The sequence below is a fragment of the Anaerobutyricum soehngenii genome (assembly GCF_009697165.1).
In the GTDB taxonomy this organism is placed as follows: Bacteria; Bacillota; Clostridia; order Lachnospirales; family Lachnospiraceae; genus Anaerobutyricum; species Anaerobutyricum soehngenii.
In genome coordinates, this window is sequence record NZ_VULP01000021.1 from 1 (window position 1) to 51,074 (window position 51,074).

General features: G+C 37.9%; 40 protein-coding genes and 2 tRNA genes. 35 read left to right on the forward strand and 7 right to left on the reverse strand.

The annotated features are described in order from the left end of the window. Positions 1-50: 50 nt before the first annotated feature. The 7 genes from FYJ25_RS09995 (at position 51) to FYJ25_RS10025 (ending at position 4,571) form a co-directional block, all read left to right on the forward strand. Positions 51-124: transfer RNA gene (locus FYJ25_RS09995), tRNA-Arg, on the forward strand. A gap of 25 nt (positions 125-149) precedes the next feature. Next, positions 150-221 (forward strand) — tRNA-Gln (locus FYJ25_RS10000). Positions 222-387: 166 nt separating this feature from the next. Next, positions 388-705, forward strand: coding sequence for a BMC domain-containing protein (locus FYJ25_RS10005; RefSeq protein ID WP_096239310.1), 318 nt, complete (start codon positions 388-390; stop codon positions 703-705). Positions 706-917: 212 nt separating this feature from the next. Continuing rightward, on the forward strand, positions 918-1,769 hold the full coding sequence (locus tag FYJ25_RS10010; protein ID WP_154581218.1) for a copper homeostasis protein CutC: 852 nt from the start codon (positions 918-920) through the stop codon (positions 1,767-1,769). A gap of 70 nt (positions 1,770-1,839) precedes the next feature. Beyond that, complete coding sequence (locus tag FYJ25_RS10015) at positions 1,840-2,562, forward strand: acyl-[acyl-carrier-protein] thioesterase (protein ID WP_154581219.1); 723 nt, start codon at positions 1,840-1,842, stop codon at positions 2,560-2,562. Between the two features lie 25 nt (positions 2,563-2,587). After that, a complete protein-coding gene (locus FYJ25_RS10020; RefSeq protein WP_154581220.1) occupies positions 2,588-3,436 on the forward strand; it encodes a CvfB family protein in 849 nt (282 codons plus the stop codon). A 31-nt stretch (positions 3,437-3,467) separates the two neighbouring features. Then, positions 3,468-4,571: a CPBP family intramembrane glutamic endopeptidase gene (locus FYJ25_RS10025; protein WP_154581221.1), complete on the forward strand. Its 1,104-nt coding sequence runs from the start codon at positions 3,468-3,470 to the stop codon at positions 4,569-4,571. 253 nt (positions 4,572-4,824) lie between these two features. On the opposite strand, the gene FYJ25_RS10030 is transcribed toward FYJ25_RS10025, so the two are convergent. Together FYJ25_RS10030 and FYJ25_RS10035 are read right to left on the reverse strand one after the other, a co-directional pair. Then, on the reverse strand, positions 4,825-6,432 hold the full coding sequence (locus tag FYJ25_RS10030; RefSeq protein WP_096239314.1) for a CTP synthase: 1,608 nt from the start codon (positions 6,430-6,432) through the stop codon (positions 4,825-4,827). Between the two features lie 107 nt (positions 6,433-6,539). Further along, positions 6,540-7,373, reverse strand: coding sequence for an AraC family transcriptional regulator (locus FYJ25_RS10035; RefSeq protein ID WP_167513812.1), 834 nt, complete (start codon positions 7,371-7,373; stop codon positions 6,540-6,542). Positions 7,374-7,697: 324 nt separating this feature from the next. Here FYJ25_RS10035 and FYJ25_RS10040 point away from each other — a divergent pair, with 324 nt between their 5' ends. Then, complete coding sequence (locus FYJ25_RS10040) at positions 7,698-8,618, forward strand: sugar phosphate nucleotidyltransferase (protein ID WP_096239316.1); 921 nt, start codon at positions 7,698-7,700, stop codon at positions 8,616-8,618. Between the two features lie 96 nt (positions 8,619-8,714). On the opposite strand, the gene FYJ25_RS10045 is transcribed toward FYJ25_RS10040, so the two are convergent. Beyond that, complete coding sequence (locus FYJ25_RS10045; RefSeq protein WP_021908226.1) at positions 8,715-9,716, reverse strand: AraC family transcriptional regulator; 1,002 nt, start codon at positions 9,714-9,716, stop codon at positions 8,715-8,717. Positions 9,717-9,967: 251 nt separating this feature from the next. On the opposite strand from FYJ25_RS10045, the gene FYJ25_RS10050 reads away from it, so the two are divergent. The 7 genes from FYJ25_RS10050 (at position 9,968) to FYJ25_RS10080 (ending at position 19,545) form a co-directional block, all read left to right on the forward strand. Continuing rightward, complete coding sequence (locus FYJ25_RS10050) at positions 9,968-10,558, forward strand: hypothetical protein (RefSeq protein ID WP_123864833.1); 591 nt, start codon at positions 9,968-9,970, stop codon at positions 10,556-10,558. A gap of 15 nt (positions 10,559-10,573) precedes the next feature. Next, on the forward strand, positions 10,574-12,001 hold the full coding sequence (locus tag FYJ25_RS10055) for a hypothetical protein (RefSeq protein WP_096239318.1): 1,428 nt from the start codon (positions 10,574-10,576) through the stop codon (positions 11,999-12,001). Continuing rightward, complete coding sequence (locus FYJ25_RS10060; protein WP_154581223.1) at positions 12,001-14,112, forward strand: hypothetical protein; 2,112 nt, start codon at positions 12,001-12,003, stop codon at positions 14,110-14,112. The genes FYJ25_RS10055 and FYJ25_RS10060 overlap by 1 nt, the downstream gene beginning before the upstream one ends. Positions 14,113-14,167: 55 nt before the next feature. Then, complete coding sequence (locus tag FYJ25_RS10065) at positions 14,168-15,739, forward strand: hypothetical protein (RefSeq protein ID WP_154581224.1); 1,572 nt, start codon at positions 14,168-14,170, stop codon at positions 15,737-15,739. Positions 15,740-15,835: 96 nt separating this feature from the next. After that, positions 15,836-16,750 (forward strand): FHA domain-containing protein, encoded by a 915-nt coding sequence (locus FYJ25_RS10070; RefSeq protein ID WP_154581225.1) that lies wholly within the window; start codon positions 15,836-15,838, stop codon positions 16,748-16,750. Further along, positions 16,743-18,332, forward strand: a complete 1,590-nt coding sequence (locus FYJ25_RS10075) for an FtsW/RodA/SpoVE family cell cycle protein (protein WP_154581226.1) — start codon at positions 16,743-16,745, stop codon at positions 18,330-18,332. Before FYJ25_RS10070 ends, FYJ25_RS10075 begins: the two co-directional genes overlap by 8 nt. Next, positions 18,271-19,545, forward strand: a complete 1,275-nt coding sequence (locus tag FYJ25_RS10080; RefSeq protein WP_167513813.1) for a penicillin-binding transpeptidase domain-containing protein — start codon at positions 18,271-18,273, stop codon at positions 19,543-19,545. Before FYJ25_RS10075 ends, FYJ25_RS10080 begins: the two co-directional genes overlap by 62 nt. Here FYJ25_RS10080 and FYJ25_RS10085 read toward each other — a convergent pair. Then, positions 19,516-20,247, reverse strand: a complete 732-nt coding sequence (locus tag FYJ25_RS10085; RefSeq protein ID WP_154581228.1) for a protein kinase domain-containing protein — start codon at positions 20,245-20,247, stop codon at positions 19,516-19,518. The genes FYJ25_RS10080 and FYJ25_RS10085 overlap by 30 nt on opposite strands. A gap of 252 nt (positions 20,248-20,499) precedes the next feature. On the opposite strand from FYJ25_RS10085, the gene FYJ25_RS10090 reads away from it, so the two are divergent. From FYJ25_RS10090 to FYJ25_RS10110, 5 genes are read left to right on the forward strand one after another with little or no spacing between them, the layout of a single operon-like run. Next, positions 20,500-21,432: a PP2C family protein-serine/threonine phosphatase gene (locus tag FYJ25_RS10090; protein WP_096239326.1), complete on the forward strand. Its 933-nt coding sequence runs from the start codon at positions 20,500-20,502 to the stop codon at positions 21,430-21,432. Position 21,433: 1 nt separating this feature from the next. After that, positions 21,434-22,654: a serine/threonine protein kinase gene (locus FYJ25_RS10095; RefSeq protein ID WP_096239327.1), complete on the forward strand. Its 1,221-nt coding sequence runs from the start codon at positions 21,434-21,436 to the stop codon at positions 22,652-22,654. Positions 22,655-22,666: 12 nt separating this feature from the next. After that, positions 22,667-23,347, forward strand: a complete 681-nt coding sequence (locus FYJ25_RS10100; RefSeq protein ID WP_154581229.1) for a vWA domain-containing protein — start codon at positions 22,667-22,669, stop codon at positions 23,345-23,347. Between the two features lie 30 nt (positions 23,348-23,377). Then, positions 23,378-24,643: a hypothetical protein gene (locus tag FYJ25_RS10105; RefSeq protein WP_096239329.1), complete on the forward strand. Its 1,266-nt coding sequence runs from the start codon at positions 23,378-23,380 to the stop codon at positions 24,641-24,643. Continuing rightward, positions 24,634-25,089, forward strand: a complete 456-nt coding sequence (locus FYJ25_RS10110) for a hypothetical protein (protein WP_154581230.1) — start codon at positions 24,634-24,636, stop codon at positions 25,087-25,089. The genes FYJ25_RS10105 and FYJ25_RS10110 overlap by 10 nt, the downstream gene beginning before the upstream one ends. 748 nt (positions 25,090-25,837) lie before the next feature. On the opposite strand, the gene FYJ25_RS10115 is transcribed toward FYJ25_RS10110, so the two are convergent. Further along, positions 25,838-26,398, reverse strand: a complete 561-nt coding sequence (locus FYJ25_RS10115) for a hypothetical protein (RefSeq protein WP_096239330.1) — start codon at positions 26,396-26,398, stop codon at positions 25,838-25,840. Positions 26,399-26,719: 321 nt separating this feature from the next. Between FYJ25_RS10115 and FYJ25_RS14405 the strand changes: the two genes are divergently transcribed. Then, on the forward strand, positions 26,720-26,863 hold the full coding sequence (locus FYJ25_RS14405; RefSeq protein ID WP_167513814.1) for a hypothetical protein: 144 nt from the start codon (positions 26,720-26,722) through the stop codon (positions 26,861-26,863). Between the two features lie 114 nt (positions 26,864-26,977). Here the strand turns inward: FYJ25_RS14405 and FYJ25_RS10120 are convergent, their stop codons facing one another. Further along, positions 26,978-27,232, reverse strand: coding sequence for a chorion class high-cysteine HCB protein 13 (locus tag FYJ25_RS10120; protein WP_096239331.1), 255 nt, complete (start codon positions 27,230-27,232; stop codon positions 26,978-26,980). A 347-nt stretch (positions 27,233-27,579) separates the two neighbouring features. Here FYJ25_RS10120 and FYJ25_RS10125 point away from each other — a divergent pair, with 347 nt between their 5' ends. The 14 genes from FYJ25_RS10125 to FYJ25_RS10190 all read left to right on the forward strand — a co-directional run bounded on the left by FYJ25_RS10125 (position 27,580) and on the right by FYJ25_RS10190 (position 50,527). After that, a complete protein-coding gene (locus tag FYJ25_RS10125; RefSeq protein WP_096239332.1) occupies positions 27,580-28,875 on the forward strand; it encodes an aspartate aminotransferase type Ic in 1,296 nt (431 codons plus the stop codon). A 318-nt stretch (positions 28,876-29,193) separates the two neighbouring features. After that, positions 29,194-30,714: a 4Fe-4S dicluster domain-containing protein gene (locus FYJ25_RS10130; protein ID WP_154581232.1), complete on the forward strand. Its 1,521-nt coding sequence runs from the start codon at positions 29,194-29,196 to the stop codon at positions 30,712-30,714. Between the two features lie 288 nt (positions 30,715-31,002). Further along, a complete protein-coding gene (locus FYJ25_RS10135; RefSeq protein ID WP_167513815.1) occupies positions 31,003-33,162 on the forward strand; it encodes a leucine-rich repeat domain-containing protein in 2,160 nt (719 codons plus the stop codon). Positions 33,163-33,722: 560 nt separating this feature from the next. Then, the gene (locus tag FYJ25_RS10140; protein WP_154581234.1) at positions 33,723-35,567 is read left to right on the forward strand and encodes an efflux RND transporter periplasmic adaptor subunit; all 1,845 of its coding nucleotides are present in this window, start codon (positions 33,723-33,725) and stop codon (positions 35,565-35,567) included. Between the two features lie 30 nt (positions 35,568-35,597). Beyond that, positions 35,598-36,380 (forward strand): ABC transporter ATP-binding protein, encoded by a 783-nt coding sequence (locus FYJ25_RS10145; RefSeq protein WP_096239336.1) that lies wholly within the window; start codon positions 35,598-35,600, stop codon positions 36,378-36,380. A 1-nt stretch (position 36,381) separates the two neighbouring features. Then, positions 36,382-39,453, forward strand: coding sequence for an efflux RND transporter periplasmic adaptor subunit (locus FYJ25_RS10150; RefSeq protein ID WP_167513816.1), 3,072 nt, complete (start codon positions 36,382-36,384; stop codon positions 39,451-39,453). Between the two features lie 11 nt (positions 39,454-39,464). Continuing rightward, positions 39,465-40,721, forward strand: coding sequence for an ABC transporter permease (locus tag FYJ25_RS10155; RefSeq protein ID WP_096239337.1), 1,257 nt, complete (start codon positions 39,465-39,467; stop codon positions 40,719-40,721). A 161-nt stretch (positions 40,722-40,882) separates the two neighbouring features. Next, positions 40,883-42,229: a phosphoglucosamine mutase gene (glmM, locus tag FYJ25_RS10160; RefSeq protein WP_096239338.1), complete on the forward strand. Its 1,347-nt coding sequence runs from the start codon at positions 40,883-40,885 to the stop codon at positions 42,227-42,229. Between the two features lie 464 nt (positions 42,230-42,693). Continuing rightward, on the forward strand, positions 42,694-44,082 hold the full coding sequence (locus FYJ25_RS10165; protein WP_096239339.1) for a UDP-N-acetylmuramoyl-tripeptide--D-alanyl-D-alanine ligase: 1,389 nt from the start codon (positions 42,694-42,696) through the stop codon (positions 44,080-44,082). Positions 44,083-44,108: 26 nt separating this feature from the next. Next, complete coding sequence (locus FYJ25_RS10170; protein WP_021908200.1) at positions 44,109-44,780, forward strand: histidine phosphatase family protein; 672 nt, start codon at positions 44,109-44,111, stop codon at positions 44,778-44,780. A gap of 86 nt (positions 44,781-44,866) precedes the next feature. Next, positions 44,867-46,783: a DNA gyrase/topoisomerase IV subunit B gene (locus FYJ25_RS10175; RefSeq protein ID WP_154581236.1), complete on the forward strand. Its 1,917-nt coding sequence runs from the start codon at positions 44,867-44,869 to the stop codon at positions 46,781-46,783. An 83-nt stretch (positions 46,784-46,866) separates the two neighbouring features. After that, positions 46,867-49,131, forward strand: a complete 2,265-nt coding sequence (locus FYJ25_RS10180; protein ID WP_154581237.1) for a DNA gyrase/topoisomerase IV subunit A — start codon at positions 46,867-46,869, stop codon at positions 49,129-49,131. Positions 49,132-49,712: 581 nt separating this feature from the next. Next, positions 49,713-50,285: an RNA polymerase sigma factor gene (locus FYJ25_RS10185; RefSeq protein WP_096239344.1), complete on the forward strand. Its 573-nt coding sequence runs from the start codon at positions 49,713-49,715 to the stop codon at positions 50,283-50,285. Further along, positions 50,282-50,527, forward strand: a complete 246-nt coding sequence (locus tag FYJ25_RS10190) for a hypothetical protein (RefSeq protein ID WP_096239345.1) — start codon at positions 50,282-50,284, stop codon at positions 50,525-50,527. Before FYJ25_RS10185 ends, FYJ25_RS10190 begins: the two co-directional genes overlap by 4 nt. 73 nt (positions 50,528-50,600) lie before the next feature. Here the strand turns inward: FYJ25_RS10190 and tnpA are convergent, their stop codons facing one another. After that, positions 50,601-50,996, reverse strand: coding sequence for an IS200/IS605 family transposase (tnpA, locus tag FYJ25_RS10195; RefSeq protein WP_154581238.1), 396 nt, complete (start codon positions 50,994-50,996; stop codon positions 50,601-50,603). Positions 50,997-51,074 lie beyond the last annotated feature (78 nt).

Consider the following 51,074-nt stretch of genomic DNA (forward strand, 5'->3'; position numbering starts at 1 on the left):
ATACTCCCGTATCGGTTCGATTCCGATCGCCGGCATACTTTAAAGAATTTGTGGGCATAGCTCAGCTGGATAGAGCGTTTGGCTACGGACCAAAAGGTCGGGGGTTCGAATCCTCTTGCCCACGTTTGATTCTTTTAGAATCACAATGTAGCGCTATCGCCAAATGGTAAGGCACTGGATTCTGATTCCAGCATTTCCAGGTTCGAATCCTGGTAGCGCTGTAATGGATAGGACACATTATTGTGTCCTTTTTTTGCATATTGGGAAGATATTACATATTAACAGCAAGAAAGTACATTGTTACTTGATTAGGAATATGCTATCATGATAATTAATGATTATATAAACATGCTCTAGAATATGTACAAGATGTAGTGGAGGTTTAAAATGACAGAAGGACGTATTATTTATAATCCAAGTGAATCCGTAATGAAGATGTTTTATCGCAAAATGAATGCGGAGAGCAGAGAAGAATTAAAAAGTAGAAAGTTTGATGCAGTAGGTTTATTACAGACAACGGTAGCCGGTGTATTATATTACGCAGATCGTGCATTTAAGACAAGTAATGTTTATCCGGTAGAGATTAATGGAAGTTGTCCACAGCATATCACAACATTAGCTTTCTTTGGTGAAACGACGGCAGTAGAAACAGCAATGAAAACGTTGATGAGAGAGGAAAAAGAAAAGAAAAATCGTTTGATTTAGTTTTTACTATTTAGTTCATTAACAGGCTGATGCCTCGAAATAGAAAAGCTATCTTATATTTGTGATTCTATCACTGTGGGTTGAATGTTCGCTTAACGTCTCGCATTCAATCCTCGCTCTAAGGCACAAATATAAGATAGCTTTTCTATTTCAGGGCTGACAGTGGCTGGAGTTAGAGGAACAAAAATGTAAAAAAGAAGGAGATTAGATTTATGTCAAAGAATCTAGAAGTAGAAATCTGCTGTGGTAGTTATTATGATACATTGCAGGCCTGGAAGGGTGGAGCGAAGAGAGTAGAGTTAAATAGTGCATTGCATTTAGGTGGCTTAACCCCGTCTCTTGGAACACTTCGTCAGGTAAAGAAAAATACAGGTTTGAAGGTTATCTGTATGGTTCGTCCAAGAGGAGCAGGTTTTTGCTATAATATGGAAGAGTTTGAAGTGATGCTGGAGGATGCCCACATTTTATTGGAAAATGGAGCGGATGGGATTGCATTTGGCTGTTTGACTGCTGATCGAAAAATAAATGAGAAGCAAACAAAGAAAATGGTACAGCTTATTAAGTCTTATAATAAGGAGTCTGTTTTTCACAGGGCATTTGATTGTGTGACGGATATAAATGAGGCAATGCAGACACTTATTGAGATTGGAGTGTACAGAGTTCTTACTAGTGGATTAAAGTCTACAGCGATTGCCGGAGCAGAGACTATACAGTATTTACAGAAAGAATATGGAGAGCAAATTGAGATTTTGGCAGGAAGTGGACTTAATGCACAGAATGTACAGGATTTTATTAGGAAAACAGATGTAAAGCAAATACACAGTTCCTGTAAAGGATGGCTGCCGGATATGACAACCTGTAGTGAGGATGTGAGTTTTTCATATAGAGCAAAGAAAAAGAATGCCTGTAAAGAAGCGATAGTAGGAGACTATGAAGTAGTAGATGTTGTATTAGTGAAAAAGTTTATCGATATGGCTACCTGTGAACTTGCTTTTGAAATTGAGAAAGAAGATGAAAAAGTACTAAAAATATGTTATGATAATACGGCACTGCCAGAAAAGTAGAAGGAATAAAGGACAGTGAGAAAAGACGCATTAATTTTTAGAAGTAGAAGAAAAATAAAAGGTGCATTATATGTATGAAATGAAAATACAGGTTCGCTATAGTGAGGTAGACCAAAGTGGAGTAGCAAGACTCCATCAGATTTTAGAATACTTTCAAGATTGTGGAATGTTTCAGTCAGAAGAGTTAGGACTTGGAGTAGAAGAAGATCAGAAGAATCATAGAGCATGGTATTTAATTGCATGGAATGTAAAGATAATAAGACATCCTAAAATGTCTGAACATATTACGGTTACGACACAGGCATATAAGATGCGAGGATTTTATGGATACAGAAGATATTCTATTCTTGATGAAGAGGGTGAAGCGATTGTTTTAGCAGAAGCTATCTGGATATTGATGGATACGAAAAAGATGCTTCCGATGAAAGTAAGCAAAGAAATCGCGGATATTTACGTAGAAAAGGATGTGGATACTACCGTAAGAATTAATCGAAAGATAGATGATAACGGTGAGTGGAAACAGCAGGAATCTATTGAAGTAACAAAGCAATATTTAGACAGTAATAATCATGTGAATAATACGGTGTATGCATTATGGTCAGAAGATGTACTTTCTGAGAATGTAAATGTAAAGGAAGTACGAATTGACTATCGAAAAGCAGCGATGTTTAAGGAAACGATACAGGTATTTACACAACAGCAGGAAAATATTTTTAAAGTAAAATATATAAAACCTGATGGGGAAGTTGCAGCATTAGTTGAGATGATACTACAGAAACAGGAAGAAAAATAATAGTATAATAAAGGGAGGATTTGTAATGATAGAATTAGGCGTAAAACAGAAGTTATATATTGATCATAAAACTGATTTTGGAGTGTATCTTTCTGATACTCCAGAGAGGAATGGAAAAAGTGATTGTGTTTTACTTCCGAAAAAACAGGTTCCACAGAATGCAAAGATTGGTGATGAAGTAGAGGTATTTGTGTACCGTGATTCAAAAGACAGAGAAATTGCGACAACAAATATGCCAAAGCTTCAGTTGGGAGAGCTTGCCGTTTTAGAAGTAGCACAGGTAAATAATATTGGCGGTTTTATGTACTGGGGATTGGAGAAAGATCTTCTTCTTCCATATAGTGAACAGATTGTAAAGGTTCAAAAAGGAGATAAGTATTTAGTAGGACTCTATATTGATAAGAGTGACCGACTTTGTGCAACAATGAAGGTATATGATTTCCTTCGTACAGATTCTCCATATAAAGCAGATGATATTGTACAGGGAACTGTATATGGAAAGAATCCGGAGTATGGAGTATTTATTGCTGTAGATAATAAGTATAATGGTATGCTTCAGAATAAAGAAATTGTTAGAAAGTTAAGAATAGGAGAGACGGTACAGGCAAGAGTTCTTTCTGTAAGAGAAGACGGTAAACTAAACCTTAGCCTTCGTGAAAAGGCACATTTACAGATGGATGTTGATTCTGCAAAGATTATGGAAAAACTTCAGGAGAATGATGGTGCTCTTCCATATCATGATAAGTCTGCTCCAGAAGATATCCGAAGTGAATTTGGCATGAGTAAGAATGAGTTTAAACGTGCGATTGGTCGTTTATACAAAGATAAAAAGATAAAGATAAGCAATACCGGAATTACGTTAATTGAAAAATAGCAGGAGTACCATTCCATATGGAGGAACAGAAATGTTAGAAAAGTCTTTTTTAAATCCTAATAAAATATGGTTTATGATAGTGCTGCTGCATATAATAGGGTCGGTTCTTGTATCCTTACTGGGAATTTTCCCATTTGGCATAGTGATAGCGACAACAGGAATTTGGTTTTTGCTTGCAAATATATGGGAAAGAAATCTAAAAAATATTGGGATTTGTATAACAGGCTGGCTTATAACAATTTTTACGATGCATTCCCTTAATATAAGTTTTCAGGGAACCGTATTACTTAATGAAATATTGCTGCTTTATGTATGTTGGTGTTGCAAAAAAGCTTATGTAAAACCAACAGAATATTGTCATTTAAAAAAGGTTTCTTTAAAAAGTACTTTTTTTATTGTTATTGCTGCTATATTTCTGTTTATTATGGCAGGCTATGTAAATGCCTGTTCTATGATCGTATTTCAGAACTTATTAGATGTTTCTTTAGAAGAAATTTCAGGGCATCCACTAGAAGCGATGATTGCAGTGGCAATTATGCCAGCCTTGATAGAAGAAGTTCTTTTCAGAGGAATTATTTATCGTGGAATTTCAGATAAGAAGATAGCAATATTTATATCTGCTATAACATTTGCTTTACTTCATATGAATTTTAATCAGATGTGTTATGCATTTGTTATGGGGGTGTTTTTTGCTGTTGTAATTTATATTACAGATAATCTGACAGTTTCGATAGCACTTCATATGTTGTTTAATGCATTTACTGTAATCCTATGTTGTTTTCCTTCAACCAAAGTTATACGGACTTTGTTAGAGTGTCATATTGCAGGCTATCATCTTTTTAATCCAGGTGTTACAAATATGCAGGGAGGAATTGAAATAAGCCTCGTGCTTATTGGTGGAGTTATAGCAGTAGTTAGTATGCTCATAGCAGGCTATCTGGTATTTCTTATTGGAAAGGAAGAAAAAGAGGAAAAGGAAGTATACAAAACAAAAGAGAAAAAAGAAACAAGGATTCAAACAGCTAAAAAAACGGTTATTCCTGCAATTTCTGAAAAATGGAAACCGAATGCTTTATTTTTTGCAGGAAGTGGACTTTGTATTCTCATCACAATATTATATGAAATTTTAATATGATAAACAGCCTTAATTTAAATTCAAGTCGAGCCGCCGCGAGACTTGGCGCGTGATTCTGGTCAGTGTAAGCTGACATATTCTTTACAGAATCACTGCGCATCCTCGCGGAGCGTTTATCTCAGTCGGAGATTGGACTCCTACGGAGACAAATTTGCTGTCACTCACCACCTGAAAGAGGTGGAGTCTTCTCGACTGAGATAAAAATGGTGCCACAGGCTACGGTCGTTAAACCGTTCCTGTGACACCATTTTTATTATTTATTCTGATGTGCTAATGAAGCAGCAAGGAATCCCTTAAATAATGGGTGTGGTTTATTCGGTCTTGATTTAAATTCAGGATGTGCCTGTGTTCCGATAAACCAAGGATGTTCAGGAATCTCTACCATTTCAACGATACGTCCGTCAGGTGAGAATCCGGAAAGAAGCATTCCGTTTTCCTGGAGTACTTCGCGGTAATCATTATTTACTTCGTAACGATGACGATGTCTTTCTTCAATCTGTTTATGACCATAAAGCTGATATGCTTTGGAGTGTTCGTCAAGGATACATGGATAAGAACCAAGACGAAGGGTTCCGCCTAAATCAGTGATGCCTTCTTTATCAGGCATGATATGGATGACAGGATTCGCTGTGTTTTCATTAAATTCATGACTGTGTGCATCTTTTAATCCGAGAACATTACGAGCAAATTCTACGATAGTAAGCTGCATTCCAAGACAAAGTCCAAGATACGGGATCTTATGTTCGCGGGCATATTGGATTGAACAGATCATACCTTCGATACCTCTGTCACCAAATCCACCAGGAACGATGATGCCGTCTACGTCAGAGAAGAAACTATCTACGTTGTAGTTGCTTACCAGTTCGGAATCAACCCACTTGATTTCGACTTCTGCGTTGTTGGCAACTGCTCCATGTTTTAATGCTTCTACAACACTGATGTAAGCATCGTGGAGAGAAACGTATTTACCAACGAGAGCAACTCTAACTTTATGTTTTGGATGTTTCCAGGCATCAACCATAGAGATCCAATCAGATAAATCAGGCTGTGGGCATTCCATATTCAGACATTCACATGCTACGTTAGCAAGTTTTTCTTTTTCCATAGCAAGAGGTAATTCATATAAAATATCGACATCAAGATTCTGAATAACACGTTTCTTAGGAACATTACAGAACTGAGCGATTTTTGCTTTAATATCATCATCTAATGGAAGGTCAGAACGACAAACAAGAATATCTGGCTGAATTCCCATTCCCTGCAGCTCTTTTACACTGGCCTGTGTAGGCTTGGTCTTTAATTCTCCGGAAGCTTTTAAGTAAGGAATCAGTGTTACATGAATAAGAATACAGTTCTCATGTCCTACTTCATGCTGGAACTGACGAAGCGCTTCTAAAAATGGCTGACTTTCGATATCACCGGCAGTTCCACCAATCTCAATAATTGCTACTTCTGTTTCAGAAGCATCTTCATTATGATAAAAACGACTTTTAATTTCATTAGTGACATGAGGAATAACCTGTACGGTATGTCCGCCGAAATCTCCACGACGTTCTTTGTTAAGGATACTCCAGTATACTTTACCGGTAGTAACATTAGACTGTTTATTTAACTTTTCATCAATGAAACGTTCATAATGTCCAAGGTCAAGGTCTGTTTCCGCACCGTCATCGGTAACGAAAACTTCACCGTGCTGTATCGGGTTCATAGTACCTGGATCCATATTGATATATGGGTCAAACTTCTGGCTGGTTACTTTATAACCACGTGCTTTTAAAAGACGTCCAAGAGAAGCTGCGGTAATACCCTTTCCTAAACCGGAAACAACTCCACCTGTGACGAATACATATTTTACTGGCATGGATAAAATCCTCCTATATTAGATACTGTTTTTGCATTAATTATACCATTATACTATAAGTTAGACTCTTTTTCCAGATGAAACATAAAAAATAATAACAAAAAATATTAAATTTGCCGTGCGGCTCTTCGATATTCGTTTGGAGTCATAAATGTATTTTTCTTGAATGATTGAGAAAAGTAAGATTGTGAGGAAAAACCGATCATAGATGCAATGGATGCGATTGAATGATTTGTTGTTTCCAGAAGATTTTTACTTTCCTCGATTCGTTTTTCATTCAGATAGCTAATCGGAGAACATCCAAAATGCTTTGTAAAAGAGTGTACCAGATAATATTTATTCATTTTGCTTTCTTTGGAAAGAAGATCAAGAGTAATGTTTTCAGTAAAATGGTCATCTAAATACTCTTTAACGAAAGTGCAATCTCTGTTATTTTTTTCTTTTGAAGGATAATCATAATTAATTTGTGTATTCCGTTGTATTTCTATAAGAATAAGATTCAGATAATGCCGACATGCCTCTTCATAGTATTCTGAACGTTTCGTTACTTCATGAATGAGCATATGCATGAGATTAAGGCAAATATCAAAAGAAAGAGAAAGTCTTGTAAACGGAGAGATTGCTTCACCGGTATCGTTAGTAAAAAGAAGATTTTCAATACCTAAAATAATAAAATCAAGTGGAGGGTGTTGTACATCAACGGAAAACTTTTGTTTATCGGGATTCACCAGTAATAAATCATTTTCTTGAACTGGTAAAAATTGATTGCCAAAATAAAATTGTCCGTCACCTTTTTGAATAAAGATGATTTTAGAATATGGATGCCCCGGAAAGATGTTTGAAGCAGGGGATTCGCAATGATACATATTGATTTGTGACAATTTTACAGATGACTTTAAGTTAATATGGTGTTGTTGCAAAGTATATCTTGTTTGCGTCATAACTGCCTCCTTTGGATTTGTATGTACTCTCGGAGTCTTTCTCACAAAAGCAAGCACAAAAAGATTCCTAGAGTACATGATAGACTGTATTTCTATGGGATACTTGTAGTGGATGATTGTGATAAAAATATCAAATGTTATTTATTATATTATATTATCTTTTTTTAGCATTCTCAACGAAAGAAATATAAATATTTGAGATAAATACATAATAATTATAAAAATAGTATAAAATCATCATTGATGTTTTTGATTTTCTATGGGAAAATAGAAAAGAAGATTTCAATAAATAAAGAAGATTTTTTACATAGGGAGGAAGAGAGAATGAAAGAACCTGTATTAATTGTAATGGCAGCAGGAATGGGAAGTCGTTATGGCGGTTTAAAACAGATGGATCCAGTAGATGTGCAGGGACATGCTATTTTAGACTTCAGTGTGTATGATGCAAAACGTGCTGGTTTTAAGAAAGTTGTTTTTATTATTAAGCATGCGATTGAGAAAGATTTTAAAGAAATCGTCGGTAAAAGAATCGAACCATTTATGGAAGTAGAATATGTTTTCCAGGAACTTGATAAGCTGCCGGAAGGATATCACGTACCGGAAGGAAGAGAAAAACCATTTGGGACAGGTCATGCACTACTGTGCTGTAAGGATGTTGTAGATGCACCATTTGCAGTAATCAATGCGGATGATTATTATGGACCAAAGGCATTTCAGATGTTATATGATTATCTGACAACGCATGAAGATGATGAGCTGTATCGTTATGTTATGATTGCGTTCCATATTGAGAAAACAATTACTGAGAATGGTCATGTATCAAGAGGGGTATGCCAGGTTGATGAAAATCATTTCTTAAAAGAAATTACAGAAAGAACAAGAATCGAAAAACGAGGAGAAGAAGCAGCGTATACATTGGATGACGGAGCAAGCTGGATACCGGTTCCGGATAAAACGCCAGTTTCTATGAACTGTTGGGGATTTACACCGGGATTTTTAAAAGTGCTTGAAGAAAAATTCCCTGCGTTCTTAGATAAAGGTTTAAAAGAGAATCCTATGAAGTGTGAATATTTCCTTCCAAGTGTAGTGGAAGAATTACTTCAGGAAAAGAAAGCTACTGTAGAGGTAATGGAATCTGAAGAAAAGTGGTATGGAGTTACTTACAAAGAAGATAAGAAGTCGGTTATGGATGCGATTGCTGCCATGAAAGAACAGGGAACGTATCCGGAAAATTTATGGAAATAGACGGATGGAAATAGACGGTTCACCTGCAGGGACGATAAAGAGTAGAAGAAAAATTCAAGAATGCCGAGGCATTCTTGAATTTTTAATTTGAAAAAATTAATATTTTATATCAGATGGAGAAAGTGGATTCTCCAAATCTATCTGTTCATAAATCGGATCTTTTTTAGAGGAGCGTACCATCTTTTGATATTGAGAAGGAGACATACCGGTAATTTTTTTAAATTGTTTTGAAAAATAATAGATGGAGGTATAGCCAAGTGCGGCTGCAGTATCGGTCAGGTTCATTTTGTTTTCACGAATACAGCGTTTCGCGACGCTGATCCTCATCTGGCAGAAGTATTCTATGGCGCCATAACCGGTCTGTTCTCTGAATATTCTTTGTAAATGGGAACGCCCGATCGCAAATTCTTTACAAAGGTGTTCTACTTTAATATGTTCTGTGATATGTGCTTCATAATAATCTGTAATTCGATTAAAAAGAATAGAGTCCGTTTTCAGGAGGGCCGGAGAAAGATTGTTTTCTTTTTCAGGCTGATCCATACTCTTTTTTTGATCCTTTTGTTCTTCGGAAGAAGTATACTGGCGCATAAGGCTGATAAGAAGCATTTCAAGATAAATACTGATTAGCTGTTCTCCACCAAATGGTTGATTATATCTTCGTTCAAGGGCGGCAGGAGATACCGGGTTAATCTTAGGAGAAAAATTATTTTTTCCTTCTAGAGCAAGGTCCTGTAATAGGGTTGCTTCTTTTTTCTGACAGTGAAACTTTTTGTTAGAAAGATTAGAAAGAAGGGCAGGATGTTGGGTGTCGCAATAAAAGCCAGCTGTAAAAAGGACAGCAATTTTCCCTGGTGCTGCTTTAAAGGAATAATATTCATCAGGAGATTGTATAAATAAATCTCCCTTTTCTAAAATTACTGGAGAAAGCTTTTTATTAGAAAATGTAATTTCAGCGCTTCCATCTTCGACATAAAGTAATTTCCAGTAGTCATGATATTCACTTTTAAAAATGAAATCGCTTTTATATTCAAAATAATGAAGAGAAGCTATCTTTTGTATTTCAAATTCTTTTTTCAATTGCAATGATTCAGGAGACATAAAAAAATCCTCATTTCTGTTATTTACAAAAATCTATATAGTTTTCTATAATTATATCTTATAATATTTTCAGATAGAAATCAAATAGAGACTGCAAGTAAAAACCAATAAATCACCCTCTTTGAGAAATGCTTTTTTTCTGCTATAATCGTATACAGGATGATGTCAGTAGCGTTAGCTATGGAGTAATTCGTGATATCATGCAAGATAGAAATACAAAGAGGAAATTTCTGTCAATAAACAAGGATTGAATGAGGTGTAAAGAGTTGATTGCTACTTTTACTATGGAAGCCGGTCTTGTGATCGCAGCGGTATTAGCTGTGGCGGGTGTCGTTCAATGGAAGCGGCAGAGCGGAAGGCAGCAGAAGGAAAAATACATATTGGATTATGCTGGTCAGGTTTCTGAACTGGAGAGTCAGAGAAGAGAAGAGGAGCGGCAGTTAAGACAGGAAGAAGAAAAGAAGCAGAGAGATCGTGTATTTGGGATGGATTTTCTGATCACACATGGTTCTGCTTTTGGAGGATGTGCGGCTGTTTGTGCAGATGGAACGATTCGAAAAGATAAAGTTGCACTTGATAATATTCTTATGTATGGTAAGCATCCGTCAGGTAAAGAATTTACTTATTATATCGAAGATCAGGGGTTGGAAATCTGTGCATCAGATCAGCCGGAAGAACTGATTATTGTTTCTAAGCAGCAGCCTTTTGAAATCAGGGAAGCCGGTCTTTCAAGAGATCAGGGGATTTCTACAAAGAAAGCTGTCATAAAACAGGATGTGACGTATTATATTATTTTGGAATCGAAACATGAGATTTCGATAAAAGCAACAAAGAGATGTTAGACGGGAGAGATACTAATGCAGGAGACAAAAACAATACGAGTGAAGAAATGTCCTTACTGTTTTCGGAACATTTCGAATGAAGATGCAGGATTTCTTTTAAGAACCGATGGAGTGCGATTTCAGTCCCCGGCGCTGAATGAAGTATTTTCCTATAAAACAGACGTATCTTATTTATATTTTTGGAGTGCCATGGGAATCCCGGAAGAACAGATTGATGCCCGAAGAATCATTATTGATAATGAAGTTATGACAGAGTTGAATCAGGAGCTTACGGCAGCGGGAAATGAACTGGCAGTGAAGCGTTTTGATCCGGATAGCTGTGGATACACATTTCATGTGGAAGAGGGAGCGGTGACGATGTTTTCAAATACGATGGTATGTCCACATTGCCATAATGTTCTTCCACAGAACTTTTTTAAATATGAGATGCTCATGATTGGTTTAGCAGGAAGTGTTGCATCTGGTAAGACAGTCTATCTGTGTTCGCTTATGATGAATGGATTTGATGTGATGCAAAGACAGAACCTTACCATTCGTAATGCTTACGGAAATCCGAATGATGATTATAAGATGGAGATGGAACGGAATGCGGATAAGTTGTTACGCTATGGAATCTGTCCGGAATCAACGAGCAAGGCATTTAAGAAACCGATATTTTTGGAAGTGACCTATCGGATCGGTCAGAAGAATCTCCACATGATCACTTCAATTTATGATGTGGCAGGAGAATTAATACGTGATAGTGCCGGAACCGGAAGAACCGGTTTTGTTCGTCATATGGATGGATTTATCTGCCTGGTAGATCCGGCACAGATGCATTTGGAACATTCTCTTATTAATAAGCAGATTCCGGATGAGGAACGGGTTCTTGAGAAACTATATGTTATGAGTAAGGAAGAACAGATGTCCATTCAGCGTATGAGTAACGAGAACGGAAAACAGGTAATGAATCAGGCAGATTTCATGATGGAGAATACAGTAAGTGATGAGTATTTCTATGAGAGAAAAGCGGATACCATTTTAGATTCTATTCGTTCTGTTTTAGGAGATCATGAATTAAAGCAAAAATATATGGCACTTACGATCGCAAAAAGTGATTTGTTAGAAGAACTCGGAGAAATAAAGGAATATCGAGGAAGCAGTCTTTTATTTGAAAGAAAGCAGGTGTCCTACGGCTTTATGAATATGGATCATCATTTTTTAAGACAGGAAATATTAAAACAGATTTTTGATCAGAAGGTTTTTCGTCTGCAGCGTAATCTGGATGATTATAAAGAAAGTGGACTTTTTGCAGTTTCAGCACTTGGATGTGAAACAGAAGAGACGATGGAGGGAACGCAGAAGGAAGTAAGGACGGTTGGAAGAGTGCGGCCGATCAGGACGGAGGAACCAATCTTATGGATGATAATGAAGTTTATGCAGGAAAGAGGGTGGCTTGAGTAATGAAGATAGAATATTTAATTCATGAATATACATGGTCCAATCATTGTATTTCCGGGAATAAACTCGGTTGGGGAATTGTAGCTTCTTCCATACCGGAAGACAGGACATATTTAAGAGAATTAGAGAAAGTAGCGCAGGCAGCGGTGGTTGATAAAACAGGAAGAATCGAAGTAGAAGAACTTGTATACAGCCCTGTCTGTGGGTTTGTCAAGATGACATCTATTCCCTGTGAATCAGGAGAAGATAAACGTCAGAATAAAAGGGTAAGATTATATCAGCCCAAAGCGCCGGATCATAATCCGGCAGTATATCTTGCTCCAGGAATAGAATGGACGGAGGGGGAGAGTACAGGATTTCTTCCAACATTAACATTAGAAGAAGCCAAATTTGATCGAGAAGATATCTTACGAGAGCTGTGTCTTGAAGAGAGACTACCTGAATTTATGCAGGTGGTCTTTTGGTGTTTGTCAGGACATTCGGAAGGTCTTAATATTGTTGCTCCGAACTGGAAGGAAGAAGAGTTTGCCGCGAATACACAGAAAGTTATGTATGTGATCCACAGTTTACTTCCACAGTGTATCAGGGAGAAGGCAGGATATGTTTCATTTACAAGAGAAGCTATTCCATCAGTACCTTTTTATTTTTCCCCAAAAGTATGTGGAACCTATTCCTATTCTCTTTCTGAAAAGAATGGGTGGGATGCTGACTGGGATGCACTGGATCAGTATTTTTATCATGGCATTGCAAAGGCAAGTGAGAAACAAGATTCTATTTATCAGGACTTTCAGCAGGTAGCAGCAGAGTATTTAAAAAATGTGCGTGATACTGGAAATCTTTTGAAAAAAGTAGAATGGATTTTTTATGATATTGCAAGAAAACATGGAAAGAATCCCCTCTCCATGGAATATCTTAGTAAAAATATACCAGAGCTGCTATACTGGGTTTGTAAAGATAAAGAATTAAAATTTGTGGCAGAAGATATTTTGGCAGAAGTACATCAGCATCCATTTTCACAGGCAGAGAGACAAATCTATATCGAAAGTCTCATTGCGGGAGTAACAGGACGTTCTAAAAAAGTCATTTTAATGGAAATGGATCATATTTTAAGAGAAGTTTATGATGAAGATAAAAAGGAGTTTGCTTCTTTGTTATCTATGATTCGAGAAAGAAATAAAGAATTATATACAGGTTTGTTATGTGGTGGAGATTTTCAGAAAGAACAGTCAGAGTACAGCCGGCGTATGTATCATCTTAATGCTTCCGATATGGAAAGCCTTTACAGGTATGTAAGGGAGTTTAGCGAGCAGAGTATACCGGGAGAGCGAAAAGACGATATTTTAAGAACCGGAATCGGATTACTCAATGCGAATCTTTTTGATCAAAAAGGTTATGAACTGTTCGATAAGATTGCTGTTCATCTGAACAGAAAAGAGCAGTGGATAAAGATACTTGAAGATTTTGTAGGACAGCTTCAGGCACATGTCTCATTATTTGACAGAAAGCAGATGGAGACGGCTTGCTATATAGAGGATATGCTGTATATGTATAAGCCGGAGATGAAAAGGGTACTGCGGGAAGAACGTGGACGAAGAGGTCATAAAGTAAAAAAAGACGGAAGAACAAAGGACAGCGGTGAGGAGGAATGTGACATGGGACGTAGATATAAAGAAGATGCGTCGATAGATGAGCCTGTAAGCAATGCTGTGGAAGGTGTGGAGGCAGAATCTGTGGAAGAAGAACAGGAAGGCCCGATGATTCCATTTTTATTTATAGGTTTTCCACAAGGATTTCTGACGGGCTGTATTATGTATTTATCTCATTATTCTCTGATGATCGGACACTGGAAGATTGCTCTTGGTATGGCAGGAATGTGGGTACTCCTCATGTTGAATTATGAGGGGGTAATTCTTCAGAGAAAAGAGAGATATCCTTTATGGAAGGTGATCGGGCTTTGCCTGGTAGAAGGATGGATTATAGAAGCGGCAGGCTGGTTCTTCCGTTCACAGAAAGTAAGACTGTATTATTTTATTGTTCTTGGAGTGGTCGCAGTATGTATTCAGATCGTTAATTTGATCCAGATGCAGAAAGCGAGAAAAAAGCAGGAAGAATAACAGGAAGAATATAAAAAGTAACAGGTAAATAAGCGCAGATAAGAATGAGGGAATTATGGAAAGATTAGCAGACGATACAATAGAATCTTTTATGAATGCAATAGAAGAACGGCTAGCTGAAGGACAGAAGAATAAGATTCCGTTTTCCAGATTTTTAGAGGAAAAAATGGATGCTTTTGACTATAGTAATACCTCGCTGGCCAAAAAGGTGTTTCATCGAGTGGAAAAGAAAAAGGAAGGAACCGTTACGTATGTTCCTGTAACCAGACAGGCAATCGGAGCCTGGCTTCGGGGTTCCATGCCATCTTCCAGAGATATCTATGTTACACTTGGAATGGCATTTCAGATGAATCTGGAAGAAATTAATCATATTCTTTTAGAAAATTATATGGGATACGGACTGTACTGTAAAAATATAGATGATGCCCTGTGGATCGCATTGATCAATGGACTTTTTTCGATAGATTCTTTTGAAGCTGTCAGAGAGAAGATTGAAGATATTTTAGAAGAAAATGTGCAGCAGGACAGCAGAAGTCTTGCGACGATGGACTTGTGGGTAATGCTTTCTGAAGCAGGGACGTTAGAAGAATTTTATGAACTGATACGGATTTATAAAGATGAATTTCGTGATGGGGCAAGAAAGTTTGGACAGTGTCTTGAGGAAGTGATTGAAGAAGAATATGGATATTATGATAAGGCGGCCTGGTTTTTAAGAGACATTGGATGTCTGCATTGTGAAGCGCAGTTTTCAAAGATAAGAGCAGGAAAGGCTGTTGTTACAAGAGAGTGGCTTCTTCGTTTCTGTATTGCCCTGCAGCCAACCTATGAATCTATTGAAAAACTTCTTGCAAAGGCGCAGATGGAGCCGCTTGGTATCACTCCGGCAGAAGTCATTATTGAGATGATCGCCCGATATAAGTCGAATTCTGTAGCAAACAGCCAGGAAATATGGATCATGATTGAATCGGCTGCAGAGAGACTTCGTCAGAAGGGCTATGAAATTGAGGAAGATTTATGCCGTAAATATAATTCCGTTTATGAACTTCCGGTTTCACAGAAGTGGTGGTTTTCTTTCTGTATTGGAAAGCAGCTTTTACAGAATGAAAAGAACAAAGAGTTTGGTTATGAAAAGAACGGATATTGCCGTTTTGCTATGGAAGATAAGTTACTTTTTGATGATATGAATCGAAATAAAAAGAATGTCTCTTTTAAGAAAAGTGCCGCAGAATATATGGAAACAGGAATTCCTGACTGGAAACAGGCAGAATTTCAGGAAATACCGGCACTTTCTATTGAGAAGAATTATGTGCCTGATGCCCTTGATATGGAAAAGTTTGAGGATTACTGTTACGTGAGAAGACCAAGCCGGTTTACAAAAGACTTTTTGCGTAATGATATGTATTTTTACGCAGCGACATTGTATTCAGTGTGGACTGGAAAGTGTTATCAGAAAGAGAATGGAAAGCGTAATGTAGAAGAAATCAGACAGGAGTTTGAAAAACATTCTCTTGAAGGAGAAGAATTCCTGACAGTACTTACAAAGATGATCGGACATGAGGAAGTACTTTTAGAAGGGAATCTTGCTTCTATGGTAGAAGCCGTTGCAAAAGTAAGACAGCGTCAGTAAAAGTTCGGAAAGCAAATATTTGAATAAAGATACTATTTATGGTATGCTCCTGTTGAAAGTGATTGTTACAAATAACGAAAGGCAGGAGCTATATTTATGTCTATTATTTCTCAGATAGGGGTTGTCATTTTAATTGCATTTATTGTATTAGTGTTGATTCGTTCGAATAAGAATCTTAAGAAAGCTTCCGAAGAGGGGGAGAGTTTCGTAGATGAGTGGGCACTGAGACAGGAGAAGAAGGAGGAAATCAAGCAAAAGCGTGAGGAGAAGAAGTTAGAAGTACAAAAAGAGAAAAAACAAAAGAAAATACAAAAACAGGAGAAACGGAAAGAAAATCTGATTTACGAGAATACAGGTGAGCAGTCAGAAGATATGCCAATCTATGAGGATGCAGAGGAACAAGCAGAAGATAGGACATTCTATGATAAGGCAGAAGAACAGCAGGAAGACTGCTCTTTCTATGACAATATAGAAGAACAGCCAGGAGAAGACCGTCCGGGATATGATGGAGAGAGCCTTCGTGTGAATACAGACTGGTTATATGATTATGAAGAGAAAGAGAAACAGCGTCAGGAACAGACCAGAACGGAACAGTATAGGTCTGCAGGTGATAAAGCAGAGGAACGAAGCGGTAAGATCATTCCGATGAAGAAGCGTCAGACAACGGGAATCACATTGATGAAGCTTGATGCGAATCATCGGGTGATGGCAAGATACCGCGTAAATCAGATTCCATTTACAATTGGAAGGAGTACCAATAATGACCTAGTTCTTGATGATTTGTGTGTGGCAAGAAATCATTGCCGTATCGTGGAAAAAGATGGAAGATACGTTTTAGAAGATGTAGGAACAATGAATAAGTTATATGTGAATGGGATGATGACAAGTCAGGTTCCTTTATCAGATGGTGTTCGTGTCTATATTGGTAATGAAGAATTTCAGATCGAAGTAGAAGGCAGAAGAAGCCAGTCTACCAGATTATATAAAAACGTGGAGGGTATTTATGAGTAGACATGATACCGGAACGAAGTCATTTTCGTTTGAGAGAGTTCTGTGGGAGATACAAAGAGCCTTTTATTCTTTTAAGAATAGTCCCGTTCTTGCTCTTTTGCTAATGCAGGCAGCGGCATTCATTTTTGTGCAGGCAAAAGGAGCAGGAAAGATTTATCTTGATATGATAGGAATCCTGCTTGGAATTACTTTATTATCCTGGTTTTTTACGTCAGTGATCCATGGAAATAAAAAGATTGTCATTTACACTTTATTGCTTCTTACCGTAGGAACGATGCTTCAATGTATTTTCAGGGAAGAACAGGTTTTAAAGAATCCACAGTATTATGAGACACATAATCCGGCTGCCGCTTTGCAGTTTCAATATATTCTTGGATTTGTAATGGCGCTTGTAGCGGCATTCCTTTATCTGAATTGTAAGAATCTGTCCTCAACAAAGGCTCTAAAGAAGTTAAATTTATCATCTGTAAAAGTTTGCAGGATGTTCTTTTATTTTTCATTGTTTTTATCAGTGATTACGCTTGCTCTTGCAAAGAGTGTAGGAAACGTAAGAAACTGGATTACAATCGGAGGAGTGTCGCTGCAGACAACAGAATTTATCAAGTTTTTGTATGTATTTATTGCAGCGGGACTACTTGGAACAAAGGAGAATCCAGATAAAGAAAATATCAGAGCATTTTATATCGTGACGTTTATAGAAGTATTATTTCTGGCATTACAGAGCGAGTTTGGTACGATGCTATTGATTCTCATGTTATTTTTGACGTTTATATTTTTATTTATACCGGATATACGGTATTTTATCGGAACAGTGCTTGTTATGGCAGCAGGATCTTTGGGACTTTCAGTTATTGGAATGCAGTTGACAAAGTGGAAAGCTGCGGGAGTATTTCTTGGAACGAATAAGATTGCACAAATTTTTCTTTCAAATTATAACAAGATTGCAAATCGTTTTATTTACTGGCTTCATCCGGAAAAAGATGCATTAGGACTTGGCTACCAGCTTCTTAAGGCAAAAGAATCGATTGTTCTTGGTGGATGGTTTGGAACATCTTCTGTTACAGAACTTCCGGTTAAGACAAGTGATCTTGTGTATCCGGCGCTGATTCAGCGATGTGGCATGGTGTTTGCTTTGCTTGTATTTATTGTATTTATTATGATGTGGCTTGAAGGTGTTCAGCTGTTTGTAAGAAAGCAGGACCGCTATCACAGGGCGGTGGGAGCTGGTTTTGTCTTCATGCTTTTTGATCAGACATTGATTATTATTGCCGGAAGTACCGGTCTTTGTCCACTTACCGGAATTACATTGCCATTTATTTCAAGTGGCGGAAGTTCTCTGATGATCAGTTTTATGATTGTGGGATTGATCGTAGCTGTATCAAGTAATGTCAAATGGAAAGGAACGCTAGAAGATGAAGAAGAACAAGATAAATTTTTTAAGGAGAACGCAGTTACTGCAAAGTGCCACACTTATCTGCGTCATCTTAATGATCATTTCCCTCGTAAGAGTTTCCGCGCTGATGCCGGGCGTGTCCGAAGAAGCGGACAAAAAGAAGAGTCAGGCGAAGGCAAAGGTGTATGAGAAAGAGTATGTCAGAGGGTCTATTTTAGATCGGAATGGAAATACGATCGCATTTTCTCAGAAGCCGGGAGGTACACGTACGTATTCTCATCCATATGCGTTTTCGAATCTGGTCGGCTACTGGTCTAAGATTTATGGGACATATGGCGTAGAAAAGACGATGAATGATGTGCTTGTTCACAGTGATTGTGGTAATAGGGATCAGGAAAAAAGAGGGGCAGATGTCACACTTACCATTGATGCAGCGCTTCAGGAACAAGCATATAAAGATATCAAAAAGTATAAAGGTTCCGTTGTCGTGATGAATGCAAAGACAGGGGAACTTCTAGCACTGGCTTCTTCTCCAACCTTTAATGTGACAGAAATCGAAGAAAAATGGAAAGAAATCAATGAAAAAGAAGGAGTATTTTTTTCCAATGCCTACCAGAATCCGGTAGCACCTGGTTCGGTATTTAAGCTGATTACTTCCAAAGAAATCATAGAAGCAGGAATTGAGAAAGAAGAAGTAGAAGATACTGGTTCTCTTAAAGTGAATGGACAGACGATAAGGAATTATGGGGGAAAGGCTTATGGAAGTATTGCTTATCGGGAAGGTTTCGTGAAGTCATCGAATGTATACTTTATGAACCGCGCATTAAAGCTTGGTGGACTGCGATTATATAAAACAGGAAAAAGCTTTTTATTAGGGGAAGATATTTCTCTTGATTTTGCAACACTACATTCGAATTTTGATTTAAAAGATTACGAGGATAATATTGTTGCAACAACAGCATTTGGACAGGGAGAAACATTAGTTACCCCATTGCAAATGGCGATGATCACACAAAGTATTGCAAACGATGGAGAAATGTTAAAACCATATCTTTTTAAATCTGTAGTCAATAGCAAGGGAAAGATAACGCAGGAAGGAAAGACGGAAAAGCTGGTAAAAACAATGGATGCAGATACAGCAGAAGAAATCAAAGAAGTGATGAAGGAAGCGGGAGAATCCTATGGGCTTTCTGAAGTAGGAGAACAGGGATACTCGATTGCTGCAAAGACCGGAACTGCCGAGAGAGGCGACGGGACCAATAACGCGTGGCTTGTCACATTTGCTCCGGCAGATGATCCACAGTATATTATCGTAGCGAACCGTTTAAAGACAACAGAAATCGGAAAGACACTTGCGCCGGTAGTAGAAGATTTATATGATACACTGTTTGATCATGAGTAAAAACTCATGAAGGGACAGCGTTTCTGGTGGATGATTGCCCGTTTCAAGCAGCATATATACAGAAAAAGGAAGGGATTTCTGAATAGAATTCTTTTGATTTCCTGTTGCTTGTTCTTTTTGTTCAAGAAGAGCATGGAGAAAGAACGTAAGCTCCTGAATCAACATCTGCTGTCCTTTGAGATCAGGAGAAAGATTATAGGAAAAGCGGAGCGTATATGGTGGATTTGGGTTATTCAGAAAATAATAACAGTAAGTAAAATCCAGAAGAGTGACCATCCTATACTGATCCGTTGTTCTTATGAGAAGGTTTGACGGATGAAGATCGGTATAAAGAATGCCGTTTTCCAGAAGATAAGCAAGCACTTCTCCGGTGGAAAATAGAATCCGTAACAAATCTTTTAAAGATAAAGATGGCACAAGTTCAGGGAGTAAAGTGCCTTCGCAGTGTTCCATACAAAGAGCAAGAAGTGGAACGTTTGTTCCTGGTAAAGTGAAGTCTTCCTGAAATCCATAATAATGTGGAAGAGACGGGTGGGACAGAGGAGATAATCCTTCATATTCATCAAGCAGGGCCTGGCGGACAGAAGGAATATTTTCACTGCATTTTAATATGTATTGATGTTTAGAATCTGCAGCCGTATATATTAAAATATCTTTTTTCTTCTGATAAAATGTAAGCTCAGAAAAAGATTCGGGAAACATGGAAAACCTCCTTTGGTAGATATGTACTCTCGGAGTCTTTCTTGCACTTGCTTTTGTGGCTGCTTTTCCGCCAGTTGCACCCGAATTTTATCAACGTACGCACCACGTACGCCTCAAAAATTTGGGCACAATTGACAAAAAAACTTCTCACAAAATCAAGCACAAAAAGATTCCGAGAGTACATAGATTTTTTATGTGATTCAGTGTATCATAAAGAAAAGAAATTTTCAAATAGAGAGGGGAGGAAGTACGGTGGCTTTCTTTTTTGCAAGTGAAATAAACCGACGCTCATCCAATGAGGACAGCTATTGCCAGATGGAGTTTCGCATGAATGCGGAAGCAGCAGTAAGAGCTATGGTAGTTGCTGATGGAATGGGTGGACTTTCCGGGGGAAAATATTATTCAGAAGCAGCGGTTAATATGTGGTATCAGGAACTGCTTGCGACGATGATGAGTGAAAGATTTCGAGGGAATCCTTTAGACAGACAGATTGAGATTTTGCAGGAATTTTCGGAAGAAATATATAGTAAGTTGAATCAGAGGTTATATAAGAATGGTTTAGATGCCGGAATGAAAGGTGGAACTACGTTATCCTCTGTCATCCATTTCTGGGATACGGTTATCGTATCAAACTGTGGAGACAGTCCGGTGTACCGTATTAAAGATGGTAAAATTACATTAGTCAGTGAGATACAGAATGTAGCAGAGAAGATGGTCAGAGAAGGAAAGACAGCACCAGGATCGGTATTGTATTATCAGAATAAGAATCGCCTTCTTGATTATCTTGGTAAGCGAAAGGAATGTATCCCGTATTGTTCTGTGTTTCAGGCTGAAGAAGCTGATGGGATATTAATGGGGTCAGATGGAGCATTCGGAGACCTTACATTAGAAGAAATTCAATCTGTACTTTGCAACTGTGAACGTCCACAAAAGGTGATCGGACGGATTTTTGAAAAGGCAAGGGAAGCGGGAGAAGAAGATAATCAGACGGCAATCTTTTACTTGAAGAAGGAAAAAGAAAAAAAGAAAAAAGAAGTCGAAATGGAAATAGAATTTCCCAAAACAGATATAAGACAGGCAGTTCCTAAAGAGGAGAATTGCTGTTATACAAAGCTTTCCGAGAAAAAGAAACCGATATCGTTAAAAGAGAAATTATTAGGGAACCGTTTTATAGGAGGGCGGTAATATGAATTGTTATTTTGAAGAGGGCGAAGTTTTTACCTGGATTCGTGACAGAGAGAGGTCCGGTGAAAATATGGTCGTATCTTTAAAAATGTTAAAAGAATGTCACCGTACCGGAAGTAAGCAGGCAATGATAGCGGAAGATATCCGAACAGAGAAGAAATACTTTGTAAAGGTGTTGTTTTGTAATGATCTAGAGCAGGTTTACGTAGAAAAAGAAAGTAAAGTACAACTGTATTCTCCGTATATTATTCGGATTTACGGAGGGATGCTTGATGAGAAAAATAAACGTTTTATCACATTAGTAGAATACATTGAAGAAAGTGATCTGTCCGAGCTGATGCGCGGAAAGGGAATCGCCGGAGATACCTGGAATGAAAAGATGAGAGTAAGGAATCGTATCGCAATGAAGTTCTTGTACGGTATTGATCACTATATGTCTATGTATCAGCAAGATCCGATCGTTCACAGAGATTTAAAACCGGAGAATGTACTGGCTTCTCCTGATGGGACGATAGTAAAGATCATTGACTTTGACTGGGTACATTTACACGCATCCAACGTAACAGTGATGCTTCGGAGAGAACAGAAAGGAACCCCGGGGTACGCAGATCCAAGATATTGGAACAGTTACATTTGCCACCCGGAGATGGATATTTATTCTGCTGGTCTTGTTCTTTATTTTATTTATACAGGTAAACACCATTTCTACGGAAGTGAAGAAATAAAGAATTATATGATAGGCGATGATTATGCGTATCAGTTAAAAGAGATGCCGGGAATTGATGAGCGGTTAAGCAGGATTATTGCGAAAATGATCGCGAGAGAAGAAGAACGTTATGGAAGCATTAAAGAAGTGATTCAGGATATGACAGCATACCTGACATCTGTAAGAAAGCTTCCGGAACTTCCAGAACTTCTGACGCAGTCACAAGAAGAGAAAACAATCCGTTTTTCTTATCGGATCGGCGATGTGAAATATAGTCCCTATATGAAAAATTATCGTTTTATACCGATTGAATTTGGAACAAAGCAGGAACGAAGCCAGAATGGAAGAATGAGTGGACATATCTTATCCTTTTATCGAATGGATGATAAGATTAAAGTCATTCTTTTACATGAAGACTGCCATATTATAAAGCAGCAAAGAGAAGGAGAAGTCTGTGCAGGGGATGTATTTACCTACGCAGGAACAAATATTGAAATTTTGCAGATTAAAAGATAGGAGATATGTCATATGAACGAGAACTGGAATCCAGAAATTCCTTTAAATTTACAGCAGAATTTTAAAAAAGAAAAAGAACAGGCATTTACATTATATTTAGATTTTGTAGTAGATGCAACAGCATCTATGTACACCGTATTTCCGGCAGTATATTATGCGGCCGCCCATTTTTTAGAATGTTTATCAAAGTATGAAGTCTATCCGCAGATTGGACTTACTTTAATAAGAAATGAAGAAAACGGAGAAGAGACAGAGACGGTTTTATTTGAAGGAAGAGATGCTTTCACTTCGGATATTTCAGTTTTTTTAAAAAAGTTAAAGGGAATAAAGCTTTACGGAGGCGGTAATGATGGAAAGGAATCTGTCCATAAAGCGATCGGAAGTTCTTTACGTAAATTCCCGGTAACAGGAAGAAATAAAGCAGTGTTGGTTTTTACAGATGCCTATGGAAGTAATGATTATGAAGAATATATTCAGTATCCGGTCGGTCAGGTAATCTTTTTTTCGACAGATGAAATGAGTGAGGAAGATTTTCATTTTTGTTTTGTAAAGCCGGATGGGGAATTAGACGAAGAAGCCTCCCCAATGTTTATTAAAATTGATAAATTACTTAAGCCAATGAGTACAGAGTTTTTGGACAATATTGTAAAGCCGTTAAAAGATCTGATGAAAGGTGTATCGATTGGTGCATAACATCATTTATAAGAAAGTGAGGTGAGAGACATGGAAGAAATGGAACGTATGGAAACTGTCCCAATGGGGAGCGGAAGTAAAGAGCAATTATTTGAAAAAGGACATCCGGTCATTCGGGAATTAAAAAGAATTCCGGAAATCATTTTTGAGGAGCAGATCGCAATGCTGCCTTCTTCCGCAATCCCGGTAAAGTCTTTATTTGCAAGAAAGCAGATGGATCATTATCATGTTGACTCACTGATTTTAAAGAAGATAGCCATGCAGGTATTACACATTTTAAGACAGTTATCCGAATGTCATATTTATCCCGGAATTATTGATTTGCAGGACTTATATGTCGATATGAATAACAGTCAGTATGGGGTCGTACTCCTACATCCGGAAAAGTTTCAGCTTCTTACATTTGAGCAGGATTATGAATGGTATCCGGAAGATGAAAGAATATTTGGCGATGCCGTTTTATTTGATGAGAAGCTGCAGCAGATAGCAGATAATCGTCTGATCTACAAGATTCTTGTAGCAAGTGCAAGGGGAAATGTTAAAGTTCCGCCACTAAAAACAGAAGCAGATTATTCAGAACTTTTCTATAACATTCTTTCTGAAGAATGGAAACAGATTTTTGAAAGAAGAGAAATCTGCAGTTATGAGAAGCTGCAGCAGTTATTAGAAGACTCCATACAGATAGAAGAAGAATTTGCCAGAATGACGAAAGAAAGCTTAGATGAAAAGTCCGAGCAGAAAAAGCAGGAAAAAACAGAGAAATTCCATACTAAAAAGGAAAATGAAGGCGAAGAAGAACAGTTTGCTCTTTTTGTTATTTTAAGAACAGAATTAGACAATTCCAAAAAAATAAGCAAAATGCTTTATCTTTTACAAGATGAGCTAGAATTAGAGAACACCCTTTTAGGACATAGCTGCCAGCAGGCATTTGTCTTTGGAAATGGGGCAGTACAAGTAAAGAAGTTTCAACGATATCATAAAGATTTCCGATGTCAGTTTCCTCAAGTAATACGAGAATACTCTGCAGGAGAAGCCTTAATTATCGGGACAGATCTCCTACAGGAAAAGAAAGAAGAACTACTGCTGAAAAATAAGGGAGAAAAACAACAGTTTTACCTGTATATCCTTATGGATGGCAGAATAAAAAACGATCAGCTCTTTCAGATCGCTCTTATAAAGCTTAAGAAAGTCAGGGAAGAAGGCGTAGAACTAAAATTGAGAATGGTCGATAACATTTACTGTGAAGCCTGTCAGAAACTAAAAGATGTTGTGGAGGATACCCAAAGATGCTGCTAAATAAGTTAAAACAGTTTCATCAACAGACCATGGAACGATATCGTGACGAAGAAAACATGGAACCATGGAAGAAAGCAGTCATGGAAATTCATGAAAAAGCCACATTTCTTTTTTATTATGATGCAACACTAGAGCAAAACAGCAGAACAGCAACCCTTCGAATCCAGGGAACCCTCGTGAAAGGGGAACTCCCCGTAGGAAGTGTACTTCACTTTTATACAGGAGAAGGCAGACATGTGGGAAGTGGCACGATATTAAGTGAACCCGAAGAAAAAGAACAGGGAAGAAAGGGTCTGCTAAAAAGACGAAGAAACGAATTCGAAATAAAGATAGATACCTATCTTGGGAAAGAAACGATAAAGATGAATGAGACACAAAAAAAGAAAATGATTCAGCATTTTGAAACCCAAATATCATTGATAACAAATCCTGATTTGATGGATTAAAGAGACGAAACCCAGAAACTTTATATAAAATAAAATGTGAAGATAGTCGCGGCGTAGAAAATGCCTGACCGGCATTTTTACTTGCTCCGACATCACATTTTATTTTATATAAAGTTTCTGGGTTTCTGTTCTTTGGCGCCAGATGACATCAGGATTTTGTGTGGAGAAAATAAGGGGTTTCTCCAGAAGATTATGATTTTTAATCAAAGAACTATTTCGCCATTAGAAAATAGCAGTAAAAGCCAAAGTATTTCGATTGCTCCGATTTCTTTTAATGTAATATATTTATAATTCCGTAAGAAGATATCCTCATCTGGAGATTTTTATTCTAATTGAAAACCATAGACTTCTGGGCAAGCCCCTTATTCACATCCAAGATTTAAATACTAATTTCCAGTTGGAGTCAAAAAACAGAAAAGCAGAAATTTGATATAGAAGAAAATGTGATGTCGGAGCAAATAAAAATGCCGGTCAGGCATTTTCTATGCCGCGACTATCTTCACATTTTCTTCTATATCAAATTTCTGCTTTTTGTTTCTTTAGTCCCTCAAATTAGCATTTAATCCCCATTCTCACCAACTGTAGATTTAGAATAGCCAGAAAAAAGAAAAAATAATACATCCCAGATGCGGCTTGGGAGCGTGTTTAAGATGCGGATGAGCATTTTAAACACAGCGACTACAGAGCAGATGGGATATGGTAGTTTTTCTTTTTTCGTCTATACCAAATCCACAAATCAGTATTGGCGTTATCGGAAGAGTGAAAGTAATTCGTTGATATCTTTTCCTTCGCTATTTTGTGCGAGTGTCATGAGCTGTTTTAATTTTTCATTCTGTTTGCCTTCAGAACCATTCATAAGTGAATTTAAGAGGAAGAACAGAGAAGGATCGGAGAATGGATTTTGCTCTGTAGAGGGTGACGTATCTGCTGCTGATGTGGCAGGTGCGGATGATTGCACAAGCTCAGGATGTTCAGAGAGTATTTGATTATATTTTTCATAGAATCTTGAAAAGTTCAGAATTTGCAGGATGTTATCAATTTGATGGGCTTTTTCTTCGGAGACGGAATTACGGACAGAACGAAGTATAGATGCAATATCCTGAGCGTTATTTTCAAAGCCGCATGCGCTTAGTCGTTCGCTGTCATCAAATCCTTCCATGATTTTCTGCATTTCAGATATTTTGAGACAGAGAGCTAAAAATTTTCCAAGATTGGCATTACAGTGAGGAATGATATTTTCTAAAATAGTAAGATTATCATCGTTAATAAGACGGGAGAGTGGGGATGGGGAATCATTTAAATTTTGCATGGAAACCTCCTTTGAATTCGAATAGAAAGATTCAGATAGAAAGATTTTGAGAATATATAGGAAAACTACCTGAAACATTTTCATATAATATAATGATGTCAGGGTCAAAAGGTCAAAACACCGTTCGTGCTTGCACGATAAGGTGTTTGACTTTGGGACCCGCGAAATATGAGAAAGTAGCGATTTACGTAGTAAATCAGCGGATTTCGAATGTTTCAGAATTACGGGAGTAGCGTTAGCTACGGAGTAATTCGTGACATCATTAATATGCAGGTAGATTTATCTGTAATTATTTCATTTTATGAGGGGAGAGATAGGATTATGAATGAAAATCTTATTGTAGAAGATAATACGATTTATGAGATAGATCCGGAATGTCTTAAGAAAAAACGAGAGCGGGAGGCAAGAAAAAAGAGTGAAGAAAAATTAAAGAATGATGCAGAATACCGGAAGAATCAGCGATAAAATAAGTAATAGAGAAAGATAAGAAATAAGAAATAAAAAAGGCATTATACCAGCAAAAACAGTGCAGGTACAATGCCTTTTCTGTTAGTTACAGTTTAGTAAATTAGTAAAGAATCAGCAGCCGCAGCCACATCCACAGCCGTTGCCGAAAGTACCGATACCACAGCCATTGCCACAGCAGCAGAGAATGAGAATGAGCCAGATTAAATTATCATTACCACATCCGCATCCACAGTCGTTGCCGTTATTACAGCATAAAAGGATTAAAAGAAGCCAGAAGCAGTTATTAAAACCACCATCGTTACCACAGTTACATCCACATCCGGAAGAACAGGAATTCTGGCAGTTTGTAGCAGCTAAATCACTCATGGGATTTCCCCCTGTTTTTTGATTACAGTTTATAGTATGCATGATAAAAAGAATGTTGCTTTCAAGTTGGAAAAATTTCCGTAAACAGAAAAAATACAGGAGAATTTTTAGGAAAAGCGAAAAAACAGAAGGATTGGTATGTAAATATTTCATAAAAAATGGAATTAAAAAATGTTTTTCTTGTTTTTTTTGAAAAAAATGAAAAAATGGCTTGTTTTTTATTCAAAAATAGCATACAATTACCACTGGTATAAAAAAGAAGTAAAGAAAAGCGGTTAAAACTTTGTTTTTAGTTGCTTTGGAAATATATTAGTGTTTACACTAGATAAATTTTGGGAGGTAAAGAAGTGAAACCATACAGAGAATTAAGCAAAGAAGAATTACTGGCATTACAGGAAGAATTACAGGCAGAATATGATGCAGAAAAAGCGAAAGGTCTGAAGCTGGATATTTCAAGAGGTAAACCAGGAAAAGAACAGCTTGATTTATCTATGCCGATGATGGATGTTTTAAACGGAGAGACTGTTCTTAATGCAGAGAATGGAACGGATGTAAGAAATTATGGCGTGTTAGACGGTATTCCGGAAGCAAAAGAACTTATGGCAGGAATGGTAGGAGCGAAACCTTCTCAGATGATCGTACTTGGTAACTCCAGTCTTAATATTATGTATGACTGTGTGGCTCGTGCAGAACTTTTTGGAATTATGGGAAGTACTCCTTGGTCACAGCTTGATAAAGTAAAGTTTTTATGTCCGGTACCAGGATATGACAGACATTTCGGTGTGACAGAGCAGTTTGGTATTGAGATGATCAATGTACCTATGACAGAAGATGGTCCGGATATGGATGTCGTTGAGGATTATGTGAATAATGATCCTTCTGTGAAGGGAATCTGGTGTGTGCCAATGTTCTCTAATCCAGGTGGCGTTGTTTATTCTGATGAGACAGTAAAAAGATTTGCGAATTTAAAACCAGCCGCAAAGGATTTCCGTATTTTCTGGGATAATGCATATGGTATTCATTATCTGTATGACAGACCGGAAAGTGAGCAGCCACATATTTTAAATATTTTAGAAGAATGTGAGAAGGCTGGCAATCCGGATATGGTATATGAATTCTGCTCAACATCAAAGATTACCTTCCCGGGAGCAGGTGTGGCAGCAATGGCCTCTTCTGAAGCGAATGTCGCTGATACCAAAGCCAAATTACAATGGCAGACAATCGGACCAGATAAGATTAATCAGTTACGTCATGTAAGATATTTTAAAGATATTAACGGAATGAAAGAATATATGAAGAAACATGCCGAGATCATTCGTCCAAAGTTTGAGGCAGTATTAGAGACATTAGAAAAAAAACTTGGTGAGTTAGAAATCGCATCCTGGAGCAAACCGGTTGGCGGATACTTCATTTCCTTTAATGCCCAGAAGGGATGTGCCAAGGCAATCGTAGCTAAATGTAAAGAGGCAGGTCTTGTACTTACAGGTGCGGGTGCAGCATATCCATATGGTAATGATCCGGAAGATTCTAATATCCGAATCGCTCCTACCTTACCTTCTACAGAAGAGTTATCAATCGCGACAGCATTATTTGTAACATGTACAAAGCTTGTAACGGTAGAGAAGCTTCTTGCAGAGATGTAATGTCGGATGAATTCAAGGATGTCAGGTATCCAGTTTTCAGTCTGCTTTTGAATTGTGGTTTATTTTAGCAGAACGATTATGATAAAATAATAACAGATATATTAAAAAGAGAGAGAATTCACCAGTTAACATCAAAACTGGGAGTTTCCTCTCTTTTTTTGTCATTAAAAAAAGAGTAGATTTTTGTACAAAATGAAAAACATAGCAAAAAAGTTGTACAAAATTGGATACATATATTCTCATAAGCTATTGTTTGTGATATAGTTAACACAATAAATTTAAGGGTAATTATGACTTTAACAAACTAGGGAGGTATCTATGAGAGGAGTAGAAACAAGAATTCAGGAAATCAGACATGCTGTATTTACTGAAGTAGCTAAAATGGCTTATGAAGAGGGACCTGTTGATAAAAAGATTGAGGCGCTGCCTTATAAAATCATACCTGGTGAAACCGGTAATTTCAGAAATGACGTTTTTCTTGAAAGGGCAATCGTAGGAGAACGACTCCGAATGGCAATGGGTCTGCCATACAGAGGAGCAGCAGAACCAGCACCGGTATCTGATGGAATTATGGAGGCAGATAAGCCAGAAGGCTACTATACTCCACCACTTATTAACGTAATTAAGTTCGCATGTAATGCATGTGAGGAAAAGAAAGTACATGTAACAGATGGATGTCAGGGATGTCTGGCACATCCTTGTATGGAAGTATGTCCAAAGAAGGCAATCTCTCTTGATCGCGTAACCGGTAAGTCCATCATTGATCAGGATGCCTGTATCAAATGTGGACGTTGTGCTACTGTATGTTCCTATAATGCGATTATTGTTCAGGAACGCCCATGTGCAAAAGCATGTGGTATGAATGCTATCACATCTGATGAGAACGGAAAAGCAACGATTGATTATGATAAATGTGTATCCTGCGGAATGTGCCTTGTAAACTGTCCATTTGGTGCAATTTCTGATAAGTCCCAGATTTATCAGGTAATCAAGGCAATCCAGTCCGGTGAAAAGGTATATGCTGCAGTAGCACCTGCATTCGTAGGACAGTTTGGACCAAAGGTAACACCGGAAAAGCTTCGTGCAGCCATGAAAGAACTCGGATTTGCCGATGTACTTGAGGTAGCGATCGGAGCGGACTTATGTGCGAAACAGGAAGCAGAAGACTTCTTAAAAGAAGTACCGGAAGAACTTCCATTTATGGCAACATCTTGTTGTCCGGCATGGTCCGTAATGGCTAAGAAGCTCTTCCCAGAGTATGCAAACTGTGTATCCATGGCATTAACACCAATGACATTAACAGCAAGATTAATTAAAAATCACACACCAGATGCCAAAGTCGTATTTATTGGACCTTGTGCAGCGAAGAAGCTTGAAGCGATGAGAAGAACCGTTCGAAGTGAAGTAGACTTCGTACTTACCTTCGAGGAAATGAGTGGAATTTTCGCAGCAAAAGACTTAGATCTTGAAGCAATGCATGAAGACGTAGACGGTGTTAACGATGTATCCGCAGACGGAAGAAACTTTGCCGTATCTGGTGGAGTAGCACAGGCTGTAGTTGATGTAATCAAGAAAGAATATCCAGATAAAGAAATCAAGGTAGCTAACGCAGAAGGTTTAGAGGAATGTCGTAAGCTTATGATGATGGCATCCAAAGGCAAATATAATGGCTATCTGATAGAAGGTATGGCATGTCCAGGTGGTTGTGTAGCCGGAGCTGGAACAATGCAGCCAATTAAGAAGTCTCAGGGAGCTGTAAAGATTTATGCTACAAAAGCAAATCATAAAGTAGCTACTGAAACAGAATATGTAAAAGAATTAGATAAATTAGTAGATTAAACCTGATTAGTAGATTTCGTGTAGACGAAAAAAGAAAAAATACCATATCCCACCTGCTCTGTAGTCGCTGTGTATAAGATGCTTGTCCGCATCTTATACACGCTCCGAAGCCGCATCTGGGATATGGTATTTTTTCTTTTTTCTGACTGTTCTAAATCCACAGTTGGCGAAAAATCCTGATTTCGGCTGAAACCTAAAAAAAGTTATTTTATGGAATATTGTTGCACAATATGTAAATGCCTGGTATTCTATAACTAGCATATTTTGCAGATGAAAGGAGAAAGATTTATGGAAAGAATCAGACAGATGACAGACACACGAAGATGTGCTCTCCTGTGGGCGGCGACGGTATTGCTGACGGCAGCATTGTTGTTTTTGTGTGGGGGAAAGGTACATGCGCGGGAAGAGGATGATGATTGGATGCGTGATACATTCAGTCGTTATACAATGGCGGCGATGCTTAGCGGTCAGGAAGAGAACTATTTTAACGATTCCGGGCAACCAGATGCGCTGACAGTGCTTAATTATACTGCATATAAGATGTATCAGAATGGTGATACAGATACAATCTCATTTGATAAGTTCTATGAGGAGTATGTTTGTGAGAACTTTTCAGTAGTTGTAGACAAAAAGTCTTTAAAAGATGCGGCTGAGTTAGATAATGGAACATCCATATTTTTTGATTATAATAGGGACACAGATGAGATAAGTATACATGGTATGTCAGCAGGTGGCGATTCTAAACGATGTGTGTACATAGGATGGCAGGATAAGGATAATAATAATGATCAAACGGTTCTCTATGGTATGTGGAAAGATCCGGAGCCAGCAGGGGAATGGAAAGATTATTATGTGACATTGACAATTAGTGGATATGGAGACGATGCTAAGATTGTTAGTTATCAAAAAATAGAAGATAATGATGTAAAGTTTTCCAGTGAATTTTTCACGATTAATTATGATGACAATGGTTATGATGAAATAAATTGTAAGAGAGAGCTTAATGGAAAAACAAGAATTGTATTACCGTGCTATGAAGAGGTTCATTGCCGTGCAGCTATGACTTATCAGAATGAAAGAGTAGAGACCACAGGGCTTGCAGGAATTAAGGTGACAAGTCCGGATAATGAGATTGTTTCTGTATATGATGATAATGAAAGCTACGAGGAATTATCTTCCGTTTCGGGGAATAAAGTAGGAACGGTTAATCTCACGTGTGCGTTCCAGTCTAAGACAGGAGAGACTGTTTACACAGAGACCTTACCATGCGATGTAGCCAAGTTTGAAGCAGGCAGAGACAATGCCAGATATGATAGCTATGGTATGTGTGTTCTTTATAATACAGGTGTAGAGATTTTTGCAAAAACAGAAGGAATTGATGAATATAAGAAGCAAAACTTAGTTTCTTATGAATGGAAATCTGCTAAAATCCCTGAGATAAATGGAAAAACAACAGAATCTGTTAAATATACAGCTCCAAATAATGAGAAAGAAGCAGAAATTTCTGTTGATATTTATATTGATGGCGAGAAGATTACAACACAATTTGTTTACTTAAAAGTGAAAAATGGTGTTTTAGATTATACGGTTTATGAAATGCCTGGAACAGCAATGAAAAAGCAGGATACAACTGCCCCATTACTTCTTAATAAACGCTATTTCATTGATTTAACAGGAGGAGACTTTGGCTGGGATTATGGTAATAATGCAGATCAGTGTTTCTCTTCATGGGAATTTACTATGGATGGTAAGACATTTACTATAACAGATAAAGAAGCCGAAGATTATGATACACCAATTCAACAGCCAGATTTTATGACTTATGGTAGAGGTATCGCTGGTGGGGCAACACCGAATTGTTTGTTTACTGTGAAGAAAGCAGGACAGCTTACCGTAACAGGTACTATCTATCAGAATAATAAAGTATTTAGAACAATATCAAAGACTTTTACTGTAAAAAGTGAGAATACGAATGGAACAACATCAAAACCACAGCAGCCAACACAGCCTGCTTCCTTACAAAAAGGAATTAAAGTAACAGATAAGAAATCCAAAGCAGTATACAAAGTAAATGGTAATAAGACAGTTGAATATAATAAAGCAAATAAAAAAGCGAAGAAAGCAACAGTTCCATCAACGATTACTGTAAATGGAGTGAAGTATCAGGTAACATCCATTGCAGCTAAAGCATTTGCCAACAACAAGAAGTTAACAAAGATTGTCATCCCGGCAAGTGTAAGAAGCATTGGAAAACAGGCATTCAGTGGATGCAAGAATCTTAAGAGTATTACGATTAAGACAACGTATCTTACAAAGAAATCCATAGGTGCGAAAGCATTTAAAGGAATTCATGCAAAAGCAACGATTAAAGTACCAAAGAAACAGAAGAAAGCATATCAGAAGTTCTTAAAAACAAAAGGAATTGGAAAAGGTGTGAAAATTAAATAAATGCTACAAATCAGTGGAAAGTGTAAGAATGCCCCGGCATTCCTGTTGATTTGCAGGATTTAGAGTACAAAGGAAAACGATATATCCAGGATGCTCCTTCAAAGAGTGTTAAAATGCAGGTGAGTATTTTAAACACAGCAAGGATAGAGCAGATGGGGTATATCGTTTTCCTTTTTTCTATACTAAAGGCTATACCTTAAAATCCATTCTTAATAATTATTAAGTAGCCAGGGAATGTTTTTGTTATGTATAATAAAAATGTGAACATTCTTTTAATTTATGATAATGTTTGATGATTTTTCAGAGTAATTGTGATATTATATAAAAAAGTTTCAAGCGACTATTTTAAAGCTTTGATAGGCTTTTTATAAAGAATGTACTGTTGGAGTCTTCACTGTATGTATATACCTTTGTGATTGATTTTTTGTTGGTTGCACCCATATTTTATCAATGAACGCACTGTGTATGCCTCAAAAACTTGGGTACGTCTAATAAAAATCTTCTCACAGATTAAGTACAAAAAGATTCCGAGAGCACATAAGAGTATTAAGGAGGTAAGTATGTTTCGGAAGAAGAATGGGCAGGAGTTTATGGATGAGCTGAACGTGGATTCATCTGTGAATGATAAAGAAGAGAAAAAAGGATTTTTCCACAAGAGGAAGAAGAAAGATATTAATCTGTATGAAGATGATATGGGATATATCGATGAGGACAGTGATTTTTCAGAAGAAGAATATGATAAAGAATTAGATGAGTTACAGGAAGATGAGAAGCCAGAAAAAAGGAAGAGAAGATTTTGGCATCGGAAGAAAGAAGATACACTGGAAGAAGAAAATCAGACAGAAGAATTAGCAGAGGAACATCATGATGAAGAAGGTTTTCTCAGTGATGAGGATGCGATTATTCTGCAGGAGCCGGAAAAGAAGAAGTTTTCTAAGAAGAAGCTGGCGCTCATCTGTGGTACGGCAGCAGTCATAGTGATAGCTGTTGTTTTTTTTGTTATTCGGAATATGGGTGGTACAAGCGAAGGAAAGGCGTATGTAGAATCTGTTCGTGAGATTACAGGACTTGGAACGGCTGCCGGGGCGAATAATCGTTATACAGGAACGGTTGATGCAGAGAGTTCATGGAAGATTAATTTACAGTCGGATATGTCTGTAGAGAAGCGTTATGTGAATGTTGGCGATCAGGTGAAAAAGGGAGATAAGCTGTTTAAATATAATACTCAGGAATTAAAGCTTTCAAAAGAAAAGAAAGAGCTGGAACAAGAGACTTTACAGAATGAGATTAATCAGTTGACAAAAGATATCAGTTCCTATCAGTCTGATTTGAAGTCTGCGAGTGCTACGGAGAAGATTCAGCTTCAGACGCAGATTTTAACAGCACAGACTACGATTAAGAAAGATCAGTATACGATCAAGACGAATAAAGAGACGATCAAGACATTAGAGAAGAATATTAAAGATGCTACAGTAAAGAGTAAGATGAATGGTCTTGTAAAGAAGATAAACAGTTCTCTGGAAAGCAGTTCTTCCTCAGGTGATGACAGTTCAGATGATGGTTCAGATTCCGGAGATGGAAGTTCAGATGATTCTACATATATGACAATTCTTGCAGTAGGTAACTACCGTATTAAAGGAAAGGTCAGTGAAACGAATGTTAACAGCCTGAATGAAGGGGATCCGGTTATTGTACGTTCAAGAGTAGATGATTCCCAGACCTGGAAAGGAACGATCAGCAGTATCAAGACAGATGCTACTGCAGATGATTCTACCGAGAGCAGCGATGAGATGGCTTATGATGATTCTTCAGATGGCAGTACAGGAGAGACTGCATCGAAATATAATTTCTATGTGAAGCTCGATGATGATAATGGCTTAATGATGGGACAGCATGTTCTTGTTGAACAAGATAACGGCCAGGATGAGAAGAAGGACGGTATGTGGCTGCCGGCTGCCTATATTAAGAAGAGTAACGGTAGGTATTATGTATGGCTGGATTCTCATAATAAGCTGAAGCTTCAGGAGATTACAGTTGGTGAGTATGATGAGAATCTTGATGAGTACGAAGTGAAGAGTGGACTCAAGACAACAGATTATATTGCATGTGATGACAGTACATTAAAAGAAGGTATGCGGGTTACAAGAGTTGCTCCGGAAGATAGTACTTCTGACTATGGAGAAGAACAGACAAGCGATGATGCCGAAACATTTGGAGCAGATGATTATGATTCCTATGAAGAAGATACTTCTGATTATGGAGAAGATACGTATGACAGTGGTTATGATGAAAGTATAGATGACGGCACAGATGCAGGGGATGATAGTTTCGATACAGGAAGTGACAGTTCAGATGCTGTTGATGATGGAACAAGTGACAGTGATGTTGCAGACTTTGGAGAATAGAGATTCTTAATCAGAAAGGACATACAGCATATGCTTTTAGAACTAAAACATATTTATAAAAATTATTTGCAGGATAAGATTGTCATACCAGTTCTTAAAGATGTGAATATCTCTATTGATGAGGGAGAATATGTGGCAATCATGGGCCCTTCCGGATCAGGAAAGACAACGTTGATGAATATCATAGGGTGTCTGGATCGGCCGACGAAGGGAGAATTTCTTTTAGAAGGGGAGTCTATTGTAGATTATAATGAAAATCGTCTCTCGGATCTTCGATTAAACACTTTGGGATTCGTATTCCAGAGTTTTAATCTTCTTCCGAAGCAGACCGCTCTTGATAACGTAGCACTTCCTTTAAGTTATGCAGGAATACCGGTGAAGAAAAGAAAAGAGATTGCTTTTCAGGCATTGAAAAGAGTTGGACTGGCGGATAGAGTACATTTCCGTCCAAGTCAGCTTTCTGGTGGACAGCAGCAGCGTGTGGCGATAGCCAGAGCACTTGTGAATAATCCTAAGATTATTCTTGCTGATGAGCCTACCGGAGCTTTAGACAGCCGTTCCGGTATTCAGGTAATGAATCTGTTTCAGCAGTTAAATGAAGAAGGTGTTACGATTATTATGATTACGCATGATGCGAATATTGCCAATCATGCGAAAAAAGTACTTCATATTTTTGATGGAGAGATTGTAGAAGATAAAGAAAGAAAAGAGAAAGAAAAACAACAGTCCGAAGTGCAGAGTGAGGCAGCAGAAAGTGTTTCATCAGAATTAGAAAAAGATTTCGGAGTGAATGCATGGGAAGGAGAGATCTGATTTGAAGGGAAAGAAGAAGATACTGCTTGCTGTAGTTTTAGTTCTCGTTATGGCAGTTGGAATCACTTCCATTATTGTTATAAGAAAGAGAAATAAAATTGTAGTAAAAGTATTCCCGGTAAGTATGCTGAACAGTTCTGACTGGTTTGATACAGATACTTCTCTTACGGGAACGCTTACTTCAGATTTTATACAGGAAGTACATGTTTCCGGTGGACAAAAAGTAAAGAAGATTTATGTCAAAAAAGGTGATAAAGTTAAAAAAGGCGATGTTCTTTTGAAGTATAATGTTGCGGAAAAAGAACTGGATTTAAAACTTCAGAAGCTTCAGATGCAGTCATCTGAGTTGGAAATTGCTGAGATGGAGAAGGAATTAAAGAAGCTTAAAAACACAAAGACAGTTGGTTCAATTGATACGGGAAACAGCAGAGTGATGGATGCATCTGTTAATCTTTCTGATATAAAGGGAACAAGCCTTCGCTACCTTATGGCAGAGGCGGAAAGGGATGGAACTACCGCAGTGAGCAATTCGAAAGCTACGAATGAGGCAGATGGAAGCGGCTCAGGTTCTGAAAGTGGAAGTGGCGCCGGCTCCGAGAGTGGTTCAGGAAGTGGAAGTGGCTCAGGCTCCGAAAGTGGTTCTGGAAATGGAGGCAGCGCTGGCTCCGAGAGTGGTTCAGGAAGTGGAAGTAGCTCAGGCTCCGAGAGTGGTTCAGGAAGTGGAAGTAGCTCAGGCTCCGAGAGTGGTTCAGGAAGTGGAAGTAGCTCAGGCTCCGAAAGTGGTTCAGGAAGTGGAAGCGGCTCAGGCTCCGAGAGTGGTTCAGGAAGTGGAAGTGGCTCAGGCTCCGAAAGTGGTTCAGGAAGTGGAGGCAGCTCCGGTTCCGAAGGCGGTTCTGGAAGTGGAGGCAGCTCAGGCTCCGAAGGTGGTTCTGGAGAAGAATCAGGAAAGGATGATGCGAAACTTTCCTTAAAATCCAGTGTGAATGATATTTCAGATAAAGCATCTGGTAGTGGCACAGAAAAAGATCCGTATATATTTAATTTAACAATGGATGGTAAAGTAAAAGGTTCCTTTATTAAGAAGTTGATTAATGATGGAAGTTATGCGGAATTTCGTGCTTATAAATCAGAGGAAGCAAAAAAACCATCCGCTACCTTTGAACTTGATCCAGGTACGAAAGTGAATGTTTATGCAGAAGATGGCTATACGGTCAATCAGTTAAATGAAGGTGGAGATACAAAAACTCTTCACAATTCTATTGATCTGGTCAGTGAAAAAGATGCATCTAGTGGAAATGGAAGTTCCGCTGGAAATGCCTATATTTATTATTTAAATGTAAATGGATTAGTAAAAGGATCTGTAATTTCTAGTCTTCATAAAGAGAATAAATATGCTACATTTATCGAATTTGATGAGAATGGAAAAGAAAAAGATCGATATGAATATAATCCTTCTAAAGTTTTTAAAGATCTCGATGAAGATGCATATTATACTGTTTCCAAAGGAAAAGAAAAAAGTCTTCATGATTTGAATGAACGGGCTGCATACAAAGATTTAAAGGCAGAAAGTCTGGAAGATGGACAGCAGGATGCAGATGGAAAGTATACATTCTATCTGCCTAAAGATGGGAAAATTAGCGGTTCACTGATTAATGATCTGATTAAGAAGGGGTTAACAGCGGAATTTATAGAATATGCTTCTGAGACAGATTATGATAATGAGAATACAGCAAATGCAAATAAATTAGAGATTACACCTGACAGTAAGTTTACAGTGGAACTTACAGATGGGACAGGGTATACGATTTCTTATTTAAAGAGTAAAGTAAAGAAAGAGGATTCAGCGGCTACAACAACTGAGAATAAAGGAAATACTGTTCCAACAACAAATAAGACACCGACGCCGGCGGCAGATAAGGAGATCAAGTTTAAACAGAATCGAAAGAAAGTAAAAGCGGGTAATGGCTATCTCTTTTCTGTAGTGTCTAAAGATGGAAGCTGGGGAAATGGAGAGGATGACCAGAGTAAGGTTACATGGACTTTATCAAATAATATTTCAAAGTATACAAGTATTGAGAAGACGAAGTCTGGTGTTTGGTTATATGTAGATGAAGGAGAACCGTCTTCTTCTATTACACTTACTGCGCAGGTTAAGAATGTAAAAGGTATTTCTAAAACTAAGATATCAAGAACGTTGGTTGTGAAAGAAGCGGATACCAGCGGTGGAGATAATACTGGCGGAGACGGCGGTGATGATGGAGATGGCGGTTCTGGCATTGACGATGGCAGTGGAGATAATGACGGTGATGATGGCAATAATTATACTGCAGCAGAGTTAAGGGAAGCAATTGCCGAAAAAGAAGATGAAATTTCTGAAGCCAAACAAGATCTTCATGAAGCGCAGATTAACTACAATGAAGCAAAAGCAGAAGTAGATAAAGCGACAGTTAAGGCAAAGATTGCCGGTACGGTTACTACTTCATGCGATAAAGGAACGGTTCCTACAGATGGTTCGGCGGCTATCGTAGTTAAGGCAGCAGATGGAATGTATGTTAAGACTTCGATTAGCGAGATGGAACTTAGCAATATAAAGGTTGGTGGAACGATCAAATGTGTATCTAGTGATACAGGAGATGAGTATACCGCAGAAGTAAAGGAAATTTCGGATTTCCCTACCGGAGACAGTAGTAATGATGGAGGAAGTTCCAATCCAAATAGTTCTTATTATCCGGTCATTGGCTTTATTAAAGATGCAGATGGTTTGAGTCCGGGTGGTTCTGTCGAAGTTTCTTATAGTTCAAAGTCTATGGGAACAGCGAATGATAATGCAATCTATATTCAGAAAGCATATATCCGCACAGAAGACAAAAAGAATTATGTTTATATTCGTGATAAAAAGACAAAGCGTCTGAAGAAGCAGTATGTCAAAGTTGGAAAGACTATGAATGGCCAGTATGTGGAAATTATATCCGGACTGACAGATGAAGATAACATTGCCTTCCCTTATGGAAAGAACTTAAGAGAAGGAGTTAAAACGAAGATTTCCGAAGATGACAGCGAAATGATTTATTAAGGAGGAGAACGATGCTTGAAAATATAAGATTATCTTTTCAGGGTGTATGGAGTCACAGACTGCGTTCTTTCCTGACGATGCTGGGCATCATTATCGGTATTGCGGCAATTATTGCCATTGTATCAACAATTAAAGGAACGAATGAACAGATTAAAAAGAATCTGATCGGTTCTGGTACCAATACAACAACAGTACAGTTAACAGAAAGTGGAAACTATCCAGCAGAAATGGAATATGGAATTCCGAAGGGAATTCCTGTTCTTGATGATGCCATGCGTGAACAGTTAGCTGAGCTTTCTCATGTAAAAGATGCTTCCCTTTATATGTCACGTACACAGGTAGATTACATTTACTATAATTCAACAGTGCTTTCCGGTGGGCAGTTGATCGGGGCAGATTCTCATTATCTTGGAACCTGTGGTTATGTAATGAAAAAAGGAAGAGGCTTTACGGAGAGCGATTATGAGAAGTATCGTAAAGTGGCAGTAGTAGACAGTGTAGCAGCCGACTCTCTTTTTGGAAATGAGAATCCGGTAGGAAAGACCATTGATATAAAAGGAGAGCCATTTATTGTTGTTGGTGTCATTGAAGAGTCTACCGCCTTCAGCCCGGTAATTAATTCTGTAGAGGATTATTATACTTATGTATATAACGACGGAAGTGCGAGTGGTATTGTTGTAATTCCTGATGTGGACTGGAATATTGTTCAGCAGTATGATGAGCCACAGAATGCAAAGCTGCTGGCAGATTCTACAGATAATATGACATCTGTTGGAAAAGCAGCACAGACCTTATTAAACGAAACGGTAACAAATAAAGATATCAAATATCGTGCGGCAAATATGAATGAGACCGCAGAAGAAAGTCAGCAGGTAAGCGCAACGACAAATAAACAGTTAATATGGATCGCAAGTATTTCATTATTAGTTGGTGGTATCGGTGTTATGAATATTATGCTTGTATCCGTAACAGAGCGTACAAGAGAAATCGGTTTGAAAAAGGCAATCGGTGCGAGAAAGAATCGAATACTGGCACAGTTCTTAACAGAAGCAGCAGTACTGACCAGTCTTGGAGGTATCATTGGTACGATTACCGGTATTGCATTAGCAGAAGTTATCGGAAAGATATCAAATGTTCCAATTGCAATCAGTATACCGGCAGTTATTCTGGCAATTGCATTTTCTACAATAATCGGAGTAGTATTTGGATTACTTCCGGCAGTAAAAGCAGCTAATTTAGATCCAATCGTTGCATTACGCCATGAATAGTGTTATCATACATAAGTTAAAATATGCAAATGAAAATATGAAAATATGCAGAACGTAATATAACGGTGCCTGTATTTTCTGGCTATATTCTTGGATATATTAAAAAAATACGGGAATAAGATGTAAAAAGAACAATAAGTAATAGCTGATAGGAGAAGAGAATGGGTAAGTATTTTGGAACAGATGGTTTCCGCGGAGAAGCAAATGTAAATCTAACAGTAGAGCATGCGTATCAGGTAGGTCGTTTTCTTGGCTGGTATTATGGTAAAGATAAAGAAGAAAAATGCAAAGTTGTAATTGGTAAAGATACACGTCGTTCAAGCTATATGTTTGAATATTCTTTAGTAGCAGGGCTTACAGCTTCAGGAGCAGATGTATATTTACTGCACGTAACAACAACACCTAGCGTTTCTTATGTAGTAAGAACAGAAGATTTTGATTGTGGTATCATGATCTCTGCAAGCCATAATCCATACTATGATAATGGAATTAAACTCATTAATTCTAAAGGCGAGAAGATGGATGAGGAAACGATCCTTAAAGTGGAAGATTATATTGATGGTAAGTTTGAAATTCCGATGGCAGTACGTGATCAGATTGGATGTACAGTTGATTATTCCGCAGGAAGAAATCGTTACATCGGTTATTTGATCTCTCTTGCAACACGTTCCTATAAGAATATGAAAGTAGGGTTGGACTGTGCTAATGGAAGTTCCTGGATGATCGCAAAGAGTGTTTTTGACGCATTAGGAGCAAAGACCTATGTGATCAATGCACAGCCAGACGGACTGAATATTAATATGAATGCCGGTTCTACACATATCGAAGTGCTTCAGAAGTTTGTAAAAGAGAATCAGCTTGATGTGGGATTCGCCTTCGATGGGGATGCAGACCGTTGTATCGCTGTTGATGAGAATGGAAGCGTTGTAGATGGAGACCTCATTTTGTATGTTTACGGCAGATATCTTAAAGAAAAAGGTGAACTTCGTAATAATACAGTCGTAACAACAATTATGTCAAACTTTGGATTGTATAAAGCATTTGACGAACTTGGTGTTGATTATGAAAAGACACAGGTTGGAGATAAATATGTTTACGAAAATATGGTACAGAATGGACATCGTATCGGCGGTGAACAGTCAGGACATATTATTTTCAGTAAATATGCAACAACCGGAGACGGAATCCTTACAGCCATTAAGATGATGGAAGTAATGTTAGAGAAGAAGCAGTCTTTAGCAACATTGACATCACCGGTTCGTATTTATCCGCAGGTACTTAAGAATGTACGTGTGAAGAGTAAACCGGAGGCACAGAATGATGCTGACGTACAGGCAGCAGTAAAGCAGGTTGCAGAAACACTTGGGGCGACAGGAAGAATTCTTGTTCGTGAAAGTGGTACAGAGCCAGTGATACGTGTTATGGTAGAAGCGGAAACAAAGGAAGAATGTGAAAAGTATGTTGATTCGGTAATTGAAGTTATCGAGAAAAAAGGTCATTGTGCATAAAGTTTTTACTTAAATAGCTATTTTGCCAAAAACTAAAATAAATAAGCATGATATAATAACTGCGCCTTAGAGCAAGCGATGGATGCAGCGCATCATCGTGCATTGACAGGAGGCAGTTGTTATATCATGCTTTTTTGTGCGTATTGTTTAATTTTTTATTTGGCTATAATTGCTTCTACATTGCATTATGGAATGGATGTTATGAGCTTTTATAAAGCTTCATAAAATCTCTATAGAATTTCATCTTGAAATTTTAATTTTGATGATGTATAATATGTCAGAACAAATGTTTGGAAAAAGGACTGCTCTTGCATCTGTTTACAGATTGCTGTAAGATATCAGATGGGAGATGACTCTCACCTCTGCAGGTGGCGAGCAGCAAGTTTGTATCATATGTTATGTTAGAATTTCCTGGAGAGATTTTAATTGACTAAAGATAGTATTTATTTATCAGGAGAATAATCATGGAGAATATAACAATTAAAGATATTGTAAAGGCTGCCGAAGGACAGCTTTTATGTGGAGATGAGAATAAAGTAATCAAGGAGTTTTCAATCGATTCACGTTCCGGTAACGAGGATAGCATTTTTGTACCGATCATCGGGGAGAGAGTGGATGCACATAAGTTTATTGATGGCGCACTTAAGATAAATGGTGCGACGTTTACATCAGAGCATGATAAGCCGTTAACTGGTTTTGAGGATAAGCCATGGATTAAAGTGGCAGATACAGTAGAAGCGATGCAGAAGGTAGGAACATTTTACAGGAATCGTATGAATCTTCCGGTTGTTGCTGTAACAGGAAGTGTTGGAAAGACAACAACAAGAGAGATGATTAGCACAGCATTAGCTTCACAGAAGAGGGTATTCCAGACGATCGGGAATCAGAATAGTCAGATTGGTGTACCATTAACTCTTTCTCATCTTACAGCGGAAGATGAGATTGCCGTTCTTGAAATTGGCATGAGTGAAAGAGGGCAGATTGAGAAGCTTACCAATATGATTCGTCCGAATATAGCAGTTGTGACGATGATTGGAGTAAGTCATATTGCACAGTTGAAAACTCAGGAGAATATTTGTCTGGAGAAGATGGATATTGTAAAGGGACTTCCGGAAGATGGTATAGTCTTTTTGAATGGAGATGATAAGTTCCTTGCACCATATCGTGGAAAGCTTTCTCACAGAACATTTTTTTATGGACTGAATAAGGAATGTGATTATCGAGCAGAAGAAGTACGTGTGCGGGATGGACAGACCCTGTTTCATTTTTATTACAAAGATGGCGAAGCAGAGAAGAATATGGAAGTTGTTCTTGGCACTATGGGAGAGCATAATGTACGTAATGCCTTAGTTGCATTAGGGGTCGCACATCAGATGGGACTTGACATGGAAGTGGCAGCGAAGGCACTTAGTACTTTCCATGGACAGCGTCAGCAGATGCATACATTAAAGAGCTGTACGTTGATTGATGATACATATAATGCCAGCCCAGATTCTATGAAGGCAAGTATTTCGGTACTTTCTTCTATGGAAGGTGTGAAGGGCAGGAGAATTGCCGCACTGGCAGATATGCTTGAACTTGGAGAAAAGGAGAGGGATTATCATTATGAAGTAGGTAAGTTTATTGCTGGGACACAGGTAGATGAAGTTGCTGCCTACGGTGAACTTTCCGAAGAAATATTAAAAGGTATTGAAGACAATAATGCGAGAATTATTGTAAAGCATTTTGAGACAAGAGGAGAATTACAGGAGTATCTCTTAACATATGTACATCCAGATGACGTACTTTTATTAAAAGCGTCTAACGGAATGAAGTTAAAAGAGATAGCAGAAGCATTTTTACAGAATGAATAATTTTCAGAAAAAAGGGAGCTTTACAGATGAAGATATATATAATGAGACATGGAGAGACAAAGTGGAATAAGAGGAGTAAGCTTCAGGGACAGGTTGATATTCCTCTGGCACCTAAAGGTATCGAGCAGGCGCAGATGACAGCAGAAGGAATGAAGGAGATTCCTTTTGATCATATTTTTTCCAGTCCGTTAAAAAGAGCGTATAAAACGGCACAGATTGTTCGCATGGACCGTCCGATAGAGATTGTCCGCGATGACCGCCTGAAGGAGATGAGTTTTGGAACCTCCGAGGGAAAGTGTATCGGAAAGATTATGGAGAATCCGGCAATGACACGCTATCAGAGATTCCGTCTTGATCCAGAACATTTTCGCCCAGCAAAGTATGGAGAATATTTCCAGGATGTTTTAAGACGAACTGACGAATTCTTTAAAGAGGAGATTATTCCATTGGAAGGGAAAGCAGAGAATGTTCTTATTGTGGCACATGGCTGCGTAGTCAGAAGTTTTATCCTTAATTTGACAGGACGTTCCCTTGGTCAGTTTTGGAAGACACCTTTTGGAAAGAATTGCTCTTCGGTGGCATTTGAATATAAAAATGGTGAAATAAATATGATTTATGAGAATAAGTTATATTATGATACAGATTGTCCTGACTGGCAGCAGCAGATTCCTTCCTATAAGAAAGGATATAGAAAGTAAACATTTATAAGTGGATATTTACAGGTGAATATCTATGAGAAGATATGTATAAAGGTAAGTAATTATAATAAAATTGTGAGGTATTTATGGGAGAACAGATGGCATATAATGCGAATAGCATTGCAGTTCTTGAGGGACTAGAAGCGGTAAGAAAGCGTCCGGGAATGTATATCGGAAGTGTTTCAACCAGAGGTCTTAATCACCTTATTTATGAGATTGTAGATAACTCTGTAGATGAGCATCTGGCAGGGTATTGCAGTAATATTCAGGTGATTCTTGAAGAAGACGGAACGGCAACGGTTCGGGATAATGGACGAGGTATTCCTACAGGAATTAATAATAAGACAGGAATTCCGGCAGTAGAGATGGTATTTACTATGTTACATGCCGGAGGTAAGTTTGGTACAGGAGGTTATAAGATTTCCGGTGGCCTTCATGGAGTAGGAGCCTCCGTTGTTAATGCACTTTCTGTCTGGCTTGAAGTGAAAGTACAGTCAGATGGTAAGGTGTATCAGCAGATGTACGAGAGAGGAAAAGCAGTAGCACCGTTGGAAGTCATCGGCAAGTGTCGAAAAGGTGATACGGGAACGAGTGTTACTTTTTTACCAGATGGAGAAATATTTGATAAAACATACTTTAAGGCGGAATCCATTAAGAGCAGATTACATGAGACTGCTTATCTGAATCCTGGATTATCTATTACTTTTGAGAATAGAAGACCAGGAGAAGAGGAAACCGTCCTTTTTCATGAAGAAGAAGGATTAAAGGCTTATGTCAGAGATTTGAATAAGGGAAAGCCGGCAGTTGGTGAGATTGTTTATTTTAAGAAAAAGATCGATGATATTGAGGTGGAAGCAGCTTTTCAGTATGTAGATGAATTTCAGGAAACGATTATGGGATTCTGTAATAATATCTGTACGATGGAAGGTGGAACCCATATTACTGGATTTAAGACAAAGTTTACGTCTGTTATGAATCAGTATGCGAGAGAACTGGGAATTTTAAAAGAAAAAGATAAGAATTTTACCGGTGCAGATGTTCGTAACGGTATGACCGCAGTTCTTTCTGTTAAGCATAAAGATCCAAGATTTGAAGGACAGACTAAGACGAAGCTAGACAATCCGGATGCCGGAAAAGCAGTTAGTGAAGTACTTGGGGAAGAACTGACGTTATATTATGACAGGAATTTAGAAGAACTGAAAAAGGTGATTGCCTGTGCGGAAAAGTCTGCAAAGATTCGAAAAGCAGAGGAGAGAGCGAGAACGAATCTCATCTCGAAGTCCAAGTTTTCTATCGATACGAACGGAAAACTGGCAAACTGTGAGAGTCGTGTTCCAGAAGAGTGCGAGGTTTTTATTGTAGAGGGAGATTCTGCTGGCGGTTCTGCTAAAACAGCAAGAAATCGCCGTACACAGGCAATTCTGCCGATTCGTGGAAAGATTCTTAATGTGGAGAAGGCATCCATGGATAAAGTGCTTGCTAATGCGGAAATCAAGACAATGATTCATACTTTTGGATGTGGATTTTCAGAAGGCTATGGCAATGATTTTGATATTTCCAAGTTAAAGTATCATAAGATTGTCATTATGACAGATGCTGATGTAGATGGAGCACATATTGCAACATTGCTTCTGACATTTTTCTACCGTTTTATGCCAGATCTCATTCATCAGGGACATGTTTATCTGGCAACACCACCACTTTATAAAGCAATTCCGAAGCGGGGAAAAGAAGAATATCTTTATGATGATAGAGCATTAGAGAATTATCGAAAAACACATAAGAGTAACTTTACGCTACAGCGATTTAAAGGTCTTGGAGAGATGGATGCAGAGCAGCTTTGGGAAACAACGCTAAATCCAGAGACACGTATCTTAAAACAGGTTGAGATTGAGGACGGAAGACTTGCATCAGAAGTTACATCGATGTTGATGGGAAGTGAAGTTCCGCCGAGAAGAGAGTTTATCCATACGCATGCAAAGGATGCGGATCTGGATTTATAGAATAATGTACGTTCGGAATTTTTTCTTGTAAAGTCAAACAAAGAAAGATTTTGAAAGTACATAATAAAGAAACGGAGAGAAATATGTCTGAACAGATTATAAAAACAGAATTTTCTGATATTATGCAGAAGTCTTATATTGATTATGCGATGAGTGTCATCTGTCAGCGTGCCCTTCCGGATGTGAGGGATGGCTTGAAACCTGTACAGCGGAGAGTACTGTATGCGATGCAGGAGTTAGGACTTTCTGCCGATAAACCGCACCGTAAGTCAGCACGTATTGTTGGAGATACCATGGGTAAGTATCATCCACATGGTGACAGCTCAATCTATGAAGCATTAGTTGTAATGGAACAGGATTTTAAAAAAGGAATGCCCCTTGTTGACGGGCATGGTAACTTTGGCTCGATCGAGGGAGACGGAGCGGCGGCGATGCGTTACACAGAGGCAAAGCTTCAGAAATTCACACAGGAAGTCTACCTTGCAGATATGGACAAGAATGTGGTCGATTTCCAGTCAAACTTTGACGAAACAGAAAAAGAGCCGGTCGTACTTCCGGTTCGTATCCCAAATCTTTTGATTAATGGAGCAGAGGGAATCGCTGTCGGCATGACCACAAGCATTCCTCCACATAATCTTTCTGAAGTGGTAGACGGAGTGAAAGCTTATATGGATAATCCGGATATTACGACAGAAGAACTGATGGAATATGTAAAAGGACCGGATTTTCCGACAGGTGGAATCGTAGTCAATCAGAAAGAGCTAAAGAATATTTATGAAACAGGCAGTGGAAAGATGAAACTTCGAGGAAAGGTTCATTTTGAAAAAGCGAAAAAGCGCTCAGAAAGAGACAAGCTTGTTATCACAGAAATTCCATACACAATGATCGGTGCAAATATCAGTAAGTTTATTGCAGATGTGGTAGGTCTGATCGAGAATAAGACAACAAGTGATATTGTGGATGTTTCTAATGAGTCTTCAAAAGAAGGTATCCGTATTGTATTAGAACTTCGCCGGAATGCAGATGTAGAGCGCCTTGAGAATCTTCTATATAAGAAGACGAGATTAGAAGATACTTTTGGGGTAAATATGCTCGCTATTGCGAATGGAAGACCGGAACTTTTAAGCCTGAAAGATATCATAAGCTACCATACAAGATTCCATTACGAAGTACTCACAAGAAAGTATGAGACACTTCTGAAAAAAGAATTAGAACAAAAAGAAATTAAAGAAGGTCTGATCAAAGCAAGTGATATGATTGATTTGATCATAGAAATTCTTCGTGGCAGCAAGAGCTTAAAAGATGCAAAGAGCTGTCTGATTCATGGAGAAACAGACAATATTACTTTTAAGACACAAAAATCGAAAAAAGAAGCTTCAAAGCTTTGTTTTACAGAAAAGCAGGCTTCCGCTATTCTTGAGATGCGTCTGTATCGACTGATCGGTCTTGAGATTATGGCATTACAGGAAGAATACGCAGAAATCCTTAAAAAGATAGATAAATATCAGGATATTTTAGAGCATCCGGCTTCCATGAAGAAAGTGATGAAAAAAGATCTGGAAAAAATCAAAAAGATCTATGGATTTGAAAGAAAAACAGAACTTACCAATGCAAAAGCTGCAGTTGTAAAAGCACTGCCAATTGAAGAAAAAGAAGTTGTATTTGTCATGGATCGTTTCGGCTATTCTAAGATTCTTGATAAGAGTACGTACGAGAGAAATGAAGAAACCGTATTAAAAGAATACCGTCATATCGTTCACTGTATGAATACCGATAAAGTCTGTGTATTTACTGATACAGGTGTGATGCATCAGATAAAAGTGCAGGATATTCCATCAGGACGACTCCGGGATAAAGGAACCCCACTTGATAATATTGGGAATTATGACAGTAGAAATGAACAGATTCTTTTAATTGCACCGGATCGGGTATTAAAAGAGTCCTCCTTATTATTTGTTACTGCCGCATCCATGGTAAAGCTTGTTGATGGAGCAGAATTTATTGTACAGAAAAAGACAGTCGCTGCTACAAAGTTAGCAGAAGGGGATACTTTAACGGCAGTACGTATTGTCAACGCCAAAGAAAGTATCACTAATGCACAGATCATTATGCAGAGTGAAGAAGGCTATTTCCTTCGTTTTCCATTGGAAGAAGTAACAAGAAAGAAAAAAGGAGCAATCGGTATCCGCGGTATGAAGCTTCAGGAGCAGGATCATGTCAAGCACATATATCTTACCGGAGTGGAAGAGGAAGATACCCCATCTATTATTTATAAAGAAAAAGAACTGGTATTTAGTAAGATACGACTCATGGGAAGAGACGGAAAAGGAGTCAAGGTAAGAAGATAGGAACTGATTTGTAGATTTCGTGTAGACGAAAAAAGAAAAAATACCCTATCCCATCTGCTCTGTAGTCGCTGTATTTAAGATGCTCATCCGCATCTTAAACACGCTCCCAAGCCGCATCTGGGATAAGATATTTTTTCTTTTTTCTGACAACTCCAAATCTCTAGATGGGGATATCTTCCTACGGAATTGTAAAGATATTATAGTGAAAGAAATCGGGGCAATCGGAAGACTTTGGTTTTCACTGCTATTTTCTAATGGTGAAATAATTCTTTGATTAATCATAATTTTCTGGGGATTCCCCTTATTTTTTTCACACAAAATCCTGATTTCATCTGGAGCCAGCAAACAGAAAAGCAGAAATTTGATATAGAATGAAAAGTGATGTCGGAGCAAATAAAAATGCCGGTCAGGCATTTTCTATGCCGCGACTATCTTCACATTTCATTCTATATCAAATTTCTGCTTTTCGTCTGTTTCTCCTTAATGAATTAAATTTTTGTCACATTTGGTCCTCTTAATGCGTTACTATAGTAGAAGCACTTGTACAGGGGCGAAATTAAAAGAAGCAGGAGGAAGAATGATTGCTTGGAAGTTTAATGACTTACTGTAAGGAAGAAGATGGAGAAACTTTAGAACTTCTCTATCGTACATATAAAAATAAAATGTTTTATATTGCGATGAAATTGTTAGAAGATTCAGCAGAGGCGGAAAATATAGTACATGATACATTCTTGATTTTATTGGAACATTTGGAACGAATTGGTGATATAAAGGATAAAAAAACATGGAATTATATTGTTACTATATTAAAAAACCGTTGTTTTGATTGGATGAGAAAACAGAAGTATTATAAATATGCAGATGATAAAGAAAATTTCAATGTAGAGGAAAGTTTAGATGCAAAGGAGAATATTTTTAAAAATCATTTGGAAGAGGAAATTATCATCAGGGAAAAACAGGAACTATTGATAAAGTTGATCATGAATCTGAAATACCCTTATAAAGAAGTTTTATATTTGCAATATTATAACGAATTAGGGAGTAAAGAGATAGGGGAAATTCTTTCAATAAAGCCGGATAATGTGCGAAAGATAGCCAGCAGGGCGAGAAAAATATTGAAAGAGAAAATGATAGAAATGGGGTATGGGAGATGACAGATAAGAAGTTTGAAGAATTGTTGAAAGAAGCAGTGGAACAGTGTGCTGAAAAAGAATGGGAGGAAATCAGCCAAAAGAGTAAAAAGATTCGGTATAAGCCATCTAAAGAGTTCGAAGAAAAGATGGAAAATTTATATCAAAAAGAGAGTTGTCATAATAATTTTATCGGAGATGAGCAGACAAAAAGTAAAAGTCAGTTAAAAGATACAAAAAGTGAAAAAAGATATTTTCATAAATAAAATCCTTTCGTTTGCCATAGGCGGAAACCCACTACCTTTAGGTGGTGGGAGGAGCCTTGTAAATCTTTAATCGTTAACCCTGATTCTCAATATATTTTTGTATAGTGGCTGAAGATACTTCTCCAATGCTACAAGCAAAATATCCGTCTGACCAAAATATCTTCTTCTTCCAATACTGTTTAGATAGAAGCGAACCATATTTGTGCCGTAAATAATACGTTGTTTCTTGCTTTACAATTTTGACAATATCGCAAACTTTATCTGTTGTATCGTAACTTAATAAGAAATGTATATGATCTTTGTCGGTTTCTATAGCAATAATTTCGTAGCCATAAGCATTAGCAATATCGAAAATCTTTTGTTTAACATCATCAGCGATAGAATCTTTGAGTAATTGTTTACGATATTTGGTTACTAGAATGTTAATGATTTCATGAGCTGTCACCAGACTGCTCACACGAATTGTCATCAGATTGCTTAACTGCCTGTCATAGATAATGGTGGATTCGCCGCCCGAAAACGGGCGGCTGACTTTTACTTAGTTGTG

Excerpts from the sequence above, each read along its gene's own strand:
- FYJ25_RS10100 (WP_154581229.1), top strand. The coding sequence starts at position 22,667 with ATGAACGAGAACTGGAATCCAGAAATTCCTTTAAATTTACAGCAGAAT.
- FYJ25_RS10165 (WP_096239339.1), top strand. The coding sequence starts at position 42,694 with ATGGAGAATATAACAATTAAAGATATTGTAAAGGCTGCCGAAGGACAG.
- FYJ25_RS10140 (WP_154581234.1), top strand. The coding sequence starts at position 33,723 with ATGTTTCGGAAGAAGAATGGGCAGGAGTTTATGGATGAGCTGAACGTG.
- FYJ25_RS10055 (WP_096239318.1), top strand. The coding sequence starts at position 10,574 with ATGCAGGAGACAAAAACAATACGAGTGAAGAAATGTCCTTACTGTTTT.
- FYJ25_RS10135 (WP_167513815.1), top strand. The coding sequence starts at position 31,003 with ATGGAAAGAATCAGACAGATGACAGACACACGAAGATGTGCTCTCCTG.
- FYJ25_RS10015 (WP_154581219.1), top strand. The coding sequence starts at position 1,840 with ATGTATGAAATGAAAATACAGGTTCGCTATAGTGAGGTAGACCAAAGT.
- FYJ25_RS10175 (WP_154581236.1), top strand. The coding sequence starts at position 44,867 with ATGGGAGAACAGATGGCATATAATGCGAATAGCATTGCAGTTCTTGAG.
- FYJ25_RS10180 (WP_154581237.1), top strand. The coding sequence starts at position 46,867 with ATGTCTGAACAGATTATAAAAACAGAATTTTCTGATATTATGCAGAAG.
- tnpA (WP_154581238.1), bottom strand. The coding sequence starts at position 50,996 with ATGACAATTCGTGTGAGCAGTCTGGTGACAGCTCATGAAATCATTAAC.
- FYJ25_RS10110 (WP_154581230.1), top strand. The coding sequence starts at position 24,634 with ATGCTGCTAAATAAGTTAAAACAGTTTCATCAACAGACCATGGAACGA.
- FYJ25_RS10050 (WP_123864833.1), top strand. The coding sequence starts at position 9,968 with ATGAGGTGTAAAGAGTTGATTGCTACTTTTACTATGGAAGCCGGTCTT.
- FYJ25_RS10130 (WP_154581232.1), top strand. The coding sequence starts at position 29,194 with ATGAGAGGAGTAGAAACAAGAATTCAGGAAATCAGACATGCTGTATTT.
- FYJ25_RS10030 (WP_096239314.1), bottom strand. The coding sequence starts at position 6,432 with ATGCCAGTAAAATATGTATTCGTCACAGGTGGAGTTGTTTCCGGTTTA.
- FYJ25_RS10115 (WP_096239330.1), bottom strand. The coding sequence starts at position 26,398 with ATGCAAAATTTAAATGATTCCCCATCCCCACTCTCCCGTCTTATTAAC.
- FYJ25_RS10045 (WP_021908226.1), bottom strand. The coding sequence starts at position 9,716 with ATGTCTCCTGAATCATTGCAATTGAAAAAAGAATTTGAAATACAAAAG.
- FYJ25_RS10040 (WP_096239316.1), top strand. The coding sequence starts at position 7,698 with ATGAAAGAACCTGTATTAATTGTAATGGCAGCAGGAATGGGAAGTCGT.
- FYJ25_RS10035 (WP_167513812.1), bottom strand. The coding sequence starts at position 7,373 with ATGACGCAAACAAGATATACTTTGCAACAACACCATATTAACTTAAAG.
- FYJ25_RS10080 (WP_167513813.1), top strand. The coding sequence starts at position 18,271 with ATGCCGGGCGTGTCCGAAGAAGCGGACAAAAAGAAGAGTCAGGCGAAG.
- FYJ25_RS10190 (WP_096239345.1), top strand. The coding sequence starts at position 50,282 with ATGACAGATAAGAAGTTTGAAGAATTGTTGAAAGAAGCAGTGGAACAG.
- FYJ25_RS10170 (WP_021908200.1), top strand. The coding sequence starts at position 44,109 with ATGAAGATATATATAATGAGACATGGAGAGACAAAGTGGAATAAGAGG.
- FYJ25_RS10005 (WP_096239310.1), top strand. The coding sequence starts at position 388 with ATGACAGAAGGACGTATTATTTATAATCCAAGTGAATCCGTAATGAAG.
- FYJ25_RS10020 (WP_154581220.1), top strand. The coding sequence starts at position 2,588 with ATGATAGAATTAGGCGTAAAACAGAAGTTATATATTGATCATAAAACT.
- FYJ25_RS10085 (WP_154581228.1), bottom strand. The coding sequence starts at position 20,247 with ATGTTTCCCGAATCTTTTTCTGAGCTTACATTTTATCAGAAGAAAAAA.
- FYJ25_RS10120 (WP_096239331.1), bottom strand. The coding sequence starts at position 27,232 with ATGAGTGATTTAGCTGCTACAAACTGCCAGAATTCCTGTTCTTCCGGA.
- FYJ25_RS10075 (WP_154581226.1), top strand. The coding sequence starts at position 16,743 with ATGAGTAGACATGATACCGGAACGAAGTCATTTTCGTTTGAGAGAGTT.
- FYJ25_RS10145 (WP_096239336.1), top strand. The coding sequence starts at position 35,598 with ATGCTTTTAGAACTAAAACATATTTATAAAAATTATTTGCAGGATAAG.
- FYJ25_RS14405 (WP_167513814.1), top strand. The coding sequence starts at position 26,720 with ATGAATGAAAATCTTATTGTAGAAGATAATACGATTTATGAGATAGAT.
- glmM (WP_096239338.1), top strand. The coding sequence starts at position 40,883 with ATGGGTAAGTATTTTGGAACAGATGGTTTCCGCGGAGAAGCAAATGTA.
- FYJ25_RS10105 (WP_096239329.1), top strand. The coding sequence starts at position 23,378 with ATGGAAGAAATGGAACGTATGGAAACTGTCCCAATGGGGAGCGGAAGT.
- FYJ25_RS10060 (WP_154581223.1), top strand. The coding sequence starts at position 12,001 with ATGAAGATAGAATATTTAATTCATGAATATACATGGTCCAATCATTGT.
- FYJ25_RS10070 (WP_154581225.1), top strand. The coding sequence starts at position 15,836 with ATGTCTATTATTTCTCAGATAGGGGTTGTCATTTTAATTGCATTTATT.
- FYJ25_RS10065 (WP_154581224.1), top strand. The coding sequence starts at position 14,168 with ATGGAAAGATTAGCAGACGATACAATAGAATCTTTTATGAATGCAATA.
- FYJ25_RS10095 (WP_096239327.1), top strand. The coding sequence starts at position 21,434 with ATGAATTGTTATTTTGAAGAGGGCGAAGTTTTTACCTGGATTCGTGAC.
- FYJ25_RS10010 (WP_154581218.1), top strand. The coding sequence starts at position 918 with ATGTCAAAGAATCTAGAAGTAGAAATCTGCTGTGGTAGTTATTATGAT.
- FYJ25_RS10155 (WP_096239337.1), top strand. The coding sequence starts at position 39,465 with ATGCTTGAAAATATAAGATTATCTTTTCAGGGTGTATGGAGTCACAGA.
- FYJ25_RS10025 (WP_154581221.1), top strand. The coding sequence starts at position 3,468 with ATGTTAGAAAAGTCTTTTTTAAATCCTAATAAAATATGGTTTATGATA.